Consider the following 40,586-nt stretch of genomic DNA (forward strand, 5'->3'; position numbering starts at 1 on the left):
AGATGGAGAGCGTCCTCTACGCGGTCGTCCTCAAGACGCCACAGGGGATCGACTTCCGTCCGGCGGAGAAGACGGACGTCGACGCGCTCGAGGCGGCGGAACGGGAGCTCGCGCGGCTCCGTCCGAAGTGGGAGCGCGAGGGAGTCATCCCGACGGAAGCAATACCGACCGGTGACAAAACAGGCTCTGACCCCTACGCTCGAGGAACAGACTTGCCGCTCAAGCGCGGAGAAACGCATTGGAGTCATCTTTTCTCTCCGCGGCAGTTGCTTGCGATGGGGACGCTCGTCGAGGAGTTGCGCCGCCTGCGGCCTGAGATCGTGAGGGCGGAGGGCGCGGAACTCGGCGAGGCGGTGATGCACCTGTTGGCGTTCGCTATGGACAAAGTAGCGAACCATAACTGCGCATCGAGCAAATGGGAGAACACGCGGCAAGTTATCAAAGGCAAGTTCGACCGTCACGACTTCGCTTTTCGAGCGACGTTCGCGGAAATGGCGACGTGCGTCGCGGGGAGCGGGCTCGAATGGGCGATAGACAACGTCCTCGACGCCTACGAGGCGCTCGCGAAACTCCCGCGCGTCGAGAACGCGCAACCCGTCGTCGTGACGCAGGGGAGCGCGACGCACCTCGTCGAGGTGGACGACGGGAGCGTCGCGGCGGTCGTCGTCGACCCACCCTACGCGGACAACGTCCAGTATGCGGAGCTCGCGGACTTCTTCTACGTCTGGCTGAAGCGGACGCAGGGGCACCGCCGTCCGGAGTGGTTCTCGACGCCGCTCTGCGACCCGTCCGAAGAGGCGGTCGTCAACGTCTCGCGGTTCCGCGCGAGTCCGAAGGTTCCGGCGAAGGACGCGAAGGAGCGCGCCTACCAGCGCTATGACGCCTTGATGACGGAGGTGTTCCGCGAAGCGCGCCGGGTTCTCCGTGACGACGGCGTGTTGACGGTGATGTTCACGCACAAGAAGCAGGAGGCGTGGGCGTCGCTCTTCGAGTCCCTCATCGAGGCGGGGTTCACGGTCACCGCGACGTGGCCCGTCCGGACGGAGAGCGAGCACAGCCTGCATCAGGCGGGGAAGAACGCGGCGCAGAGCACGGTGATCCTTGCGTCGCGGAAGCGTCCCGACGACGCGGGTCTTGGGCTCTTCAATGACGCGATGCGCGAGGAGATACGGGGGGCGGCGCGTCAGGCGGCGGCGGCGCTCGCGGCGCAGGGGTTGACGGGCATTGACGGTCTCGTCGGTTCGTTCGGGAAGGCGATGGAGGTGTTCAGCGGCTACGCGGAGGTGCGGACGGACACGGGTCAGCGTGTCGGCGTCGCGGAGGCGATAGAGACGGCGGCGGACGCCGTCGCGGAGTGGCGTATCGAGCAGCTCGCGGCGCGGGGCATCGAGGGGTTGGACGCGGAGAGCCGGTTCGCGCTTCTGTGCTGGGACACGCTTCAGGCGCCGGAGTTCCGGTTCAACGAGGCGATGATGCTGGGTCGCGCCGTCGGGATGGACGTGGACGCGCTCATCGGCGCCGGGTTGCTCGTCAAGAAGGGCGAGCAGGTGCGGTTGCTTCCGGCGTCGGAGCGCCGTCGAGAGCGCGCCGTCCGGCGGGACACCGCGGAGGCGCAACTGATGTTGTTCGGCCTGCCGAAGCGGGGTCGGGCGCGGCGCGCGCGGTCGGTGCATCCGTTGGACGAGGTGTTCGCCAGCGGGATCGATGCGTGCCACGCGGTCGCGCTTCGGTACGCGGACGCGGGCGGCGGGGACGCGGGTATCGGCGCGGTGAAGGGGATGGCGCGTCAACAGGGTTGGAGCCGCGAAAGCCCGCCCGCCCGGCTCATGGAGGCGCTCGTCCGGGCGGCTCCGGCGTCCGTGCGGTTCGGTGGCAAGGGGGAGAAGGTCGCGGAGACGTACCCGGAGTTTCGGGCGTGGCACGCCTTGTTGAATCCGGTGTTCGGCATGGAACCGCTGGAGTGGAAGCGCCCCGTGAATGTGCAACCGTCGTTGCATGGGATGGACGACGAAGCCGACGCGGACGAGTCCGATGGCGACGAGGAATAAGCGATGGCGCGTCGAAAGAAGCCGGGAAGTCTCCGTTCGGTCGCCTGGAAGCGGTTCGTTCACGCTCCCGACGCGGAACTGCTGGAATCGCTCTACGTTCCGGCGTTGAGTCGCGCGGCGCGCTACGACCGGTGTTGCGCCTACTTTTCGAGCAGCGTTCTTTCGACGGCGGCGCGGGGATTCGGCGGCTTCATTCAGAACCTTCTCGCGCTCGGCGATGGGGCTCCGAAGCCGTCGGCGCGGCTGCTCGTCAACGAGCAGTTGAACCCGCGCGACCTCGACGCCTTGCTGGCGACGGGCGACGACCGAAACCTCGGCGGACAACTCCTCAAGCAGTTCAAGTCACCCCAAGAGGGGCTTGAGCGAGAGCGTCTGAAGATGCTCGCGTGGCTCGTCGCGAGCGGTCTCATGGCGGTTCGCGTCGGGTTGATGCGCCGGACGCGCGGGATACTCCACGCGAAGTTCGGAGTTGTGACGGACGCGCGGGGGAACCGTCTCGCGTTCATGGGGAGCGGCAACGAGACGGGCGAGGCGTTGACGGAGAACTACGAGGAGCTCGAAATCCGCGCGTCGTGGCAGGACGCCGAGTTCGTCGAGAACTACGCGCGGCGGTTCGAGGCGATATGGAACAACCAGGACGCCGATGTCGTGTCCGTTCCTCTTCCGGAGGCGGTGCGGGAGCGACTTGTCCAGTTCGCGCCGGAGGAACCTCCCGTCGAGGAAGCGACCGCGACGAAAGAGGCGGCGTCCGTCGCGATGTTGTGGCATTTCCTCGCGGAAGCGGGGTATCTCCCGAACGGCGACGCCGCCTGCGATGCGACGGCGTTCGTTGACCTTTGGCCCCATCAGAAACGCGTTGTCGAGGATGTCGTATCGGCGTTTCCGGAGGGTCGTCTGCTCTGCGACGAAGTCGGAATGGGCAAGACGATTGAGGCGGTCGTCGCGTTGAAGCGATTGCTCTGCGGTCGTGGGGTGCGGCGCGCGTTGCTTCTCGTTCCGGCGGGGCTGTTGCGGCAGTGGCAGGAGGAGTTGCGCGAGAAGGGCGGATTGTTCGTTCCCGTCTGGGATAACGGGTGGCTGACTCACGCGGGCGGTCGTCGGGAACCGGTCGACGAATCGGTCGTCTTCGTGGAACGCGATGTTCTTCTGGTGAGTCGGGAATGGGCGCGGTTGGCGGGTCATCGGGAGCGATTGTTGACGGCTCCGACGTGGGACCTGGTTCTGTTGGATGAGGCGCACGCTGCGCGACGGGCGCGACCGATAGAGGGCGAGTTCAACAGCGGGAATCTGCTTCTCGATCTGTTGCGGCAGTTCCAACTGAAGCGACGAGCGCGCGGGATACTGCTCCTGAGCGCGACGCCGATGCAGACGAAGCCGTGGGAGCCGTGGGATTTGCTGTCCGTGTTGGGCGTCGGGGGACAGTGGCTCGCGGAGTTCCGCGATATTCGGAGCTACTACGAAGGCATCGAGGAGCTCCGCGTCATGTTGCCGTCGGAGGCGCGGTCGCGGGCGATGTCGCGTCTCGCGTTGTCCGACCCGTCGTTTCCGGGGTCACCGGACGGGAAACGACATGAGTCGGTGGACGAGCTCGCGTCGGACTTACAGTTTGCCATTGCCGATCAGCGCGAGAGGTTCGCGGAATGGCTCCGACAAGGGAGTCCGTTGTCGCGTCGGATGCACCGGAACACGCGAGAGACGTTGAGGAAGTACTATCGGCAGGGACTTCTCGACACGGCTCCGCCGGAACGGCGCGTGGACGACGTCGTGTTCGACTACGAGGACGCGCAAGAACGGAAGTGCTACGACGCCGTTCGGAGCTACATCAACAAGCGCTTCGAGGCATTGGAGGGACAGAAGAAGGGCAAGGGGTTCGTGATGACGGTTTACCTGCGGCGGGCGTCGAGTTCGCCGTTGGCGATTCGTCGGAGTCTGGAGCGTCGTCACGAGAAACTGAAGGGTGTCGCGGAGCGTCGCGCTGTGGACGTTTTCTACATCGAGGGCGACGAGGAGTTGGACGCTCGCGACCTGAGCGACGCGGACGCGGACATCGAAAAGGTCGACCCGGCGTTGCCGACGGACCCGAACGAGGCGGCGGCGGAGATACAGGAGATTGACACAGTAGTCGGTCGCCTCGACGGGTTGGGAGCGACGGACAGCAAGTTCGCGGAGTTTCTGCGCGTTGTGCGTGACCTGACGGGTTCGGGACGCCGAGCGCTCGTGTTCACGGAGTATACGGACACGATGGAGTACCTCCGCGAGCACCTTCGGCACGAATACGGCATCTCGTTGGCGTGCTACAGCGGACAAGGAGGGAGCGTCCGCAAGAACGACACGTGGGCGAAGGTATCGAAAGCGGAAATAACGCAGCGACTCGCGGACGGACACATTCGCGTGTTGCTCTGCACGGACGCGGCGAGCGAAGGATTGAACCTCCAGGCGGCGAACGCGCTCATCAACTACGACCTTCCATGGAACCCCAGCAAAGTCGAACAGCGCATCGGTCGGATAGACCGCATCGGGCAACGAGAGCCCGAGTTACCGATCCGCAATCTGTTTCTGCGGAACAGCGTGGATATGAAGGTCTATCAGGCGTTGAGAACGCGTTGCCGGTTGTTCGAGCAGTTCGTCGGGCGGATGCAACCGGTGCTTGCGTTGGCTCGAAAGACGTTGTTGCGCGATAGCTTGAACGCCGCGAACGTCGAGGCGTTTCTTGCCTCGCTTGAGAACGAGGCTCAGGGAATCGAGTCCGACCCGCTGGCTTCGAGCGTCTTTTCCGACGCAGACGCCGATGCAACGAGCGACAGCGCGGTTCCGTCGGCGACAAAAGAAGATTTCCACGAAGCCTTGAAGATGACGGCACAGGCGGGAAGCGGGCTGACGATACGGCGAACGAAGGAGTCGGAATCGTGGCGCATCGGTGGATTACGACCGCGCGTCGTCACGGTGACGACTTCGCGCGACACGCTGGAGCGGAAAGAGAACGTCGAACCGCTGACGGTCGGAGCTCCGGTTGTCGAAGAAATTCGGCAGCAGTTCGCGTTTCCGTCGCGGGTTCCTCTTGTGTTGGCGAGTTCGGAGTTTGGTTCGTTTCGATGCGTTGAAGCGCGGTGGATTGGGAGAGAGAGCATCGAAGCCGTCGAGTCGGCGGGACAACTCCGAAGGCTTCTCGATGAGTGGGACGGAGCGCCAGTGTCGCCAGAATCCTGCATCCACGCATCGGATGCGGCAAGAGCAGAAGCGACGCGACGATCGACGGAGCTCGTCGACCGCGCCCGCGAACGCGAGGAACAAGGTCTCGCGGCGCAAGTCGAGGCGGCGCGATTGCGGCTTCTGCGGGAACTCGGAAGGACGCTCCGGTGCTCCGGTCGCGGCGATTTGCGAGCGCTTCTGGCGCAACAGATACGCCACGAGAAGCCGTCGAGCGACGGAACGATGCGTTACAAGTCCGCCCAACAGCGTTTGCGAGGACGCGAGTGGACGGCGGACGACACGCAGGACATCGAGAGCGACGTGGCGGCGATGAAGGACCCCGAGAAGAAAGCGCGGGGTACCGGAAGCGTCCTCGATGCGGCTCTCCACGATCCTCGGTGGAGGTGTCGGGCGTCAACCGTTGTCACAACCGCGAGCGAAGACCGATAGCGGCGTGGTGAGAGTGCTCGGCAACGACAGGAAAGTGCCGGGCAGGATTCCGTAGTCCGGGGTCGGGCGGGGGCGCGGTCGCCCTGCGGAGCGTCTAGACGCCTTCCCGGGGCGGGACTCTGGCGACGGTCGTTTGAGCCCCTACCTATCTGCCTGGCAGATAGGCGTTTCGTACGTTTCCGCATCGGGCGCGTCGCCAACGAGATAGACGCGCCTTTCGATTTCGCTGCGTTCGACCACGACGCGCAACCCCCCGCCTTGGGAAACCCCCCTCCGCGCCTTTCGACCCGTCCACGTATCGAGCCAAAGCAGAAGGTCGCCCAACGCAACGTGATGCTCGCAACGCTTGCCGGTTCCCTTCGGGAGCGATACGAACGGGTGGTCTTTCTTTGAACGGCGAATCCTCTGCCTCATCGCGGGAACCGAGACGCCTGCGACCGTGGCGGCGTCGGGAAGCGATAGCATCATGTCGCCGATATACCCGCCCTCAATGCCCTTGTCCCGCCAAGACTGCAACTCGCTTGCGGTTCGCGGTGGCGCGCCGATAGGGAACGTCCCGACGGGCGCGATGGCGAACTCGTGGACGGTCACAGGCAGCGTAAGCCAACCCGCAGGGGCGCGGAGATAGACGACTCGACCTTCAAGCGCGGCGTTGTCGATTGGGGTGGGTTCGCGGCGGCGCTCGCGGATGTCGGCTACGCGGGCTCGTTCATCTACGAGACGCCGCTGGAGGGCGACACGCCACTCGAATGCTTCCGGGGCGTCGCGCCCAACTTCCGGCGCATCCTCGAAGCGGCGGGGTAGGGGCGATCCGGTTCCCGGTGAGGTCGCTGGATCGGCGCTAGCGAGCGGTCTTCATCTGCGCCCAGGTGACCGCCGCCTTGCCGCGCGGTTCGACGGCGAGCCCGCCGATGCCGAACGGCCGCGACTTGACGGTCTGCCCGATGAGGTCGAACTGCGCGATGTAGCGTCCCGCTCCGACCCAGGGTCCCACGCTGTTGACGGGTCCCGCCGGACGCGGCTCCGGCTTCTTGGCTTGGACGTCGCCGACGTCGATGCCGACAGGCTCGTCCGGGTCGTCGCCGGGACGGACGGGCGGGAGGTCGTCGACGCCCGGGATGTAGCGCTTCTGGTCCCAGCGCCAGAGGGCTTCGTCGCCAGGTCCGAGCAGTCCGAGGGCGTTGTCCATCGCCTGGGGCAGCATCAGCACGGGCTCCTCGCGCCCGTCTTGAGAGAGCCGCGCGATGGTCGGATAGCGCCCGATGGAACCCCACATGACCTCCGCCTGGGTCGCGTTCTTGAGCGTCAAGATGACAGGCTGGCTGCGGTCGTAGGTGGCGCGGTCGGTTGTGAGCATGACGGCTGCGCGGGCGGTTCCCCCGATGGAGAGGGCAAGAAACAGGGAAAAGGCGGCGTAGCGTGTCACGGCGTATGCCTCCGACAATGAAACGGGGCGAGGACGTTGGCACGATGCCACGGACCCCACCCCGTCATGTCAGTCGAACGATGGCAGTTAGCGCGCCGTTGACTTGATCTCAGCCCAAGCCGTCGCAGCCTTGCCGCTCGGCTCCACGGCGGTGGCGCTTCCGACCGCCTGGAAGACCTGCTTGACCTCGGCGGCGCTCAGGGCGCGGTTGTAGATGACGACTTCATCGATCTTGCCGATGAACCCGCCGTCGGCAGCCTTGCCGATCTCTGTCGCCGGTCCTTTGCTCTTGGGCGACCCACCCGGCGACTCTTGCTCCATGCCGACCGCGCCGTTCAGGTACACCGTCATGAGCTTCTCGCCGTACACTGCCGCGAGATGGTGCCAGGTGTTCGGGGCGAGCTTCTTGACGCCGAATCCGCCGTCGCCGACCCAACCCGCCGAGTTGACGATGAACTCCATCTCCTTGTCCGGGTTGCGCCCGTCATAGCGGAGCGCCCAACCCTCGGCGCCGCGCTGAGCGACGATGCTTCCGCAGCACCCGGCGACGACGCCCTTGACGGGGTCCGCGCTGGCGGCGTTGACCCACGCGGCGACCGAGAAGCCCTTCACGGCGGAGAAGTTGAGCGCGGCAGTTCCGGCGATCTCAATGCCCGCATCGCCGTCGAACTCGAGCGCCTGCTGGACCTTGCCCGCGACGGACTTGACGGTTCCCACGACGACGCCGTTGTTGCCGCCGACGACGTCCTTGACGTCCTTGCCGCTCACCGTCGATGTGTCCAGCGGCCAATGACCGACGAGACCATCTTTGGGAAGCTGAGCGAGCGCGGAGCCCGCGAACGCCAAGGCGAGGATCGCTACATGCCAAGACCGAATCTTCGTTCGCACTCTGATTTTCTCCTTATTGGGTGACGGTTTCCCGAACGTCGGGAATGGTGCCGAGTCGGAGGGCGGGTTCCAGCCCCGACCTCCGACCCGCCCAGGTAGCCTTCGTGAACGTCGCGGAACGGAAGAAGCCGCAGCCCCTAGCGGGCCGACTTCATCTCGCCCCACTTCGTCGCGGCCTTGCCGCTGGGCTCGACGCCCAGGCCGCTCGCCGTGTAGATCTTCTTCACGTCGGCAGCAGTGATGGCGCGATTGTAGATGAGCACTTCGTCGATCTTGCCGACCCAGCCGCCGTCGGTCGACTTGCCGATCTCCGTGTTGACGCCGGTGCTCACGGGAGATCCGCCGGGCGATGCTTGGGATACGCCGACCTCGCCGTTGAGGTAGATGATCATATCCTTCTCGCCGTAGACGCCGACGAGGTGGTGCCAGGTCTTCGGGGCGAGCTTCTTGACGCCGAATCCACCGTCGCCGACCCAGCCCGCCGAGTTGACGATGAACTCCATCTCCATGCCGGCGTTGCGTCCGTCATAGCGGAGCGCCCAGCCGGCGGCGTTGCGTTGCGCGACGATACTCCCACAGCAGCCGGCGACGACGCCGACGACCGGATCGTCACTCGCGGCGTTCACCCATGCGGCAACCGAGAACGCCTTCATTTTCGCGAAGTTCAGCGACTCCGTTCCGGCGATCTCGATGGGGCTAGCTCCATCGAACTCCATCCCCTCACGGACCTTTCCGGCGGTGGAGCTGATCTTTCCATTGATGACGCCGGGGTTCTTGCCGATGACGTCCTTGACGTCCTTGCCGCTGACCGTCGAGGCATCCAGCGGGTAGTAGCTGATAATGCCGTCCTCAGGCAACTGCGCTATGGCGGACACCGAAACCACGGCGAACAGGGCAGCGACGAGCCAACCCCTATTCTCCTTCCGTCCCATATGCGTTCTCCCTACCAAAGCGGTATCGAGTGCGTGTGGCGACATGGCAACCGGAGGCAATCCACCCAGAGTGTAACCAATTTCGGGGCTGAGCGCACGTGGCGACGCAGACGCGAGCCACGGCGTACTACCGTATAAGGACGTGGTAGATCGCGTCCGGGTTGAGCTCGGTCAGCACGGAACCGTCCGCGGCGTCCGGCGGAGCCGTCTTGCCGCGCGGACGAACGTACCCGTTCTCGTCCAGCGCGACAACCTGAATCGGCCGGCCATTCGCCCTCGGGAACTTCACAGTCGCCCTGATCTCGGCGACGCCGAACGGGCTCCCGCCCAGCGACGCGATCCGCTCGCCCTCTTGCCGGAACCCGTAAGGGCGATCCTCAGTCAGCGTCTGAACGAGAATGCGGCGCGACTCGGCGAGCGGGAGCCCGTCCAACGAAATGACGCTCACCGAGCCGAACTCGTTCCGACATTCGATCGTCACGTCTCCGAGCGCGATGGGTCCCGCCTTCGCCAGGAACCCGACGGCTCCCTGGCTCCGAGGCGTGTCCACCGTGGCGATGCCCACGCCGTAGCGCCATTCGAGCTCGCCGGTGAGGCTCCTGACGACCTGAGCGGAGCGGTCGATGTAGTGGGACATCGCCGCCTGGGTCGAATCGGCGGGGTTCTCGCCGAAGACGCGGACGACGGGTCCGACGGCGAACGAGAGCGGGTCGAACGTCGAGACGGGACCCGACACGCGCGCATCTGCCGGGACATCGGCGGCGCGGAGGGCGTCGAGCGCTTCGGGCGTCGCCGCGCCGGAGCCCTGCATCGCGAACAGGTCGTCCAGCCGCAGCACCTGGCGGATCGCCGGCACTCCTGCCGCGACATCGCCCCGGCGGTACTGGAGCGCGGCGGCGGGGAACGAACCCGCGACCACCGGCGAGCCGACCTGGAACTTCGCCATCGACGTGTCGCGCAGGAAGTTGCTCCCAACGGCGAAGAAGTAGAACCCGTCGATGTCCTGCAGCGAGCCGTAGGCGGACGCGAGAAACGTCATGTCGGCGCGAAAGCGGTTCGGCTGGGGCCAGCCGATCTCCGAGACGGTGTGCGGGTAATCGCCCGTCTGGAACACGTTGAAGGGCAGGTTCGTCGGATTCTGCACGGCGGCGGTGTTCTCGAACGTGTGCTCGACACGTACGGCGTAGCCGGAGCCTTCGCCGTCGTGCTTGCCGCCGAAGTATCCGTGCCGGTCGATGACCTCTCCTGCCCCGTAGGTGTAGCGTTCCAGCGCGTCGAGCGTGGGCCCGTCGGTCACGTGCCAGTTGCTCGGGGACACGAGGCTCTGGGAGCCCAGATCGTCGCGCAGATGGCGGATCGTCTGCTCGTAGAACTCGCGCTGCAGTTCGGTCAGGAATCGAACTTGATCGCCGATGCGGCGCGTCTTGTCGGGTCCGCCGGCGCGGGAGCCGTCGCGGGTCATGTGCCACGCTTCGAAGATGCCCGCGCGTCCGCCGGCGGCGTCGTCGGGATGGGTCGCGGAGCCCCACGATTCGAGCGCATTCGCCAGGGAACCGTACCGCCCTTCGAGCCAATGGGCGAACCGACGCTCCAGCCGCTCCCAATGAACGGCAGGGACGTTCTTTTGCGTGAACGTCCAGAAGAAGAAGCTGTCCTCGTTCTGGAGCTCGACGACGGAGACGGCAGGCTCCTGGGACAGTGGAACGCCCGTATAGGGGTTGGGCGTGGAGAAGATGCCGTCGAGCCACGAGCGATAGATCGCCTGCATCCGCTCGTCGAAGAAGAGCAAGGCGAAGGGCTTCTTGTTCTCGATGGTCTCGTAACCGTCGATGCCGTAGGACGGCCGGATGTCGAACCAGAGCGGGAAGTAAAAGCTGAGGAAGGTGTAGATGCCCTCGCTCTTCATCGCGGCGATGAGGTAGTGCAGGTCGTCGAGTTTCCGCGCGTCGATGATGGCGGGATCGCCGGAGGCATCGAATAGGGGCCCGTGGTAGCGCACGCAGTTGACACCGAGTTTGGCGAGCTTCCGCGCCAGATAGGCGACGGACTTCCGATCCTGTCCCGCGTTGTTGGCGCTCACGTTGACACCCCAGAAGCGGACGGGGGTTCCATCGCCGAGGACGAACCGGGCTCCGTCGCGCTGGACGAAGCCGTGTTCACCGGCTGCCGCTTCGTTCAGCGAGCGCAGGTCGAGCAGCGCGGAGTCGGAGAAGGGATCGAGCCCGGGCTCGAAGGGGAAGTAGCCCGGATCCGCTTTCGCGGAACGCTCGCCGGGCTTCAGCTTGCCGTTGGGCAGGAAGGCGTCTTGTGTCAGCAGGAACGCGTCGAACGCCGCCGTCAGGTTCTCGCCGGGACCCGCAAGCAGCCGGAGCTCGAAGCGGGCGTTCCCTTCGCGGAGATCGATGGTTCCCAGGTAGACCCAGTGGGCTCCCAGGTGCGTGCGCAGGTAGGTGTCGTCGGCGAGGGAAACATCGCGTCCGCAGATGCGCCATTCGTCGGTTCCGAAGCGCCATCGGAAGGGCCCGTGCTTCCAGAACTTGCGCGTCCAGAGGTCGTACTGCCCGTCGGCGGGTACGGCGACGTCGTAGATCGCGTAGGCTTCGTCGCCGGTGCGTTCGCCGGCGTTGGTGAGCCATTCGCCGCCGGAGAGGAGGTCGCGGGTCTCCGGGAAGGTGGACGAGGAGAACCAGGACGAGTCGGGGAAGTTCGTCTCGATCGGGTTCTCGCCCTCCCACCAGACCCATCGTTCGGCGCACTTCCCGGCGCGCGCAGGGAGCAGGGCGATGGCGATGCACGACAGCGCAAACGTCGCGATTCGGAACGTCATGGCGGCTCCAAACGTGTACGATTCCTCGTTCTGAGCGTAGCCTTCAGCGTGCGCGCACGCCAGCGGGGTTGCCACCAGAACGACGGGCGTCTATCGTCGGCAGCGCAGGCTCGGCTGACGCACACTCGTTGGAGGCAGGAACCATGTCGATGCTCGCCGTTGCCGCGTGGGCGCTCATGGCAGCCGGAAAGACGACGACGGAATGGCGCTTCGGACCGCCAACCGACCCGGATCACTTCCCCATCGGCGTCTGGCTTCAGGCTCCCAAGAACGCCGTGCGATATCGTGAAGCCGGGATCAACTTCTATCTCGCCCTCTGGCGGGGTCCCACTCAGGAGCAGCTCGACGAACTGACCCGCGCCGGGATGCCTGTCATCTGCGGACAGAACGCCGTCGGGCTGGCGAACCGCGAGAACCCGATCATCATCGGCTGGATGCATCAGGACGAACCCGACAACGCCCAATCGCTCGGAGAGGGCAAGGGATGGGGTCCGCCGGTACCGCCGTCGAAGGTTTGGGAGGACTACGCCAAGTGGCGAGCCGCCGATCCGACGCGCCCCGTGCTGCTGAACCTGGGGCAGGGCGTCGCCAACGACAACTGGCGCGGGCGCGGGTCGTGGGGCAAGAAGGAGGACTACCCGGAATACGTGAAGGGTTGCGACATCGTCTCGTACGACGTGTATCCCGTCGCGGATCGGGCGTTGACCGACGGCGACAATCTGTGGCTCGTCGCCGAAGGCGTCGACCGACTGCGGGCGTGGACGAACGACGAGCGGATCGTCTGGAACATCGTCGAGGCGTCACGGATCGGCAACGTCGAACGCAAGGTGTCGCCGGCGGAGCTCCGCGCCGAGGTGTGGATGTCGCTGATCCACGGCTCGCGCGGGATCGTCTACTTCGTCCATCAGTTCGAGCCGCACTTCGTCGAGGCGAGTTTGCTGGAGGACGCCAACCTGCTCGCCGCCGTGACGGCTCTCAACGCGGAAGTTCGCTCCCTGGCGCGCGTTCTAAACACAGGCGAGTCCGTGGGAACCGTGTCCGTGGCGTCGAGCGCGGCTGACGTGCCGATCGACGCGCTGGCGCTCCGTTCCGAGGGCGCGCTCTACGTTTTCGCCGTCGGGATGCGGCAGGGAGCGACGACGTCGCGATTCTCGCTGCGCGGCATCGCCGACGGCACGACCGTCGAGGCGCTCAACGAGGGTCGGTCGCTGACGGTGGAGGGAGGCGGGTTCTCGGACGACTTCGCGTCTTACGGCGTGCATCTCTACCGGATCGACGCGCGTCCGTAGCGCCGGCTCCGTTGCCGCCCCACGACCGCTGCGATATCGTGTCACCGCATCCGACCCCAACCAACAGGAGAGCGCCATGAAGATCGCGTCGATCCAAGCGGTGCAGGCTCACATCCCGCCGCGCCCCGGACCTCGCACGGAGGCGCGCCGACCGCCCTGGGCAGCGGATGACGAAGTCGCCAACCCCATGTCGAAGTTCCCGCGCTACAAGCGCTACCGTTCGAGCTGGCTGCCCAAGTGGCCCGGCGTCTGGGTGAAGGTCACCGCCGAGGACGGCACGTGGGGGCTCGGCATGACGAGCTACGGCAGGGCGACGGCGGCGGTCATCGACGACCACCTGGGGCCCCTGCTCGTCGGCGAGGAATGTCTCGCCATCGAGAAGTGCTGGGACATGATGTTCCGGGCGTCCAAGCCCTACGGAACCGCTGGGATCGCCTCCTGCGCCATCTCGGGGATCGACCTCGCGCTCTGGGACCTCGCCGGGAAGATCGTCGGGAAGCCTGTCTATGAGCTCCTCGGCGGACCTTTCCGCGACCAGCTCTTCGCCTACGCGACGGGCAACGACGTCGATTGGTATCTCGAATGCGGCTTCCGAGCCGTGAAGCTCGCCTGTCCCTACGGGCCCGCCGACGGGCTCGACGGGCTCCGCCGCAACGAAGACCTCGTCGCCCGAACACGTGAGCTCTGCGGCGACGAGGTCGAGATCATGCTCGACTGCTACATGGCGTTCGATGTCGAGTACACCGTGCGTCTCGCGGAACGCCTGAAGCCCTACCGGCTCAAGTGGATCGAAGAGTTCCTCCTGCCGGAAGACCTCGAAGGGCATATCCAAGTGCGGCAGCGAGTTCCGTGGCAAACGCTCGCCGGCGGCGAACACCTCTTCACGGCGTACCCGTTCCGCCAGCTCATCGAACATCGCGCGCTCGACATCCTGCAGCCGGACATCTTCTGGATCGGCGGCTTGACGCCCACGCGGGAGGTCTGCCATCTGGCGAACGCGGCGGGGATCAACGTCATCCTTCACGGCGGCGGGATGAACCAGTACGGACTCCACCTCTCCGCGGCAATGCCGAACACAGCTTGGTGCGAGTACTTCGTCGGAAGTCCTCCCGGCGTGCCGTTGGAAGAGGCGCGCGGCGTCAATGCAAGCGTTGTGCCGGTGAACAGCGCGATCTTCCCAGGCAACGGACCCGGGTTCGGCTTGGACATCCGAGAGGAGTGGCTGAGCCCCTTCTTCGCGTAACCCCGTTGGCAGGGACACTCGGATGGCGAAGCAGGCAGTCCGACGAACGAGCGGCGTCACCGCCCGCTCGTTCGTCCTGGGGATCGTCTTGATCCCCGTCAACGTCTACTGGATCATCTACGCCGAGATGGTTTGGTGGGGCTTGTTCCCTACGACGATGTCCCTATTCTTTAACGTCGTCTTCACCCTCTTCATCCTGACGCTCCTAAATCTCGCCGTCGGGCGCTTCCGTCCGAAATGGGCGCTGACCCCGGCGGAGCTCGCCGTCGTCTATGTGATGCTCTGCATGGCGAGCGCCGTCGCGTCCCACGACCGGGCGCAGGTTCTCATCTCCAGCCTGGGACACGCCTTCTGGTTCGCCACGCCGGAGAACGACTGGTCGGGGCTCTTCGCGCGCTACCTGCCGTCGTGGCTTACCGTCCAGGACCGCTCCATCCTCCAGGGCTACTACGAGGGGGATTCGACCTTCTACCAGCGTCGGATCGTCCTCGCGTGGCTGGGGCCCGCCCTCTGGTGGACGCTCTTCATCGGCGTCCTCATGTTCGTCATGATTTGCCTGAACGTCCTGCTGCGGCGGCAGTGGACCGACCACGAGAAGCTCGCCTACCCGATCATCGAGCTTCCGACGGCGATGATCCAGGAGAGCGGCAAGTCGTTCTTCTCGAACCGCACGTTCTGGACCGCCTTCGTCCTCGTGACGCTGCTGGACATCGTCAACGGGATGCGCGCCATCTACCCGACGATCCCCGTCATTGGCGTCCGGCTACGCGACATCAGTTACCTCTTCACGTCGAAGCCCTGGAATGGCGTCGGTTGGACACCCTTCTCGATCTACCCGTTCGTGGTCGGGTTGGGCTTCGTCATGCCGCTCGACCTCTCGTTTTCGAGCTGGTTCTTCTTCCTGTTTCGCAAGGCGCAGCACATCGTCGGCGCGGCGTTAGGCATCCGCGCGCTGCCGGGGTTCCCGTACGACCGGCAGCAGTCGCTGGGAGCCTATCTCGGGCTGTCGCTCTTCGCGGTCTGGGCGAGCCGGGGCTACTTCGCCGCCGTATTGCGCCACGTCTTCCGCTCGTCGTCACGGATGGACGATTCGAGGGAACCGATGCGCTACCGCGCGGCGGTCGTCGGCATCGCGGTGGGAAGCGTCTTCCTGCTGGCGTTCGTCCATCGGATTGGGATGAGCCTGTGGGTCGCGGTTCTCTTCTTCGGCGTGTTCTACGTGCTGTCGATGGGTATCACGCGGATGCGTGCGGAATCCGGCGCTCCGGCGCACGACCTCCACTTCATGGGACCCGACTACACGCTGACGGCGCTCTTCGGCTCGCGGTTCTTGGGGAAGGACAACGTGACGGCGTTCTCGCTCTTCTTCTTCATGGGCAGGGCGCATCGGAGCCACGTCATGCCGCACCAGTTGGAGGGATTCAAGCTCGCCGAGCGCGTGCAGATGCGATCCGCGCCGTTGGTCGTGGCGATGGTCGCCGCGATCCTCGTCGGCGGTCTGGCGTCCTTCTGGGCGTACCTTCACGACGTCTACATCTACGGCTCCGGCGGCGGGTTCGGTTGGGAACCCTTCAACCGTTTGCAGGAACGCCTTGTCACGCCGACGGGCCCCAACGTGCCCGAGATCTCGTTCACGCTGGCAGGGATGGGGTTCGCCTTCCTGCTGATGTATCTTCGGCGAGCGCTGGTGTGGTGGCCCTTCCATGCGGTCGGCTACGCCGTCTCCGGCGCGGACGACTGGTGCATGAACTTCATCTGGCCCTCGCTCATCATCAGCACGGTTCTGAAGTGGATCATCCTGAAATACAGCGGGTTCCGGCTTTATCGGAAGCTGATTCCGTTCTTCCTGGGGCTGGTGCTGGGCGAGTTCGTGACGGGCAGCCTGTGGAGCATCTACGGCATCTCACAGGGCGTGCGTATCTTCCCGTTCAAGGACTGGTAGACGGAGTTCGCGCTCGAGGCGTGCGGCGTCTGGGCTAGAACGACGTTCCCAGACGGATGTGAACCTTGCCTTCGAGCGGCGAGACCCCCGGAGCGAGCCCGTAGTCCAGCCGGACGATCCCGCCGCGCGACTCCAGGTTCGCCCCGATCCCGTAGCCGTACTTCACTGAAGTGGCGGGCGATGCCCCGGCGATCTTCCCGACATCGAGGAAGGCGAACACGTGCGAGTCGGGACCCGTCAGGATGCGGTACTCCACGCCCGCGAGAACGCGGCGCGTGCCTCGGTACTCCCGTTCTCGGTAGCCTCGCAGCGTCGACGCGCCGCCCATGAAGTACCACTCCGTCACGGGCAGGTCGTCCCCCCGAACGTAACCGGCGCGGACGCTGGGAGCAAGCACGTGCCGCGACCACAGCCGCCGATGCGCCGTCGCCGCTACGTCGATGCGCGTCAGCGGGACATCGCCCGCCATCTGGTCGACGCGCACTCGAGCGTAGCTGCCTTGCGTCGGATTGGGTTGGTAGTCGCGCCGGTCGTAGGTCGATTCGGCGAGGACGCCCCATGCCGAGGAACCGTCCGCACGCGTCGCCTGAACGCCCGCGCCGACGCGCAGGTAGGGGCTCAACCGCCAATCGGCGCGGGCAAGACCGTTCCGACGACTCGAACCCTCATACGTCTCGGCGTTCCATTCGACCGAGAGCCCCAACGGCGCGCCGAACAACGCCGGTTCCCGATACAACGCATGGGTCGCCCGGTTTTCGCCGGACTCCCAGCGGAACCCGACCTGCCGACCGGTTCCCAGCAGGTTCGTCTCCGCCACCTCGATGATGCCGGTGAGCTGCGGCGTGTCCTCGTCGTCTCGGGGCGGCGCGTAGCCGAGAACGCCAGCGGCTCTGCCTGTGCGCGCCTCTTCGACGCGGGCGCGGAAGACGACCCGATCCGGGGCCGATCCGCGCTGCACCATCGACGGGTGGACGCTGTCGAAGTACCCGCTGTTGACCAGCAGGTGTCGCGAACCGTCAATCGCGCGCTGATCGTAGCGGTCGCCAGCGCGGATGGAGACCATGCGCTCGACCGTCGTACGGCGGGTCTTCCTCAAGCCCTCGAACTCGATCCGCTCCACCGTGACGACGGGTCCTGCCCGAACATGGACGAGGAGCCCGACGTCTCCCGTATTGCTGTCGAGCGAGACGACCTCGGGAACGATCTCCGCGAGCGGGTGTCCCGCTTCGGAGAAGCGCATCAGCAACCGCTCGACACCCCGGTTCCACCGGTCGCTGGAGAACGGCGCGCCGACTCGGACTCCCAGCGTACGGCGCAACGTTGCGTCCGAAAAGCCCTCGATTCCGTCGATACGGAGCGATGCGATCCGGGCTCGCGGTCCCTCGCGGATCGCGAACGTGACGCTGACCGTGTCCTGATCGACCAGCAGGCTCGGAGTGATCTCGGCGAACAAGCGTCCTGCGCGGCGGTAGGCATCGAGGAGCCTGGCGGCGCCTTCTGGGAGCGAGGCAGGATCGAACGCGGTACCCGGTTCCCATCCCAGGGCGGCTTGGAGGGCGGGTCGTGACAAGGCGCTGGAACCTATGAACCGGGTGTCCGACAGGACCAGCTCGACGTGCTGGGCTGACGCCGAGACAGCGAGTGTCAGCGCGATGGCGATCCAGGCGTAGTTTGGCGTGCGGCTAGAACTCGTCCTCGCCGAAGTCGTCCCCTTCGTCGTCGTCCTCGTCCTCGTAGAACTCGTACTCTTCCGGTGTCATCAGGGCGTCCAGCTCGTCGACGAACTCCATGCGGATGCGGATCAGCCAACCGTCGCCCTCCGGCGAGTTGTTGAGCAGGCTGACGTCGCCGTCCAGGTCCTCATTGATCTCGACGACCTCACCGGTCACCGGCGCGTGGTAGGTGACGGTCACGCCCTCGCGCGTTTCGATCACGCCAATCGGCTCGTCCTGCTCGTACTCGGCTCCGACTTCGGGAAGCTCCACAAAGACTACGCGCCCATTCTCCAGTACCAGGCGCTCCGAGACACCGACGGTCGCCAACTCCTCGTCGTCCGTCTCGACCAGGATCCACTCGTGAGTCTTCGTGTACCGAGTTTCCAAACTGAGTCTCCTGACGGTCACGTTTCCGTATGGCGCCAGCAACGATGGATGCCGGCGGCATGGGCTGTTCCGGCGAAGCCCGCTAGTTCTAATAGCACAGGGTCAGACGCTTTTCTATGCGATTTGCGGGATTTCTCTGGTACCCGCCTCACTGGGCGCGGCGTATCCCGAACGACCAGGTCCATCGCGACGACTCGCGCTCGACCAGGTAGCCGTCCGAGGCGATTGGCAGGAATCCCGGCGAAGCTCCGAGCGACAGCGACCATTCACCGAGTAGAATCGAGCCTCCGAACGTCGGGCCCTGCGCGACCCACAGGTGTTCATGCGGCGTCGTCGTTCCAGTCGTCAGGTCCGTCCGGGTCGTGATCCGGGGCTCGACGCGGCGTTCGTATCCGGCGTTGAGCCGAACTCGATCGCCGATGCCGACCGACCCACCGCCGCTCACCTGCGCCCCGTCCTTCGATGGAAAGCGCGCGTCTCCGACCAGATCGACGGAGACTCGATCCGTCAACTGCCGCGTGTGACCGAGCCCAACGGCTACCTGCCGCCAGAGCCGCGTCGGTGATGCGGCCTCCAGAGCGCCCACGCCATTGCTCAGATTGCGCGCAAGCAGCCCAACGCGCCAGCCTGTAGCGATAGACCATGCGCCGCCCGCGTCGAATGCCCAACCATGGACATAGGCGGGATCGCCGCCTGCGCCCGTCTGCTTCGAGCGGAGCCATTTCGCCGTGCCGCCAACCGACACCGAGTCGCTCAGACGGCGTCCCAGGCTGCCGGCGACCAGCCAGTCCGCCCGTGGGAAGGCATGGATCGACGTTCCGTCGTGATCGACGCGCGTGAAATCGCCTTCTTGCCGCATGCCGACGCTCAACGCGAAGGGAGTCTGGTCGCCCAGGCTCCCGATGTGATCGATCTGCTGATAGGTGTAGCCGGGCTGGTAGAGCTCGCCGCTCGTCGTTTGCCCGCCTTCGGGTGTTCCCGCGAGGAGCAACACGCGAGTGTCCGGTACTCGGAGCGCGTTGATCTGGGTTCCATGCACCGTCATAGGAAACGCCGGATTCAGCGCAAGGGCGATCGTGTTCCCTGAAGCCCGCGCGTCCGCCTTTGGGCTGTCGGACAAGTACGGCAGCGCGGGCGCGCCATGCGCCGCCAGAACGCCGGCAAGGGTCCAAACCAAAGCAAAGGCAACCGAACGATGGTTACGCAAGGAGGAGGAGTACTTCGGCAATGGCGTGGTGCTCCGTGTGCGAAAGGCTGACGCGGACATCGACGCCGCCCATTTCCTGGAAACGCGCCAACGCTCTGCCCCAGAACCGGATGGTCGGCTTGCCGCTTTTTCCTCGAACGACCTCGATCTCTTTCCAGTCGACGCCGCGCCAGCCGGTTCCCAACGCCTTCATCGCGGCTTCCTTGGCGGCGAACCGGGCGGCGAAGCTCTGATAGGGTCGGCTCCGAGAGCGGCAGTAAGCCTGCTCGTCGGGGGTGTAGACGCGCCGCTCGAACCGACCGCCCCAGCGTTCGACCGCCTCGCGGATGCGATGGACTTCGACGATGTCGACGCCGACTTCGATGTCGCCGATGGTCACTCGGTCACCTCAACCCGTGGCAGATGGCGTCCGAAACGCGCACGACGCGCGCGATCTCGCGGACATCATGGACGCGCACGGCATTGGCTCCGTGAGCGATGGCGACCGCGACGCTAGCGGCAGTTCCCATGAGGCGGTCGTGAACCGGCGCGTCGAGAATCGTCCCGATGAACCGCTTGCGCGAGGTTCCCATCAGCACAGGATAGCCGATGGCGCCGAACTCGCTCAATCGCCGCAGCAGAACCAGATTGTGCTCGACCGTTTTGCCAAAGCCGATGCCCGGATCGACCAGGATCGACTCGCGGGCGATCCCCGCATCGACGGCGGAAGCGGCTCGCCCTGTCAGGAACGCCCCGACCTCCGCGACGACGTCGCCGTAGACGGGCTCTGCCTGCATCGTCTTGGGCGTTCCCTGCATGTGCATGACGCAAACGGCGGCGTCGAAATCCGCGATGACAGCCGCCATGCCCGGATCGCGCAAGCCAGTGATGTCGTTGACGAGATGCGCTCCACGTCGCAGGCATTCCCGCGCGACTTCCATCTTGGCGGTATCCACCGACAGCACCACGCGCGGGTCGTTCGCGAACGCTTCGATGACCGGCAGGACGCGGCGGAGCTCCTCATCGGCTGGAACCGGTTCCGCTCCGGGTCGGCTCGACTCGCCCCCCACGTCGAGGATGTCCGCCCCGTCGCGGATGAGCCCTTCGGCGCGTTCCAGCGCCGCGTCGAGCGCGAAGGCATCGCCGCCGTCGGAGAACGAGTCGGGAGTCACATTGAGGATGCCCATGACGAGCGTGCGGCGGGCGTAGTCGAGCTCGCGGTCGCGGCATCTCAGCACCGTTCGCCGCGCCGCTGTCGGGAGTGTCAGGTTCTGCATGCAGTGGGTGAAGCCGGTTAGGACGCCGGCTGCAGAGAGGCTTGGCGCGGACCCAGGAGCGCTTCCAGCTCGGGTCCGTCCAGCGACTCGCGGGCGAGGAGCATCTCGGCGAGCTCGTGCAGCTTGTCGGAGTGGTGGCGCAGGATGTCGGTCGCCGTCGCCCAGCACTTGTCGATGATCTCGCGCACCTCGTCGTCGATGACGATGGCGGTCTGCTCCGAGTAGTCGCGGTGTGTCGCGAGCTCCCTACCGAGGAAGATCTGCTCTTCGCGTTTGCCGAAGGTGAGGGGCCCCAGCTTCTCGCTCATGCCCCACTCGCAGACCATGCGGCGAGCCGTGTTCGTCGCCGTCTCGAAGTCGTTCTTGGCGCCGGTGGTCGCTTCGTTGAACACGAGCTCCTCGGCGACGCGTCCGGCGAGGCGGGTTGCGATGTCCGCCAGCAGGTAGCTCTTCGTGTAGTTGTGCCGCTCGGCGATGGGGAGCTTGACGGTGATTCCCAGCGCGCGCCCGCGCGGGATGATGCTCACCTTGTAGTTGGGATCGCCTTCGGGCAGGTAGTGGGCGACGACGGCATGTCCCGCCTCGTGATAGGCGGTGACGCGCCGCTCCTCCTCGCTGATGACGAGGCTCCGGCGTTCGGGCCCCATCATGACGCGGTCCTTCGCCTCTTCGAGCGTCGCCATCGTGATCTTGTCGAGGTTCTGCTTCGCGGCGAGCAGAGCCGCCTCGTTGACGACGTTCTCCAAGTCCGCGCCGGAGAAGAATGGCGTCCCCTTCGACAGGCGCGCCAGATCGACGTCATCGGCGAGGGGCTTGTTCTTGGCGTGAACGCGCAGGATCGCCTCGCGTCCCGCGATGTCCGGCAGATCGACGATCACCTGTCGGTCGAACCGTCCGGCGCGCAGCAACGCGGGGTCGAGGACGTCGGGACGATTCGTCGCGGCGATGAGGATAACGCCGCCGGACGAGTCGAACCCGTCCATCTCGACGAGGAGCTGATTGAGCGTCTGCTCGCGCTCATCGTGTCCGCCGCCGATGCCCGCGCCGCGATGCCGTCCGACGGCGTCGAGCTCGTCGATGAAGATGATGCACGGCGCGTTCTTCTTGCCCTGCTCGAACAGGTCGCGCACTCGCGCCGCCCCGACGCCGACGAACATCTCGACGAAGTCGGACCCGCTGATGCTGAAGAACGGCACACCGGCTTCGCCCGCGACGGCACGCGCCAGAAGCGTCTTGCCGGTTCCGGGGGGTCCGACGAGCAGCACGCCTTTCGGGATACGTCCGCCCAGGCGCTGGAACTTCTTGGGTTCCCGAAGGAACTCGATGATCTCCTCGAGGGATTCCTTCGCTTCCTCGCAGCCGGCGACATCGGCGAAGGTGCGTTTCGGCTGCCCCTCGGAGTAGATACGCGCGCGGCTCTTGCCGAACGAGAGAGCGCGGTTTCCGGTTCCCTGCATCTGCCGAGACATGAAGACGATGAGACCGATGAAGAAGAGCAGAGGCAGGACGCTCGTCGCGACGATGCTCAGCCACTGGAACTTGGGCGCGGCTTCGTACTCGAAGGGAATGCCGACCGACTGGAGCTTTTCCTCGAGCGGGTACTGCGAGCTAGGGAGCTTGTTGATGCGGGCGATCTGCCGGTTCGCATACTCGACGCGGATCGCCTCGGGTCCGATGACCACTTTCTCGATGGTGCCCCGGTTCCGCTCGATCTCGGTCAGGAGCTGGCTGTACGTGATCGAGCTCTCGCTCGAGTTGTTCCCTGCGCCGTTGGTCCAATGCCAATACGACGCGAACACCAGCACGAGCAGAACGATGATCCAAACGGTGAGACTTCGGGGATTCTTGCCCACGGGACTCTTGCGACCTATTCCTGTGTGGGATCGTCGCACCATCGACGACAGCGGCGCGACGGCGACAGCGACCTCCCGCTGTGCCGTGCGGTAGCGAGGGCTCCCATGCCTGCCCGGGAATCGAGCGGGCAACGGCATACTCCTCGCATGTGCAGTATATCAAACCGGCGCGAACGTTGACAACCAAAAGCCCGCGCGTTCAGCCACCGTGCCGCTTGCCTGTTGGCGCTCCCCATCGATGCCGCTGGCACGACTCTACGGCGAGACCGTGTGAGACGCAGTCCACACCCAAAGACACGGCTTCTATCCTCCCCTGTTCGTCCGGCTGGATCGCCGTCGTCGATGTCTCGGAGATCGACTTCACGCACGAAGCCGTCTTGAGGCGGATCGCGTCTCCGATACACAATGGCGCGGGCCCATCGAAAGGACTCGACCCATGAAGATCGCGATGCACCAGATCACGAGTATCCGTGCCTCCTTTGAAGAGGACATGCGCGCCTACGCGGAAGCGGGCTGGACCGCCTTCGAGATGCATCTCCACAAGGCGAGCCAGCACATCGAGAAGCACGGAATGGAGCACTTCGTCCGGTTGGTCAAGGACTCGGGGCTGAGCCCCATCGCGGCGACCGGGCACGTCGTCGTCGCGTTTGGAACCGACGAGGAGCTCGCCGCCAACGAGGCGCAGTTGTCGCAGGCGTTGGACATCATGGCGGCTGTCTCTTGCCCTGCCATCGTCTTTGGCGGAGACGCGCCCAAGAGCGTCGCCCCCGCGCCCAACCAGAGCGAAGCCGGCCTCTCGGAGCGCGACCATGCTTACCGAGCTCAGTTGGCGCGGTTCGCCAACCGGGTCGGCAAGCTGGCAGACCTCGCCAAGACGAAGGGCGTCACCATGGCGCTCGAAGTCAACTGGTGCGGCATGTGCCGATCCATCAGCACGGCAGCGGAAGCTGTTGAACTGGCGAACCGGCAGAATGTCGGCCTGCTGTTCGACACGGCGCACTTCGCCTGCACGCCGTCGCGTCTATCCGACCTGGATCGGCTGTCGGGACGCATCGTCGCGGGCCATCTGAACGACATGCGCGACTGCCCGCCGGAAGTGCGCAACGTCAACAACGACCGCGTCATCCCCGGCGACGGGGTACTGCCGCTGCGCGAATGGCTCGACAAGGTCGGCGAGTGCGGCTTCGACGGCTGGCACTCCGTCGAGCTCTTCTCGGAAGACCTCTGGGGCGAGGACGTCCTCACCATCGCTCGCAAGGTCAAAGAGGGCTGCCAGCGCGTCTGGCCCGAGGCCCAGTTCTAGGCTCCGGCGCGATGGATGACCGGACAGCGCGACTCGTCGTCGATGAACGACGTGAGCCCCGCGCGCTTGCCATCGACGGGAGCGGAACGCTCCGTGCGCATGTGGATCGCGAAGCTGCGACGCATCACGCCGGAGCGATTCTGCCCGCTGGCGTGCATCGTCAGACAGTCATGGAAGCTGACGCCTCCCGGTGAGAGGATCGCCGATTCCTCCTCCCACTCGGCTCCATCCGGGGCGATGACTTTCCGTTGCGCGTCGTGATCCTGCCCGAAGAAGTCGCTGCCCTCGACGAATCCCCACTTGTGGGAACCACGGACGAACCGCATGGGGCCCGCATCGGCGGTCGCGTCGCTGACGGCGACCCACGCCGTGAAGAGCTCGCTACCCTCTTCCCACGAGCGCCAGTAGTAGCGGTCTTGGTGCCAGCCGATGTTCGTCTGGATGTCCGCGCCGGGCGGCGACGGGGGCTTGCCCAGAAGCTGAACCCACCAGACCTGCACGCGCTGGGCCCCGGTCACTTCGGCGGCGAGCCGACCCAACGCCGGATGGCTCACCAGTTCCCAGATGGCACGGTTGGCGATTTGCGGCATTTCGATCTTGCAGAGCTTGTCGGGGTCGTCGCCGGGATTCCAGTAGGACGGCTGGGGCGGGGTTCCCGTGTCGTACTCGCCGCGTCGAAGGGCGTCCATGCCCTCCGACGCTGCGCGAACCACGTCCGCCGGGATGACCGGCTCCGGGTGGATGACGTATCCGTCGCGCTGATAGTCGTCGCGCAGGCTCATCGAACACTCCTTGCGTCACGCCGTTCACCGTCGGGGGTTCCCATGGTACCACGCGGATGAGGAACTCGTGAAGCCGCCAGTCCGCGATTCGACAGCATTCCATCGGAACCCGCTCGTTGACCGCTCGTTCGCGCCGGTGCTAACATGACTTCGACGCGAACGCCGCTCGCGCCGCCTGAGCTTCGTGCAAGCCGATCCGCGTTGCCCTCAGCCTGCGAGTCAGCGAAACGATGCCAGATCGCCTCCCGCGCTACCTCGTACCCATCGACACCGACAACATCCCGACGATTGAGACGGACTTCGCCGTTGTCGGCAGCGGCAACGCCGGACTGCGCGCCGTCGTCGAGCTCGCTCCGCATGGCAGGACGCTCGTCCTGACCAAGGAGAACCCCAGCGAGGGCAGCACGCGCTACGCCCAGGGCGGCATCGCCGTCGCGATGAGCGAAGAGGACGGCGTCGATCTGCACGTCACGGATACGCTCGTCGCCGGAGCCGGACTGTGCGACGAGACAGCGGTTCGCGTGCTGGTCGAGGACGGCATCGCCCGCGTTCAGGACCTTCTCGACTGGGGCGCGCAGTTCGACCGCAACGGCTCCAAGCTGGCGTTCGGGATGGAAGGGGCTCATCGCGTCCGGCGCGTCGTCCACCGAGGCGATTCGACCGGCGAGGAGACCCAGGACGTTCTCGTTCGCCAGGCACTCAACCACCCGAACGTCCAGATGCGCGACTTCACCATCGCCGTCGATCTGCTGACCGCCGACGGCGTTTGCCAGGGCGTGTTGGCGATGGACCGCGACGGCTCGCTGGTCGCCATCCGAGCCCGGGCGACCGTGCTGGCATCGGGCGGCTTGGGGCAGCTTTACGGCTACACGTCGAATCCCGCCGTTGCGACGGGCGACGGCATGGCGATGGCGCTCCGCGCGGGAGCCGAACTCGCCGATATGGAGTTCGTCCAGTTCCACCCAACGACGCTTTTCTTGGCGGGCGCGCCTCGGTTCCTCATTTCCGAAGCCGTGCGCGGCGAAGGAGCCCATCTCCTCAACTCGCGCGGCGAGCGGTTCATGATCGCCTACGACGACCGCGAGGAGCTCGCCCCGCGCGATGTGGTCAGCCGAGCGATTCTGGCGGAGATGGAGCGCACGGGAATGCCCTGCGTCTATCTCGATATCACGCACAAGCCGCAGAGCTTCCTGATGGAACGCTTCCCCATGATCTACCGGACGTGCCTCCAGTACGGACTCGACATCTCAACGGATGCGATCCCCGTGCAGGCGGCGGCGCACTTCATGATGGGGGGCGTCTTCACCGACCTCGACGGCGCGACGAACGTCCCCGGCTTGTTCGCGTGCGGCGAGGTCGCCTGCACCATGGTGCACGGCGCGAACCGCCTCGCCAGCAACTCGCTGCTCGAAGGCATGGTCTTCGGCGCGCGAGCCGGCAAGAGCGCCGTATCCTACGCGAGCGGGGTCGCCGTACCCTCGAACCGCATCGCCGCCGCGTCGATCCCGTCTTCCGATTCGCCCGACGACGTGACGAAGCACCGCGCGACCATCACTCAGCTCATGTGGGAGCACGTCGGAATCCACCGCGACGGGCCCTCGATGCGCCACGTCCTCGAAGAGCTCCGCGAGCTCCCGGTGACGGGCCCAGTGACACGCGAAGGCGTCGAATACGCGAACATGAGGCTGCTCGCCGAAGCCATTGCCGAAGCGGCTCTCACGAGAACCGAGAGCCGGGGAGCCCACTACCGCCTCGACCATCCGTCCGCCGATGATGCCCACTGGCGGAGGCGCGTTGTCGTTCGGTGCGCCGACGGGGCTCTTCGCCTCACGACGACTGGACCGGAAGACCGACCATGATCGCCTGTGGATCGCTCGGATTCACGCGGCAGTCTTTCAGCCGCGCCTGCGCCGAAATCGCCCGACTCGGCTTCAAGGCGATCGATATCGCCGTGATGGAGAGCTGGGCGCACTTCAATCCGTCCGAGCTCGCGACGAACGTCGAGGATGCCGTGGCAGTCGCACGTTCGGCGCTTGCCACATCCTCTCTGACGCCTATCGCCCTGAACGCGTCGGCGGGAGCTAGCGACCCGAACACGGAGACTCCTCGGTTCCGCGCGATCTGCGAGTTCGCAGCGGCTCTAGAGGTCCCGGTCATCTGCTACGCCGCGCCCATCGAGGCGGTCGGGTTCGAGCGCGCGTTGCGCCGCTACGAACGTCTAGCAGCGATGGCGGCGGAAGCTGGCGTTGTGCTCGCCGTCGAAGCGCACGCCCGGACGATGCTGGAGACCCCCGAGGTCGCCGTCCAGTTTTGCGAGGCGATCCCAGGGCTCTACCTGACGCTCGATCCCAGCCACATGTGGGCGGGACCGCATCAGGGCGGTTCGTTCGACGAGCTCTACCCGCTCGTGCGGCACACGCACTGGCGCGACGCCGGAATGGCTTGGGAACACGTCCAGATGCCGGTCGGAGAGGGGAATGTCGATCTTCGGGGGGTTATGCGCGGGCTGAAGAAGGCGGGGTATCAGGGAGCCTACGCCGTCGAGTACATCGACACGTTCCCGAACTTCTCGTACCGCGAGATATCCGTCATGCGCCGCTTGCTCGAGCAGACCATCGGCGGGAGCGCTTCCGCATGAACACGCTCAAGACGGTCGTCCACGCGACCATCCGCCGAGACGCGGACGGCAACTACGTTGGCACGTGCGACGAGATCGCCGTTGACGCGCGAGGGGCGCGCCTAGAAGACGTCGTCGCTCAGTTGCGCGACGAGGTCGTCGGACACCTACGGGATGAGCGCGTCGCCGAGTTCACCCTCTCCGCCAAGCCCAAGCTCCAGGTCACCATCGACCTGGACGTCGACCCAGCCTCTCAGTCGCGCTCCAAGGCGAGATAGTCCGCCGCGAGAGCTTCCAGACGCTCGTCCAACACGTCGTAGAGCCGTTTCAGCGCGCGTGGCTGCCGCCGTGTCAGCGCATACGCCGTCAGAATGGGCAGCGCGACGGTCGCATCGCTGTAGCAGACGACTGTCGACGGAAGCTGATCCGGGTTGATCTTGCCCCAACTGACCGCCTCTGACGGCGTCGCGCCGGAGAGTCCGCCCGTGTCGGGTCTGGCGTCGGTGAGCTGGATGAAGTAGTCGTGTCCCTCCTCCTCCAGCCCGAGGACTTCCTGAATCTGTGGCTCCGTCTGCAGGACGAAGTTTTTGGGGGAACCCCCGCCGACGATGAGGACGGCGCTCTTGCCGCCGGAGCGCTTGGCTCCGTAGACGATCGCCGCCGTTTCGTTGACATCACGCGTGGGATCGAACCGGAGCTGGTTCCCCGTGAGCGCGAGCGCGGCGACGTTCATCCCGATGCTGCTGTCGCCCGGACTCGACGTGTACACGGGAACCCCTGCGCGGTAAGCCGCCGCCAGGAAGCTTTGCCGCGAGATGCCCAGCGCCTGCTCCCGTTCGTCGACATACTTGCCGAACTGGTAGTGGAACTCCGCCGTGCCCATCGTCCGCTGGAACTCGGGGCCCGCGATCACTTGGCGGCAGAAGGCGTCCGTCGAGAGGAGCACGTCATAGTCGAACACGACATCATAGATGCGCACGATGCCCTCGCGGCGGAGCTCGCGATCGTCGACGAACGGCGTCGCGCGGTGCATCGTCTTGCCGATGCCGAAGTGCAGGTCGTGGTAAAGGTTCGCGCCGGTCGAGACGACCCAATCGACGAATCCCGCTTCGACGAGCGGGATGAGGGCGCTCATGCCGAGCCCAGCGGGCGTGAGGGCTCCGGTCAGGCTCAGGCCCACGGTGACATCGTCGGCGAGAACGCGTTCGGAGAACAGGGCGCACGCTTCGCGGAGCCGGGCGCCGTTGTAGGCGAGGAATGCGCTGTCCACCAGGTCGGCGACCGATATGCCGGGCTGGATGGCCGGCGGGGCGATGCGCCGCGAGTCCGCGAGCAGACCGTTACGGATGTCGTCCACGTCCTTCCTCTCCGCCGTCGTAGCACAACCGTCGGGACTATGTCCGACGACCGGCTCCCAAGTCAACGCCATCGGAGCGATGTCATCCTGAGCCGCAGGCGAAGGCGCTGCGCGCCAGTCTCTACGGAAGCGACGGAGAAGCGCCAGGCGCGGACATAGAGCGGGCTCCCATCCAGTGCCGGAAGGGAGCCCGACTCGTGCGATCTGTTCGTCTGCCTAGTGGACGTGCTCCTTGTGCTTGTCGTCGTCATGCGACTTGCAGCAGTCGCCTTCGGGACAGCACTTGTCGCCGTCCGTGCAGCAAGCCATCATCTCGCCCTTGTCGGACCCGCCACCCGACATGGCTCCATCCATGGGCGGAATCAGTCCGAGCTGCATCATCATGCCCATCTCGTCCCAGTTCTCCCAGTTTTCATGGATCATGCCGCCGCCGATTCGCGCGATGGTGATGCCCGTGACCTCCGCCGCCTTGCCGGTCGGCTCCATGCCCATCAGCGGGCCCGTGTTCGTCCCCTTCGCGGACCATCGGACGAGGACGCTGTCGCCGTCCACCATCGCGAACTCGACGTTCATCTTAAGGTCGGGGAACGCCTCGAGGATGCCTGCCAGCCGCGCTTTAACGCCTTCCTTGGTCCGGTTGGGTCCGGGTACGTGAGTCACCCAGCCCGGAGCGATGATGGCGTCCATGGCGTCGACGTTGCGCCCGTTCATCACCTTGTCGAAGAGGCTGCGGACGAGGGCTTCGGCGGCTTCGGGCTTCATCTTCTCGCCGATGTCCTTGGGTGACTGGACGTCCACCATCGCGTCGGATCCGTCCTGCTCGCCCATCGCCGGCATGACCCCCAGTTGGCGCATCATTCCGAGGTCGTCGGAGTTGCCCCAGTGCTCGACGGCTTTCCCGTCTTTGAAGCGGATGAGGTCGATTCCGGTGACGCTGAGCTTCCGACCGGTCGCCGGAATGCCCATGAACTCGCCCGTATGCGTCCCGACAAGGCGGTACGCCATACCAATGTAGTCGCCGCTCGACAGGAGACGATCGATGACGAACTTCGCGTCCGGCATCCCTTGCCTCAGCCCCGTGACGAACGCGCGCAAGCCCTCGATGCCCTCGGGCATCCCAGGCACCACCTAGTGCTCCACGAAGTGGGGCGAGACGAACTCCTCGAGACGACCGAGGTCTCCTCCGTTGATGACCGCCGAGATCATCTCCTTGACGACAGCGCGATTGTCTCTGGGCTTGTCAGCCTTCATGGCTTTCTCGCCCTTTTCCGGCTTGTCGGACTTCTTGGCTTTGTCTTCCTTGTCGGCTTTCGCCGGCTTGTCGGATTTGGCGTCGTGCGCCTTACAGCAGGCGCCGTTCGGACAGCAGGCTTCGCCCTTGACGCAGCAAGCCGGTTTCTCCGACTTGGCTTCGGGCTTCTTGGCTTCCTCCGCCATGGAGAGAACTGGAGTGAGCGCCACCACGACCAGCGCCCCTGCCACTAATAGGCGCCGATAGAACCGATACATCGCCGACCTCCCTAAGGCTCCTCCAGGCTGAGGGGCCCGCTTGATGCGATTGCCGTCCGCCAGGTGCGGCGTACTCGACTCACCAGGTGACGCTCCGTGCGGAACGTCCATGTGAACATACGCCGCCGCTCCCCGCGTGTCAATCGACACCGGGCGCTCGCGTTGGGGCGATGGTCGCCGCGTGCTACTATTGGCGTGGCGACCGCCAGAGCGGCCGCGCGGGACGGACGATGGGAGTCGCAGACGTGGCACGGGTCTTGCCACTCTGTCGCGCGTCCGGCTCGACGACACGGGAGGAACGGCATGGCATCGAAGAAGACGCGTGTGGAAACGACACTGACCGTCGCTGAAGCCGCCGAGGAACTCGGCATCAGCGCCAGCGCCCTCTACGTTAGGATCCGGCGCGCTCGTGCCAAGGGGGAACCGGTTCCCTTCGCCCCGAGCCGGACCGGGTCACGCGCCCTCGTCGCGAAGCGTTCGGAACTTCTCAAGTGGTATGAAGCATCTCCCCGAAAACGAAGGAAACCCCCCTCGATGCCCACGCGCCCAGCGCCGTCGGTTCCTGCGCCTGAGGTCGTGTCTGCGACATCCGGCGAGGGCGACGCCAGCCCTCTGGCTCCCTCGGCACAGGCAGACACGGCGACGCGCCTCGAAGCGCTGGAACCCGTCGTGACCCATGGCACGCAGGAGCTCGTCGAGCTCCCGCTCTCCTACATGGAGACGCGCGTCACCGTCATGCCGCGCGACGAGGACACGATCGTCGTCTACTGGGATGTCCATCCGGAGGTCGCCAACCGGCATCTCACGGCGCGATGGGGCATCCGCGTCGAGTCCGATGCGGGCGTCGAGGTGATCGAAGTTGGGCACGGAGCTCGGAACTGGTACATTCGCAAGCCGGGCATCGCTCTGCGGCATCGCGTCGCGTTCGGACCCCTGGATGAGCACGGCAACGTGATTGCCCTCGCGCACGGGACGTGGAAGCCCCTGACCCGCGCCGAAGCCCGAAGGAACCCGTACGACAACGGCGCTGCTCCGGACGAAGCCCCCGAATGGGCGCGCGGCGTCGTGACGCCCAACGGAGTCCAGCTCCAGGCTGCCGACGCCCAGGACGCGATGCGGGCGGACACCGAAGTGCTCGTCGCCGCGTCGCCCGTCCAGTCGGAGCCGGGGTCATCCGCGCTGCTGAGCGTGCCGTCGTCGCCGCACGGACTCCGCTGGCAAGGCGCCAGCTAGAAAGCTCCCACCATGCCCGAATCCGACAACGACGCTTTCCGAGTGGCGAAGCTGTTCCAGCCGCTCCGCGTCGTCGACGTCTGCGACGCCCTCGACGGGATCGGCTACTTCGACATCGGGCTCATGTCGCCGGAAGTGCGTCCCCTATGGCAGGGGATGAAGTTCTGGGGTGTCGCGCTGACGCTCCGGTGCGTTCCGGCGAACCGCCCCATGTGGAAGCTGGACACGACCGAAGACATCGTCAACGCCCACGGCATCTGGTTCCGCGAAGTAGGGCATGTCGGGGTGGGCGGCTTGGTGCGGCCCGGACACGTGATCGTCACGGACACGGGCGGCTCGCGCGAGGTCGGCTTCTGGGGTTCCGCCAACGCACTGGGAACCGTCGCCGACGGTGCCGTCGGCATCGTGACGGACGGTTACTGCCGCGACACGGCGGAGCTCACGCTCCAGAAGACGCCCATCTGCTCGCGGGCGCGAGGACGGACGATCATCCCCGGCAGGATCGACGCCGTCGAGGTGCAGACGAAGATCGGATGCGGCGGCGTCCAGGTGCGCCCCGGCGATATCGTCGGATGCGATGACGACGGCGTTGTCGTCGTCCCCATCGAGGTCGCCGAGGAGGTGAGCTGCCACGCGAGGGCGGTCCTCATCGCCGACATGCGCGCCCGACGCCGCCTCTACGACCGCCTCGGGATGGAACACGACGCGACCGTCGATCACGATGCGGTCGAGGCGTACTACGCGTCTCTCGGTTAGCCAGTCATCGAGGGGTCGCATGCACGGCACGCATGAGCCCACAGGCCTCGTCGCGTTTGTCTTGCACGCCCACCTGCCGTACGTCCGCCATCCCGAGCTGCCCAAGTTCATGGAGGAGGACTGGCTCTTCGAGGCGATCTCGGAGACCTACCTGCCCCTGATATCGGTCTTCGAGGGCTTGCTCCGGGACGGCGTTCCTGCCAGATTCACGATGACACTGACGCCGCCGCTGGTCGCCATGCTCGCCGACGAGCTGCTCCAACAGCGCTTCGTCGGGTACCTCGACGAGCGGATCGAGCTCGCCCAAAAGGAGCTCCGGCGGCTGCGCGGCTCCGCCGAGTACTACCCTCTGGCGGAGATGTACTACGGTATCTTCTCGCGCCAGAGGCGGGCATTCGTCGAGGAATACGGGCGGAACCTGGTGCAGGCGTTCCGGCGGCTCCAGGACCACGGCATCCTGGAGATCATCACCTGCGGCGCGACCCACGGGTTCCTGCCGCTGCTGATGGACCCCGTCTGCCAGCGCGCGCAGGTGCAGATCGCCGTCGAGCACTACTGGGAACACTTCGGGCGAGCGCCCATCGGCATCTGGCTGCCGGAATGCGCCTACACGCCGGGGATCGACGACCTTCTGGCTCCGTTGGGCATCCGCTACTTCCTTGTCGAGACGAAGGGCATCCTGGGAGCCGACCCCTCGCCGCACTACGGCGTCTACGCACCCGTCCTGACGCCGTCGGGAGTCGCCGCCTTCGGGCGCGATGTGGAATCGTCGCAGCAAGTCTGGAGCAAGGAGATCGGTTATCCGGGCGACTACGCCTATCGCGAGTTCTACCGCGACATCGGGTTCGACCTGCCGCTGTCCTATGTCGTGCCCTACCTGCACAGCCCGGACATCCGCCACTTCACCGGCATCAAGTACCACCGCATCACCGGCAAGACGGTTCACAAGGCGACCTATCACCCCGGATGGGCGACCGACCGGGCGGCGGAGCACGCCGGCAACTTCGTGTTCAACCGAGGGCTGCAGACGCAGCATCTCCGGACGCACATGGATCGGCAGCCGATCGTCGTCGCCCCGTACGACGCGGAGCTCTTCGGACACTGGTGGTACGAGGGCCCCCAGTTCCTCGACTTCGTCGCCCGCAAGACGCACTTCGACCAATCGCTCATCGCCCTGACAACGCCCGGCGACTACTTGAACCGATATCCGGTGAACCAGGTCGCCGTGCCCGCGACGTCGAGCTGGGGAGCCAACGGCACGTTCGAGGTTTGGCTCAACGGCGCGAACGACTGGATGTACCCCCATCTCCACAAGGCAGGCGAGCGCATGCGCGAACTTGCCGACACTCACCCCCAGACCGACGGACTGATGCGCCGCGCGCTCAACCAAGCCGCCCGCGAGTTGCTTCTCGCCCAAAGCAGCGACTGGGCATTCATCATGACGACTGGCACGACCGTGCAGTACGCCGTCCGGCGGTTCCGCGACCACATCGCCCGGTTCACCAAGCTCTACGAGGACATCAAGGCGGGAACGCTCGACGTACCCTGGCTGACCGATGTCGAGCGGCGGGATCGGCTCTTCCCGAATATCCGGTACGAGGTCTACGGCAACGGCTGAGCGGCTCGGCGGGACTGGGACCACTCGCACCGCTCGATCCAATCGTCCATCGCCAGGCGGTCGCCCTCCAGATCGGACAGGCTGCGGCTCATCTCGAACGCCTGACGCGCGTCGACGAACCGCCCTTGGCGAAATCGGGCGATCCCGATCAAACGCGCCGTCTCCCGCTCGAACTCCCGCTCTGGCAGGCTGATTCCCCACGCCTCTGACAGCCATCGTTCAGCCTCTTCCCACTGATCCTCGATGAACAACGATCTGCCCAGCAGATAGGGTCCCAGCGCCCAAGCCGGCTCGCGGACGACGATCTCCCGCAGCCGGTAGAGCCGCACGGCTGCCCGGTCGTCGTCGAAGTAGCTCTGGACGAGCGCCTGAGATTCCGCGGCGAGCTCCATCGCAGCGACCTTGACGCCCAACCGCCGAATGGCTTCCGGCGACCGATCCTCCCGCGCGACCTGCTCGAACGCCTCACGGGCTTCCTCCAGCGAGTCGAGCCGCCACGCCGCGTCTCCCATGCCTTCTCGGATCGTCCGGCGCGTCGGGTCGTCGATGGACGGGTCGCCGAGCAGCTCGCGCGCTTCGTCGCGGACGGTCTGCCACTTGCCGGCGGCGATGTCCGTCTGGAGCACGCGCAACCGATGGGTCGCGTTCGACGGATCGAGCGCCGCCATCCGCTCGAACACCCTCCGGGCCCCCGCGTAGTCGCGCGACCGATACCGCCTCCACGCCTCCTCTTCGAGCGACGCGATCTCATGAGCGCACGTCGCCTGAGCGACGCTCGGGCGGCTGAAGCGCGACTCTGCCATCGCCCGTTCGGCGTCCGTCAGCGGCACGCTAGCGAGGAACGCCCGCCACTCGCGCGACAAGTCGGCGAGGGACTTCCCGTAGGCTCTCTGGAACCCCGCGAATGGATACGCGCGCGCGAACGAATCCATGCCGTACGTCTCGATGAGCCACCGCACGAAGGAACCGGCGACCGTATAGGCACGACCGGACGGCTGCGACCAGAAGCCCAGCGGCGACATGATCCGCGCCGGATCGGGCATCCGACCGAGCTGATCCATCGCCTTCGCCCACTGATGCGGCGTCAGGTGGCTGTCGTCCCACTCGGCGGCGATGGCGACGCCTTCCAGCAGCCCGACGGCGGTCGACAGCTCCATCCACGGATGGAACTCCGCCGCGAACACATGGGCGAGTTCGTGCTTGACGACCGGTGACGGGAACTCACGGTAGTCCACATGAATGTCGCCGTTGATGGGGTCGGCGATGTCTGTCCGATGGGCCCCGACGAGCTGCTTCTTCTGCGCCGAAGTCGTGTAGACGTAGACGCCGACCTTGCGGCGCGGCTCGAACTCGAAGAACCGGCTCAACTGCCCATAGCGGAATTCAGCGTCGGCAGCGACGGTCTCGCGCTCGCGGTCCACGACGGAGCCCGGCTCGAACCGCACGATGAGGTGCTCCGTCTCGATCCGACAGGCGAGAACGCGCTCGACATCGCGCCGCCCGGGACGAAGCCCCAACGGGCCCCGGCAGAACCACACCGCCGCGAACGCGATGCCGCAGGCGATTGTCGGTATCAACACCGCCCGTCGATTCAGGACGAGGGAGAAGCGGAATCGATGCGACGCCGCGTCGTGACCGGCAGCAGCCGCCAGCAGGAGCCCCGCGCTGCCGAGGAGCGCGACCGCGCGGCTGAACACCAGCGTTCCCGTGACGCGGATATCGTCGTCATAGATGGGGCCCGGGAAGAACCCGATGAGCGCGTGGTAGACGAACTTGGGCGGCTCGAAAATAACGGCATGGATTGCCGCCGCAACGGTGAACGCGATCCATCCTGCCCACAGCAGGCGGGCGCAGCTAGCTGTCGGCGTCACAACCGCTGCGAACACTCCCGTCGCGGAGCCGTACACCGCGCTCACGAGCGAGATTGACGCGAAGAACGCCAACCCCTGAGCGAAACTGCAATTCGGCACGCGGAGCGCGTTCAGCGAGATGAGCGCGAGCGGCGCGACGAGGGAGAGGCAGCCCAGGACGAACCCGTCGGCGAAGTGCGCTCCAACGCCGCGCGGTTCGCCGTCTTTCCGAGCCGACGTGACGGCTGAGATGCCGAACTTCGCCCCGGTCGCCCCGCCCAGCACGCCGAAGAGCGCCGAGAACTCGTAGCCCAGCAGGTCGAACAGCGGGACGAAACAGACGGCAAGCGCGACCGCGCCGAGCCCGCCGAACCATGCCCAGCTCGAACGCGCGCGAAGCTGCGAGCCGATCCGTCGGGAGAACGGTTCCATCACGAAAGCGCGGCGCGGATCGCGCGGACGAAGTCCGCCGCCGCTCGGCGCGGGTCGGGGTCGGCGCACACCGCCGAGATGACGGCGACGCCCCAGGCGCCCGCCCGGATGATCGCCTCGGCGTCCGACGCTCGCACGCCGCCGATGGCGATGACGGGAACTGGACTCACCACCGCGAACGCCGCCACGCCCTCGACGCCGAACGGTTCTCGCCCCGTGTCCTTCGTCTGCGTTCCGAAGACGGGCCCGAACCCGACGTAGTCCGCGCCGTCCGTCGCCGCCCGGATCGCCATCGCCTGGGTGTGCGCCGACACGCCCAACAGGCGCTTCCAGCCGAGAAGACGTCGCGCGACTCTCGCCGGCAGGTCGTCCGCGCCGACATGGAGACCGTCCGCATCGACGGCGAGCGCGATATCGAGCCGATCGTTGACGACAAACGTCACCTGGGCGTCCTCGCAGACACGCCGCGCCGCTTCCGCCTCGCGGAGCGCGTCGCGGATCGGCAGCAGCTTCTCGCGGAACTGGACGCCGTCGGCTCCGGCGTCTGCGGCGAGGCGGGCGAGCTCCGCGTGGGTGTAGCGTGTCTGGATGGTCGTGTCGGTGAGCACGTGCAGGCGGGGTACGGATCGCTTCATGGGCTCTAGGGCAGAAACCGCCAGAAGTGGTTCGTGGGCCCGTGTCCCTTGCCGATGGACGGCGCATGGCGGATCGCGCCTGCGACGTACTGCTTGGCGGCGCGCGCCGCATCGAACAATGGGGTCCCCGAGGCAAGCCGCGTCGCCAGCGCGGCGGAGAAGGTGCAGCCCGTCCCGTGGGTGCTCTTCGTCGCGTATCGGGGCCCGACGATGACGTGCGTCTCGTGACCATCGAACAGAACGTCGCGCGCGGATTCGTCGTCCTCGGCGTGGCCCCCCTTGACGATGACGGCGCGGCATCCGTACCGCGTGATGGCGCGAGCGGCTTTACCGGCGTCGTCCGCGCTTCGGATGGGGAGCTCTGCGAGGAGTTCCGCCTCAGGGATGTTCGGCGTAACCACGAGCGCCAGGGGCAGCAATCGTTCCTTCACGGCTTCGACCGCGTCGTCATGGAGCAGTTTGAAGCCGCTCTTGGAGACCATCACCGGGTCTACGACCAGGCGCTCGACGGAACGCACCGCCAGGCATTCCGCGACCGTCTCGACGATCTCCGACGACGAGAGCATGCCGGTCTTGACCGCATCGACGGGCAGATCGTCGAATACGGCGTCGAGCTGGGCGCGGATTACCTCAGTCGGTAGGTCGTAGGCGAGACGCACTTCGCACGTGTTCTGCGCCGTCACGGACGTGATGACGGACATGGCGTAGCCGCCGTTGGCGCTGATCGCCTTGATGTCCGCCTGGATGCCGGCTCCTCCGCCGGAGTCCGACCCAGCGATGGTCAGTACGCCGACCACGATACCTCCTACGCTAGATGAACAGCGTCACACGCGATTTGACCGCGTCTCCTAGGAAGGTTCCGACGCCGCCGTAGTCGAGCCCGTCCTCCATCTCGGCGTCGGTGATGCCGAGGATGTCCATCGCCATCGTGCAGGAGATGATCCGCACGCCCATCTCCTGCGCTACGTCCATCAGTTCGTCAAGCGAGGCGACGTTCTTGCTCGACATGATGGAGCGCATCATCTTGGCGCCGGCTCCGGCGAAGTTCATCTTCGACAACCCCAGCTTGCTCATGTTCTCGGGGAGCATCGCGCTGAACATCTTCTCCGGGAACGACTTCCCGGACATCTCCACCTGTTTCTTGATGATGCTCAAGCCCCAGAACGTGAAGTACATCGACACCTGGTAGCCCATCGCCAACGCGCCCGTCGCGATAATGAACGCCGCCATCGCGCGGTCGTAGTCGCCGCTGAAGCAGACGATCGTGACGCGGTCTTCCGGAAGCTGCGCCTCCAGCGCCTTGATACGGGCTTCGTACTTCTCTTCCAAAAGCTGGACGCGAGCCTCGACCTGTTCTGCGACCAGCGCAGCCAACTCCGTCGAGATCGCTGCGTTCTCCACCGTCGTCGCCATGTGACCTCCTTCGTCCTCGAGCCTACGAGCGGCGTCGGACGACGTGGACGTAGACTGTCTTGCCGTCTGCGCCGACCGTGTTCTCCTGGCTCACCAGCTCGTACTCGGGCCGGTTCTTGATCCACGCCTGGAAATCGGGAACTGATCCGCGATCTGTCGCCAGGACGCGGATCGACTCGCCGGGAGCCACCTGACGGATCGCCTGGCTCGCCCGCACGAGCGGCATCGGGCACTGAAGCCCGCGCGCGTCGATCACCTCACGAACGTCCGTATCGCTCTGTGCCATATCGGTCTACCTCACTGGGTTCGTTGTGAGATCGTCTCGGCAACGGCGGCGAGCTCGGGAATCCCTCCCAGCGCCCGAAGCGTGGCAGCACGCAGCTCCAGCTCTGGATCGGGCGCTTGGGCGGCGCTCGCCCCGTCCGCCGGCGACAGACGCCAGTAGGATAGCCCCACGATCACCTCCAGATGCAGATGCACCTCGGTGTCGTCGCGTGTTCCCTCCATGCTCGTGCCGCTCTTTCCGACGGTTCCGATCTCCTGCTCCGGCGTGACGTAGGTTCCCACCGGTAGGTTCTCGACGCTCCGTAGATGCCCGTAGATGGACAGGATCGGCTCCCGCTGGGCGTTCCTGCCGTGGTACACCCATACCTGGCGGCCTCGCAGCTTGTCGAGAATGTCGCCGTAGACGAAGTCCGGCGGCACGCCGAACGACCCCGGCGTCGCGCCGAGCTCCTGGCACCGTGCGAGCAGTTGGTTCCTGTAGGCGCCGGACATCGGCATGTACACCCGATCGACTCGGATGATGATCCCCGCCGCGACAGGATAGACCGGCTTGCCGGCGGGTATGCCGTAGAAGTCGGCTCCCTGGTGGATCCCATGGCGGTAGTCGCGCGGAACCCCAGGGCGGCGCACGTCCGCGACGGCAACAGGAACCCTCACTGGCATGGAGAAGGCTCCCGCGAGGTCCGTGTCCGTCACCGCGGAGACGTCCGGCATGGCGTACCGGCGAGCCAGCCGCTCGACGGGCGGCAGTATCCCGCGGAGATGCGCATACGGGTTCGCACCCGCGACGACGGCGATGCCCACGGCGACCGCCCAAGCCGCACACCGAGCCGCGCGCATCCGCCGCGACGCGCAGACCCGCTTGGAACGGTATGTTTCCGCCCGCGATGGAGTCGAACGCTTAACGCACATGGGAAGATGCGCCCCTCTGCCTCGTGACCATTATTGTACCGTAGGGGCAGGTGTTGCGCATGCACGATCTCCCGTTGCCATCCCCTGCGGGCTCGGCGAGAATGAGCCGCCGACCTACCAGGAGAACCTGTGCGCCGCCTCATGCTCATCCTGATCGCCGCGACAGCCGCCGCCTCTCCGGCGCACGCCGACAACTACTCGGACGTGTGGGGGCACTTCGCCGTTCTCGTCTGGCAGTACCGGACGCCGCCGCCGGGGCAGACCGCCGAACGCGCCTACGACTCTCTGAATCTCTCCGGCATCCACCTGGACGATGGCTTCCCGAGAGACCTCTACCTCTTCGCCCGCTCGCGCGACTTCGAGTACTACGTCGATCATGCCGCCGGCAAAGGCGACCTCCATCTACGGAGCCGCGACTGGGGCGCGTTCATGGACGCCTACCGCAAAGACCGGCGAGCCCCTCGGCGTCCGAACAGCCTCAACGATCCGGCCGTGCGCGAGCGCATGCTGAACCGACTCCGCGAGAACATCCCGCGCGCCCTCGACGGCCTCTGCCTCGCCTACGCGTTCGACGACGAGATTTCGACGACATCCTTCACCGCACCGGCGGACGTGGACTGGGCCCCCGTCGCGATGGCGGCCTTCCGCGGATGGCTCGCCCGGCGCTACGGCACGGTCGATGCGCTGAACCGACAGTGGGAGACGCGCTTCAAGTCCTTCTCCGACGCGCTCCCGGCGACAGTCGACGACGTGCGCCGGTTCCACAGCGAACCGTTCTCGCGGTGGAACCTCTCGCAGTGGGCTGATCATCGCGAGTTCATGGACGACGTGTTCGCCGAGACGCTCGCGCTCCTCCGCGACGAGGCGAACCGGCTCGACCCCGACCGTCCTGCTGGATTCGTCGGAGGCCAAGCGCCATCCACCTACGGCGGGTACGACTACTCGAAGCTGGCGCGCGCCGTCCAGTTCGTCGAGGCTTACGACATCGGCGCGACCGACAGTATCCTCCGATCCTTCTGGGGCTCTGAGAAGCCGCGCGTCCAGACCTTCTTCGCCACCGGCAAGCTTCATGTCGACCGGTGGTTCCTGTGGAACGCGCTGGTGCGCGGGAACCGAGGCGTCATCGCGTGGCCCGAACTGAACGCCGCGAGTTGGTTCGACGGCGAACGCGCCGTCCCGGAGATCGCCGCGCTGGCTCCGACGTTCGAGCAGGTCCAGGGCCTCGTCAGCGA

35 protein-coding genes are annotated in these 40,586 nt (G+C 66.0%); 14 read left to right on the forward strand and 21 right to left on the reverse strand.

Features of this window, described 5'->3' with window-relative positions; translation table 11 throughout:
• Window positions 1-2: 2 nt before the first annotated feature.
• Together FJZ36_04155 and FJZ36_04160 are read left to right on the forward strand one after the other, a co-directional pair.
• Complete coding sequence (locus tag FJZ36_04155) at window positions 3-2,048, forward strand: DUF1156 domain-containing protein (GenBank protein ID MBM3214088.1); 2,046 nt, start codon at window positions 3-5, stop codon at window positions 2,046-2,048.
• Between the two features lie 3 nt (window positions 2,049-2,051).
• A complete protein-coding gene (locus FJZ36_04160; GenBank protein ID MBM3214089.1) occupies window positions 2,052-5,687 on the forward strand; it encodes a hypothetical protein in 3,636 nt (1,211 codons plus the stop codon).
• A gap of 141 nt (window positions 5,688-5,828) precedes the next feature.
• Here FJZ36_04160 and FJZ36_04165 read toward each other — a convergent pair whose 3' ends face one another.
• Window positions 5,829-6,278 carry a hypothetical protein gene (locus FJZ36_04165; protein ID MBM3214090.1) on the reverse strand — a complete coding sequence of 150 codons (450 nt, stop codon included), beginning with the start codon at window positions 6,276-6,278 and terminating at the stop codon, window positions 5,829-5,831.
• Between FJZ36_04165 and FJZ36_04170 the strand changes: the two genes are divergently transcribed.
• Window positions 6,267-6,491, forward strand: a complete 225-nt coding sequence (locus FJZ36_04170; protein ID MBM3214091.1) for a hypothetical protein — start codon at window positions 6,267-6,269, stop codon at window positions 6,489-6,491. The genes FJZ36_04165 and FJZ36_04170 overlap by 12 nt on opposite strands.
• A gap of 37 nt (window positions 6,492-6,528) precedes the next feature.
• On the opposite strand, the gene FJZ36_04175 is transcribed toward FJZ36_04170, so the two are convergent.
• The 4 genes from FJZ36_04175 to FJZ36_04190 form a co-directional block, all read right to left on the reverse strand.
• Window positions 6,529-7,113: a hypothetical protein gene (locus FJZ36_04175; protein ID MBM3214092.1), complete on the reverse strand. Its 585-nt coding sequence runs from the start codon at window positions 7,111-7,113 to the stop codon at window positions 6,529-6,531.
• Window positions 7,114-7,200: 87 nt separating this feature from the next.
• Window positions 7,201-8,340 carry a LamG domain-containing protein gene (locus FJZ36_04180; protein ID MBM3214093.1) on the reverse strand — a complete coding sequence of 380 codons (1,140 nt, stop codon included), beginning with the start codon at window positions 8,338-8,340 and terminating at the stop codon, window positions 7,201-7,203.
• Entirely contained in the window at window positions 8,139-8,978 is an 840-nt protein-coding gene (locus FJZ36_04185) for a LamG domain-containing protein (GenBank protein ID MBM3214094.1), read from the reverse strand. The genes FJZ36_04180 and FJZ36_04185 overlap by 202 nt, the downstream gene beginning before the upstream one ends.
• Before the next feature lie 82 nt (window positions 8,979-9,060).
• On the reverse strand, window positions 9,061-11,760 hold the full coding sequence (locus FJZ36_04190; GenBank protein ID MBM3214095.1) for a hypothetical protein: 2,700 nt from the start codon (window positions 11,758-11,760) through the stop codon (window positions 9,061-9,063).
• Window positions 11,761-11,909: 149 nt separating this feature from the next.
• Between FJZ36_04190 and FJZ36_04195 the strand changes: the two genes are divergently transcribed.
• The 3 genes from FJZ36_04195 to FJZ36_04205 all read left to right on the forward strand — a co-directional run bounded on the left by FJZ36_04195 (window position 11,910) and on the right by FJZ36_04205 (window position 16,234).
• The gene (locus FJZ36_04195) at window positions 11,910-13,049 is read left to right on the forward strand and encodes a hypothetical protein (protein MBM3214096.1); all 1,140 of its coding nucleotides are present in this window, start codon (window positions 11,910-11,912) and stop codon (window positions 13,047-13,049) included.
• 76 nt (window positions 13,050-13,125) lie between these two features.
• Window positions 13,126-14,292 (forward strand): L-rhamnonate dehydratase, encoded by a 1,167-nt coding sequence (locus tag FJZ36_04200; protein ID MBM3214097.1) that lies wholly within the window; start codon window positions 13,126-13,128, stop codon window positions 14,290-14,292.
• Window positions 14,293-14,314: 22 nt separating this feature from the next.
• On the forward strand, window positions 14,315-16,234 hold the full coding sequence (locus FJZ36_04205; GenBank protein MBM3214098.1) for a hypothetical protein: 1,920 nt from the start codon (window positions 14,315-14,317) through the stop codon (window positions 16,232-16,234).
• A gap of 34 nt (window positions 16,235-16,268) precedes the next feature.
• On the opposite strand, the gene FJZ36_04210 is transcribed toward FJZ36_04205, so the two are convergent.
• From FJZ36_04210 to FJZ36_04235, 6 genes are all read right to left on the reverse strand, one after another.
• Complete coding sequence (locus FJZ36_04210) at window positions 16,269-17,804, reverse strand: hypothetical protein (GenBank protein ID MBM3214099.1); 1,536 nt, start codon at window positions 17,802-17,804, stop codon at window positions 16,269-16,271.
• Between the two features lie 112 nt (window positions 17,805-17,916).
• Entirely contained in the window at window positions 17,917-18,429 is a 513-nt protein-coding gene (locus FJZ36_04215; protein ID MBM3214100.1) for a glycine cleavage system protein H, read from the reverse strand.
• Between the two features lie 55 nt (window positions 18,430-18,484).
• Window positions 18,485-19,543, reverse strand: coding sequence for a hypothetical protein (locus FJZ36_04220; protein ID MBM3214101.1), 1,059 nt, complete (start codon window positions 19,541-19,543; stop codon window positions 18,485-18,487).
• On the reverse strand, window positions 19,536-19,907 hold the full coding sequence (acpS, locus tag FJZ36_04225; protein ID MBM3214102.1) for a holo-[acyl-carrier-protein] synthase: 372 nt from the start codon (window positions 19,905-19,907) through the stop codon (window positions 19,536-19,538). Before acpS ends, FJZ36_04220 begins: the two co-directional genes overlap by 8 nt.
• Before the next feature lie 19 nt (window positions 19,908-19,926).
• Window positions 19,927-20,799, reverse strand: coding sequence for a dihydropteroate synthase (folP, locus tag FJZ36_04230; protein ID MBM3214103.1), 873 nt, complete (start codon window positions 20,797-20,799; stop codon window positions 19,927-19,929).
• Window positions 20,800-20,816: 17 nt separating this feature from the next.
• A complete protein-coding gene (locus tag FJZ36_04235) occupies window positions 20,817-22,694 on the reverse strand; it encodes an ATP-dependent metallopeptidase FtsH/Yme1/Tma family protein (protein MBM3214104.1) in 1,878 nt (625 codons plus the stop codon).
• A 394-nt stretch (window positions 22,695-23,088) separates the two neighbouring features.
• Between FJZ36_04235 and FJZ36_04240 the strand changes: the two genes are divergently transcribed.
• The gene (locus tag FJZ36_04240) at window positions 23,089-23,955 is read left to right on the forward strand and encodes a sugar phosphate isomerase/epimerase (GenBank protein ID MBM3214105.1); all 867 of its coding nucleotides are present in this window, start codon (window positions 23,089-23,091) and stop codon (window positions 23,953-23,955) included.
• On the opposite strand, the gene FJZ36_04245 is transcribed toward FJZ36_04240, so the two are convergent.
• On the reverse strand, window positions 23,952-24,737 hold the full coding sequence (locus tag FJZ36_04245) for a phytanoyl-CoA dioxygenase family protein (GenBank protein MBM3214106.1): 786 nt from the start codon (window positions 24,735-24,737) through the stop codon (window positions 23,952-23,954). The genes FJZ36_04240 and FJZ36_04245 overlap by 4 nt on opposite strands.
• A gap of 230 nt (window positions 24,738-24,967) precedes the next feature.
• Here FJZ36_04245 and nadB point away from each other — a divergent pair, with 230 nt between their 5' ends.
• Genes nadB through FJZ36_04260 form a run of 3 tightly spaced genes read left to right on the forward strand, consistent with a single transcriptional unit; the run spans window position 24,968 to window position 27,632 of the window.
• On the forward strand, window positions 24,968-26,596 hold the full coding sequence (gene nadB / locus FJZ36_04250; protein ID MBM3214107.1) for an L-aspartate oxidase: 1,629 nt from the start codon (window positions 24,968-24,970) through the stop codon (window positions 26,594-26,596).
• The gene (locus FJZ36_04255; GenBank protein MBM3214108.1) at window positions 26,593-27,375 is read left to right on the forward strand and encodes a sugar phosphate isomerase/epimerase; all 783 of its coding nucleotides are present in this window, start codon (window positions 26,593-26,595) and stop codon (window positions 27,373-27,375) included. The genes nadB and FJZ36_04255 overlap by 4 nt, the downstream gene beginning before the upstream one ends.
• The gene (locus tag FJZ36_04260) at window positions 27,372-27,632 is read left to right on the forward strand and encodes a hypothetical protein (protein ID MBM3214109.1); all 261 of its coding nucleotides are present in this window, start codon (window positions 27,372-27,374) and stop codon (window positions 27,630-27,632) included. Before FJZ36_04255 ends, FJZ36_04260 begins: the two co-directional genes overlap by 4 nt.
• Here the strand turns inward: FJZ36_04260 and FJZ36_04265 are convergent.
• The 3 genes from FJZ36_04265 to FJZ36_04275 all read right to left on the reverse strand — a co-directional run bounded on the left by FJZ36_04265 (window position 27,608) and on the right by FJZ36_04275 (window position 30,220).
• On the reverse strand, window positions 27,608-28,783 hold the full coding sequence (locus tag FJZ36_04265; protein ID MBM3214110.1) for a deoxyhypusine synthase: 1,176 nt from the start codon (window positions 28,781-28,783) through the stop codon (window positions 27,608-27,610). The genes FJZ36_04260 and FJZ36_04265 overlap by 25 nt on opposite strands.
• A 144-nt stretch (window positions 28,784-28,927) precedes the next feature.
• The gene (locus tag FJZ36_04270) at window positions 28,928-29,827 is read right to left on the reverse strand and encodes an ester cyclase (protein ID MBM3214111.1); all 900 of its coding nucleotides are present in this window, start codon (window positions 29,825-29,827) and stop codon (window positions 28,928-28,930) included.
• Window positions 29,828-29,839: 12 nt separating this feature from the next.
• Window positions 29,840-30,220: a hypothetical protein gene (locus FJZ36_04275; protein ID MBM3214112.1), complete on the reverse strand. Its 381-nt coding sequence runs from the start codon at window positions 30,218-30,220 to the stop codon at window positions 29,840-29,842.
• A gap of 303 nt (window positions 30,221-30,523) precedes the next feature.
• Between FJZ36_04275 and FJZ36_04280 the strand changes: the two genes are divergently transcribed.
• The 3 genes from FJZ36_04280 to FJZ36_04290 are packed head-to-tail and all read left to right on the forward strand — an operon-like array spanning window position 30,524 to window position 33,827.
• The gene (locus FJZ36_04280; protein ID MBM3214113.1) at window positions 30,524-31,453 is read left to right on the forward strand and encodes a DUF4912 domain-containing protein; all 930 of its coding nucleotides are present in this window, start codon (window positions 30,524-30,526) and stop codon (window positions 31,451-31,453) included.
• A gap of 12 nt (window positions 31,454-31,465) precedes the next feature.
• Entirely contained in the window at window positions 31,466-32,209 is a 744-nt protein-coding gene (locus FJZ36_04285) for an RraA family protein (GenBank protein ID MBM3214114.1), read from the forward strand.
• A gap of 19 nt (window positions 32,210-32,228) precedes the next feature.
• Window positions 32,229-33,827 carry a DUF1957 domain-containing protein gene (locus FJZ36_04290; GenBank protein MBM3214115.1) on the forward strand — a complete coding sequence of 533 codons (1,599 nt, stop codon included), beginning with the start codon at window positions 32,229-32,231 and terminating at the stop codon, window positions 33,825-33,827.
• Here FJZ36_04290 and FJZ36_04295 read toward each other — a convergent pair.
• From FJZ36_04295 to FJZ36_04320, 6 genes are read right to left on the reverse strand one after another with little or no spacing between them, the layout of a single operon-like run.
• The gene (locus FJZ36_04295; protein ID MBM3214116.1) at window positions 33,812-36,109 is read right to left on the reverse strand and encodes a hypothetical protein; all 2,298 of its coding nucleotides are present in this window, start codon (window positions 36,107-36,109) and stop codon (window positions 33,812-33,814) included. The genes FJZ36_04290 and FJZ36_04295 overlap by 16 nt on opposite strands.
• Window positions 36,109-36,744, reverse strand: coding sequence for a thiamine phosphate synthase (gene thiE / locus FJZ36_04300; GenBank protein MBM3214117.1), 636 nt, complete (start codon window positions 36,742-36,744; stop codon window positions 36,109-36,111). Before thiE ends, FJZ36_04295 begins: the two co-directional genes overlap by 1 nt.
• Window positions 36,745-36,749: 5 nt before the next feature.
• The gene (gene thiD / locus FJZ36_04305; GenBank protein ID MBM3214118.1) at window positions 36,750-37,541 is read right to left on the reverse strand and encodes a bifunctional hydroxymethylpyrimidine kinase/phosphomethylpyrimidine kinase; all 792 of its coding nucleotides are present in this window, start codon (window positions 37,539-37,541) and stop codon (window positions 36,750-36,752) included.
• A 13-nt stretch (window positions 37,542-37,554) separates the two neighbouring features.
• On the reverse strand, window positions 37,555-38,157 hold the full coding sequence (locus tag FJZ36_04310) for a hypothetical protein (protein MBM3214119.1): 603 nt from the start codon (window positions 38,155-38,157) through the stop codon (window positions 37,555-37,557).
• Window positions 38,158-38,179: 22 nt separating this feature from the next.
• Window positions 38,180-38,443 (reverse strand): hypothetical protein, encoded by a 264-nt coding sequence (locus tag FJZ36_04315; protein ID MBM3214120.1) that lies wholly within the window; start codon window positions 38,441-38,443, stop codon window positions 38,180-38,182.
• 11 nt (window positions 38,444-38,454) lie between these two features.
• Window positions 38,455-39,354, reverse strand: a complete 900-nt coding sequence (locus tag FJZ36_04320; protein MBM3214121.1) for a M23 family metallopeptidase — start codon at window positions 39,352-39,354, stop codon at window positions 38,455-38,457.
• Between the two features lie 141 nt (window positions 39,355-39,495).
• Between FJZ36_04320 and FJZ36_04325 the strand changes: the two genes are divergently transcribed.
• A partial coding sequence (locus FJZ36_04325) for a hypothetical protein (protein ID MBM3214122.1) occupies window positions 39,496-40,586 on the forward strand: 1,091 nt, incomplete at its 3' end.

Source organism: Candidatus Poribacteria bacterium, from assembly GCA_016866785.1.
Lineage (GTDB): Bacteria > Poribacteria > WGA-4E.

Bases quoted from the DNA above. Each gene is read 5' to 3' on its own strand.
- FJZ36_04255 (MBM3214108.1), top strand. From the start codon at position 26,593: ATGATCGCCTGTGGATCGCTCGGATTCACGCGGCAGTCTTTCAGCCGC.
- FJZ36_04155 (MBM3214088.1), top strand. From the start codon at position 3: ATGGAGAGCGTCCTCTACGCGGTCGTCCTCAAGACGCCACAGGGGATC.
- FJZ36_04260 (MBM3214109.1), top strand. From the start codon at position 27,372: ATGAACACGCTCAAGACGGTCGTCCACGCGACCATCCGCCGAGACGCG.
- nadB (MBM3214107.1), top strand. From the start codon at position 24,968: ATGCCAGATCGCCTCCCGCGCTACCTCGTACCCATCGACACCGACAAC.
- FJZ36_04265 (MBM3214110.1), bottom strand. From the start codon at position 28,783: ATGGCGTTGACTTGGGAGCCGGTCGTCGGACATAGTCCCGACGGTTGT.
- FJZ36_04270 (MBM3214111.1), bottom strand. From the start codon at position 29,827: ATGCCCGAGGGCATCGAGGGCTTGCGCGCGTTCGTCACGGGGCTGAGG.
- FJZ36_04285 (MBM3214114.1), top strand. From the start codon at position 31,466: ATGCCCGAATCCGACAACGACGCTTTCCGAGTGGCGAAGCTGTTCCAG.
- FJZ36_04275 (MBM3214112.1), bottom strand. From the start codon at position 30,220: ATGTATCGGTTCTATCGGCGCCTATTAGTGGCAGGGGCGCTGGTCGTG.
- FJZ36_04315 (MBM3214120.1), bottom strand. From the start codon at position 38,443: ATGGCACAGAGCGATACGGACGTTCGTGAGGTGATCGACGCGCGCGGG.
- FJZ36_04195 (MBM3214096.1), top strand. From the start codon at position 11,910: ATGCTCGCCGTTGCCGCGTGGGCGCTCATGGCAGCCGGAAAGACGACG.
- FJZ36_04185 (MBM3214094.1), bottom strand. From the start codon at position 8,978: ATGTCGCCACACGCACTCGATACCGCTTTGGTAGGGAGAACGCATATG.
- FJZ36_04290 (MBM3214115.1), top strand. From the start codon at position 32,229: ATGCACGGCACGCATGAGCCCACAGGCCTCGTCGCGTTTGTCTTGCAC.
- FJZ36_04190 (MBM3214095.1), bottom strand. From the start codon at position 11,760: ATGACGTTCCGAATCGCGACGTTTGCGCTGTCGTGCATCGCCATCGCC.
- FJZ36_04320 (MBM3214121.1), bottom strand. From the start codon at position 39,354: ATGTGCGTTAAGCGTTCGACTCCATCGCGGGCGGAAACATACCGTTCC.
- folP (MBM3214103.1), bottom strand. From the start codon at position 20,799: ATGCAGAACCTGACACTCCCGACAGCGGCGCGGCGAACGGTGCTGAGA.
- FJZ36_04205 (MBM3214098.1), top strand. From the start codon at position 14,315: ATGGCGAAGCAGGCAGTCCGACGAACGAGCGGCGTCACCGCCCGCTCG.
- FJZ36_04310 (MBM3214119.1), bottom strand. From the start codon at position 38,157: ATGGCGACGACGGTGGAGAACGCAGCGATCTCGACGGAGTTGGCTGCG.
- FJZ36_04245 (MBM3214106.1), bottom strand. From the start codon at position 24,737: ATGAGCCTGCGCGACGACTATCAGCGCGACGGATACGTCATCCACCCG.
- FJZ36_04240 (MBM3214105.1), top strand. From the start codon at position 23,089: ATGAAGATCGCGATGCACCAGATCACGAGTATCCGTGCCTCCTTTGAA.
- FJZ36_04280 (MBM3214113.1), top strand. From the start codon at position 30,524: ATGGCATCGAAGAAGACGCGTGTGGAAACGACACTGACCGTCGCTGAA.
- FJZ36_04160 (MBM3214089.1), top strand. From the start codon at position 2,052: ATGGCGCGTCGAAAGAAGCCGGGAAGTCTCCGTTCGGTCGCCTGGAAG.
- FJZ36_04200 (MBM3214097.1), top strand. From the start codon at position 13,126: ATGAAGATCGCGTCGATCCAAGCGGTGCAGGCTCACATCCCGCCGCGC.
- FJZ36_04295 (MBM3214116.1), bottom strand. From the start codon at position 36,109: ATGGAACCGTTCTCCCGACGGATCGGCTCGCAGCTTCGCGCGCGTTCG.
- thiE (MBM3214117.1), bottom strand. From the start codon at position 36,744: ATGAAGCGATCCGTACCCCGCCTGCACGTGCTCACCGACACGACCATC.
- FJZ36_04235 (MBM3214104.1), bottom strand. From the start codon at position 22,694: ATGGTGCGACGATCCCACACAGGAATAGGTCGCAAGAGTCCCGTGGGC.